Source organism: Streptomyces flaveolus (genome assembly GCF_044765825.1).
Taxonomy (GTDB): Bacteria; Actinomycetota; Actinomycetes; order Streptomycetales; family Streptomycetaceae; genus Streptomyces; species Streptomyces flaveolus.
In genome coordinates, this window is record NZ_JBIWKU010000004.1 from 648,395 (window position 1) to 692,887 (window position 44,493).

Genomic DNA, 44,493 nt, shown 5'->3' on the forward strand with positions numbered 1-44,493 from the left:
CGGGCAGGTCGGCGGCGAGCAGCAGGGGGCGGGCGCGGTCGAAACGGCCGGCCGGCGGATCCCAGGGCTCCTCCAGGACGGTGAGGCCGTCGAGGCCGCCCTGGCGCCAGGCGGCCACCGCGCGCGCCAGCTCGGAGGTGCTGCGGCCGGCGGCCCGGGCCAGGGACGAGTACAGCGCGCGGGTGCCGGCGGTGAGGCCGGAGCCGGGGCGGGCGGCGGCGTGGCGGACGGCGTCCTGCCACAGCGTCAGTCCGCCGACCGGGTCGCGGCCCGTGGTGAGCAGGGCGTGGGCGCGGGCGGCGGCGTCGGTGGCCAGCTGGTCCAGCGCGAAGGGGTCCGGGCCGCCCGGTGCCGCCGGGTAGGCGGGGGGCTGTTCGGGGTGCGGAGGCGCGGGCAGCGGTGCCGGGAGGGGCGGGAGCGACCGCGCGGCCAGTGCCTCGGTGGCCCGGATGCCCGGGAGGGGCGCCGGGCCCTTGTCCTGGGCGGCGCGGGCCGCGCGGGCGGCGCTGAGCCGGGACAGGGCGTCGAGCAGCTCGCGTTCGCCCCTGCCGCGCAGCAGGAGCAGGACGAAGGGGTCGGCGTCGAGCAGCCGCGCCGTCTGGTAGCAGAGGGCGGCGGCGTGCTTGCAGGGGTGGCCGGAGTCGGGGCAGCTGCACTGCGGGGCGAGGTCGCCGGGGCCGGGGAGCAGCGGGACGCCGCAGTCGGCGAGGGAATGGGGCAGTTCCTTGTCGAGCAGGGCGGCGATGTGCCCCGGCCGCTCGGCGGCGGTGTCCAGGAACCGCTCCCAGTCGGCGTCGCCGAGTGTGCGCAGCCGCACCTGTACGCGGTACGGCCTCGGGCGGCTGCCCTGCACATAGGCGAGGACGAGTCCGGGCGTCACGGTGATGGCGTCGACGTGTCCCTGCTCGGCGTAACCGCGGCCGCGTGCCAGCCGCTTAGGGTCGAGCGCGCCCTCCTCCAGCGCGGTCACCCACGCGTTTCCCCACCAGGTCTCGGCGAAGCCGCCGTCGGATGCCGTCCGGGGCGGGAGGGCGGGGAAGGTGCGACGGAGATCGCCGTCGCGGTCGGGGGCGGCCATGGAGCGGGGGGCGCGCGGGGGCGCCGGGGGCGAGGAGGGGGACTGACCGTGTGGCACGGGGTAGGGAGTCCGGCCTCGCGCCTCCGGGTGAGGCGCCGCCTGCCGTGGTGGCGGGGGCGGCTCGTGCGACGGCGTGAGGGTGGGTTCCGGGGCCGGGGCGGACTCCGTGAGGGAAGTCACCGCGTCCTGGGGGCTCTTGACGGCTGTCGCTCCGGTGGGCTCTTCGAGCGGCTGGAGCTCGTCGGCGGGGTCCGCTTCGGGGGGCAGACGGAACGCGTCCGCGGCGAAGTCCCGGACGACGCGGGCGCGGGCCTCGCCGGTGGCGGAACCGCCGGTCCCGCGCGGACGAGGGGCTGGGCGGGCAGGGCGTCGTGCGCCCGCCGCGCCCTTGGCCGCGGTGTCCGCCCTCGCCTGCCGACGGGCCGCCCGCAACGCCTCGCGCGCCGCATCCGCCGGCCTGCTGTCCTCCCCGGCCGTGGTGTCGGGGACGGTCGCGGGGGCCGGGCCGGTGGGAGGCTGGGCCGGGGCGGAGGTGGTCGCTGCGCCGGGAGTGGTTGCCGTGCCGGTGGCAGTATCCGGCGCGTCGCCGGAGTGGTCCACGGGGCCGGCGGCTGTCGCTCCGTCAGGAACGCCCTGGTGAGCGGTCCCCGCCGCTTCGCCGGGCCGGTCCGCTTCCTCTGGCGGGATGACAGGAGTGCCGGGTGTACCGGAGGAGCCCGGCGAAGGGTCCGCTGTCACCTCCGGCCCGACGGGGCCGCCCTGTGCGGCGCGAGACCGGTCCGCCGTGTCCCGAGGAGCCTCCCCCTCCCCCGCTGTGCCGTCGGCACCCGCCTGCCGTGCGTTCCGCGCACTGCGCAACGCCGCGCGTGCGATGTCCCCGGGGCGTGGCCCGGCGTGCTCGCTCCGGTCCCGGGCATGGGTCTGGTCCTGGGACCCGGCCTGGGCGTCGGCGAGGTCCTGGTCGCGGGCATGGTCCTGCTCCCGCACCGGCTCGCGGTCCGTGGCACCCGCGCCGGCGCGGGTGTCCAGGTCCGCCCCGGCACGAGCGTGAGGGTCCGCCCCGGCACCGGCGTCGGAGTCGGCCCCGGCATCGACCGGTGTCGCCTCACCGCGCTCGCGTGCCGCGCGCAGGGCCCGGCGGGCCTCGTCGGCGGGGCGGGGGGTCATGACGGCCTCCGCAGGGACACCAGGTCGGACAGCTCACGGTCCGTCAGCTCGGTCAGGGCCGACTCGCCTCCGCCGAGGACCGCGTCGGCCAGGACCCGCTTGGACTCGAGCATCTCGGCGATGCGGTCCTCGACCGTGCCCTCGGTGATGAGCCGGTGGACCTGGACCGGCTGGGTCTGGCCGATGCGGTAGGCACGGTCGGTGGCCTGCTCCTCGACGGCCGGGTTCCACCAGCGGTCGAAGTGCACGACGTGGCCCGCGCGGGTCAGGTTGAGGCCGGTGCCGGCGGCCTTGAGGGACAGGACGAGAACGGGGGTCGCCCCGCTCTGGAAGCGGTCCACCATGCGCTCGCGCTCGGGTACCGGCGTACCGCCGTGCAGGAGTTCGACCGGGACCGCGTGGGCGGACAGGTGGGAGGTGATGAGGCGGGCCATGCCGACGTACTGAGTGAAGACGAGCACCGAGCCGTCCTCCGCGAGCACCGTGTCCAGCAGCTCGTCCAGCAGGGCGAGCTTGCCGGAGCGGGCGGTGAGCCGGTCGGCGCCGCCCGGCGGGTGCTCCTCCTTCAGGAACAGCGCCGGGTGGTCGCAGATCTGCTTGAGCGAGGTCAGCAGCTTGAGCACCAGACCACGCCGGGCCATGCCGCCCGCGGTCTCGATGGCGAGCATCGACTCGCGCACCACCGCCTCGTACAGCGCGGCCTGTTCACGGGTGAGCGGCACCGGGTGGTCCGTCTCGGTCTTCGGCGGCAGTTCGGGGACGATGCCGGGGTCGGACTTCTTGCGGCGCAGCAGGAAGGGGCGGACCAGGCGGGCGAGGCGCCGCACCGCCTCCTCGTCCTCGCCGTTCTCCACCGCGCGGGCGTGCCGGGCGCGGAAGGACTTGAGCGGGCCGAGGAGACCGGGCGTCGTCCAGTCGAGCAGCGCCCACAGCTCGGACAGGTTGTTCTCGACCGGTGTGCCGGTGAGCGCCACGCGTGCCGGGGACGGGATCGTGCGCAGCGCCCTCGCGGTCGCCGAGTACGGGTTCTTGACGTGCTGGGCCTCGTCGGCGACGACCATGCCCCAGGGCTGCTCGGCCAGAGTCGCCGCCGCCGACCGCATCGTGCCGTACGTGGTGAGGACGAAGCCGTCCTTCAGTCCGTCCAGGGTGCGGTCGGAGCCGTGGAAGCGGCGGACGGGGACGCCGGGCGCGAACCGGGTGATCTCCCGTTGCCAGTTGCCCAGCAGGGAGGCCGGGCAGACCACCAGGGTCGGCTCGGTGCGGGCCCTTTTCAGGTGCAGGGCGATGAGGGTGACCGTCTTGCCGAGGCCCATGTCGTCGGCGAGGCAGCCGCCGAGGCCGAGCGAGGTCATGAGGTCCAGCCAGGCCAGGCCGCGGAGCTGGTAGTCGCGGAGGGTGGCGTGCAGGCCGGGCGGGGGCTCGGCGGGACGGATGCCCGCCGTCAGCCGGTCGCGCAGGCCGGCCAGCGCGCCGGCCGGCACCACCTCGACCGTCTCGCCGTCGGCCTCGGCGGTGCCGGTGAGGGCGACGGACAGGGCGTCCACCGGGTCGAGCAGGCCGAGGTCGCGTTGGCGGGCCCGGCGGGCGAGGGCCGGGTCGACCAGCACCCACCGGTCGCGCAGCCGGACGACGGGGCGGTGGGCCTCGGCGAGGGTGTCCATCTCGGCCTCGGTGAGCGGGTCGCCGCCGATCGCCAGCTGCCAGCGGAACTGGAGGAGGTCCTCGCTCTCGAAGAAACCCGTGCCGTCGGTCGCCGAACCGGGCGCGGGCCGGACCACCGCGGTCGCGGTGAGGTCGTGGGCGAGGTCGCGGGGCCAGTGCACGGCGACTCCGGCGGCGGCGAGCCGGCCGGCCGCCACGCCCAGCAGGTCGGTGACCTCGTCCTCGGACAGGCTCAGGACGTCGGGCACGTCCTGCTCGCTGAGGCGGTCGAGCGGTGGCCACACGCGCGCCGCGCGCCGCACCGCGAGGGCGGCGTCCACGCGCGCGCGGGGGCCGAACGCCGCGTCGGCCGCGCCCGACCACAGGTCCGCCGCGTCGGCCACGAGGGTGGGGTCGGCGAGGCTGTGCACCTGGACGACCGCCGCCCCGGCGCCGCGCGCGCCGCCGCTCGGGTCGCCGTCGAACAGGTCGTACGCCGAGAGGTCCAGGCGCAGGGAGATCCGTACGCCCGCGTCCATGCCGGCGGCGACCTCCGCGGCCCAGTCGTGGGCGTCGGGCAGGCGCTGGGCGGCGCGTGCGGCGAAGGGGCGGCCCGAGGCATGGGGTGCGGCGGGAGTGCGGGGCAGGGTGTCGGCCACCGCGTCCAGGAAGGAGCGCATCAGTGCCTCGGGAGCCGGCAGCCGGATGGGGCCCGGGCCGTCCAGCGGGACCGCGTGGCCCTCGGGGGGCAGCGCGGCAGCCACCGCACGCAGGTGCGCGACGTCGTCGGGGTCGAGCGGGCCGGCCCGCCATGCGTCGTGCCCGGTCGCCATCAGGCCGGGCAGCAGGCGTCCGCGCGCGGTGAGCCGCAGGGCGTGCAGGGCGGCGGCGCCCCAGCAGGCGGTGGCCGGGTGGGCGGCCGGGTCGTGCCGGGCGCGCACCAGCAGCGGCAGGGCCTCGGTCAGCGGGAGCGACAGCGCGGGCGTGGTGCCGCGGCGTGCCGCGGTGCCGTGCCGGCGTACGACGGTGAGTTCCGTGGGCTCGGGCAGGCCCTCGGCGGCACCGGCGGCCGCAGGCTCCGTGGTCCGGGCGCCGTCCTCGGGCGCCGCGCCCGTGACGGGCCCGCTCTCGGGGTCCCAGAAGGCGATCCGTCCGTCGCGCGGGAGGGGCGCGGGCAGGAAGACGGCGGCGAGCCGGGCGGGCACGGAGGGGACGGCCCCCTGCCCTGCCCGCTCGGCCGTGGCGACCGGTCCGGTCGTGTCGCTCATACGTTCTGTCACCTCCCGCCCGCGTCTCGGATCAACTGTCTTCGACTCTACGGGCGGAGTCTGACAATCGGCTCCGGCGGTCAGGGAACCGTCCGCGAGACCACGTACACCATCGGGCGGTCCGGATCGGACAGGTTGACGAGGACGTCCTGTGTGGGCGCCGGGTCCGCCTGCTGGTGGACGAGACCCCACCACGGGCCGGGCCGCTCGAAGTTCCAGCCGGTGATGTGCTGGTCGCGGTCGCCGATGGCCGGCTTGTCGCGCTGCAGGTGGTCCCTGGTGACGCCCAGACCCGCCAGGAAGGCGTCCAGGCCGGCGCCGGTGGTCTCGAACTGGACGTAGAGGCGGCTGGTCTTCCAGTTGTTCGTCTCGTAGTAGGCGACCTCTTCGGAGGGGACCGGGACGGGGACCTCGTAGAGGCGGCGCTGGAGCTTGGACGGCCAGCCCTCGGTCAGGCCGGTCGCCGAGTACTTGGCCTCCTTGACCTTGCCGCTGTCGCGGCTCTGGTTGGCGGAGATCACCAGGTAGCCGGCCGGGACACCGATGAGCAGCACGATGATGAGCAGGGTGAGCGTCCGTCGGCGGATCATGTGCCGGCGGTCCTCGGCCGGGCGCGCGGGTTCCTCCGGGGTGCCGGCCCCGTCCGGGCGGGGGTCCGTCACAGCGACTCCCGGGGCGTGCGGCGGGCCTCCGCGTACCGCTCGTAGCGCTCGTAGCGCTCCACCCGGCGCCGCTTGGCGCGCCGGAACCTGCGGGCGACCAGGCGGGCCAGGTCGGCGGCGCCCACCATGCCGGCCTCGGGGCCGAGCTGGGCGCGGACGATGCGGGCCTCGGGGCGGTAGCCGCGGCCGGTGAGCTGGCGCTTGAACGCGTCGCGCGCGGGGCCGATCAGCAGGTCGTCGGCCGCGCTCACGCCACCGCCGATCACGAAGCAGGACGGGTCGAGGGCGGCGGCGAGGTTGGCGATGCCGACGCCGAGCCACTGGCCGATGTCCTGGAGCAGCTCGACGCACATGGCGTCGCCCTCGCGGGCCAGCTCGGTGATCATCGGGCCGGTGATGTCGCCGATGCTGCCCTTGACGTGCTCGATGATCCCGTAGGCCACCGGCGAGTCCGCGGCCGCCAGCTCGCGGGCCTCCCTGACCAGGGCGTTTCCGGAGCTGTACTGCTCCCAGCAGCCGCGGTTGCCGCACGGGCAGCGGTGGCCGCCGGGCACGACCTGCATGTGGCCGAACTCGCCGGCGACGCCGTATTTGCCCCGCTTGACCTGGCCGTCCTCCAGGATCGCGCCGCCGATGCCGGTGCCGAGCGTGATCATGACGAGGTGGTCCTCGCCGCGGCCGGCGCCGAAGCGCCACTCGGCCCAGGCGGCGGTGTTGGCGTCGTTGTCCACCAGGACGGGGACCGCGAGGCGGCCGGCGATGCGGTCGCGCAGCGGTTCGTTGCGCCAGGACAGGTGGGGGGCGAACAGCACCCGGTTGCGGTCGGCGTCGACCCAGCCGGCCGCGCCGATGCCGACGGCGTGCACGTCGTGCCGGTCGGACAGGTCCAGGACCAGCTCGACGATGGTGTCCTCGACGACCTTGGGGCTCTTGGACTTGTCCGGGGTCTCCGTGCGGAGCTTCTCCAGGATGTTGCCGTCCGCGTCGACGACGCCCGCCATGACTTTCGTGCCGCCGATGTCGATGCCGACCGTCGGCACGCGGGGTGCCGTGAGGTGCGAGCGGCGTTCCCTCGTGCCCACGGTGCGCAGGACCGGGGCGCGGCGGGAGCCGATGGGGGCGGTGAAGTCGCGGTAGGTGCTCATCGGGTGCGATTGTGCCGCACGGCTCCGCCGGGTGCCGAATGCGCCGGGGGCGGGTGGATCGGTTCGTCGCCGGGTGCGAGTGCGTCGTGGTTACTCGCGCGGTTCCCCGCGTCCCTGGGTGCGCTGCAGCTCGTGGCGTAGATCGTCCAGCTCGTTTCCGCCCGCCATCTGGCGGGTCAGCTCGTCCAGTGTGATGTCGTCGCGTTCGTGGTTGCCCACCATCGTGCCGCGCTTCAGGAGGACGAAACGGTCGCCCACCAGGTACGCGTGGTGCGGGTTGTGGGTGATGAGGACAACACCGAGGCCGCGGTCGCGGGCCGCCGCCACGTACTTCAGGACCACGCCCGACTGCTTCACGCCGAGGGCCGCCGTCGGCTCGTCGAGCACCAGGACCTTCGCGCCGAAGTACACCGCGCGGGCGATGGCCACGCACTGGCGTTCGCCGCCGGAGAGGGTGCCGATGGGCTGGTCGACGTCGCGCAGGTCGATGCCCATGCGCAGGAGTTCCGCGTGGGTGGTGCGGCGCATGTGGTCGACGTCCATGCGCTTGAAGGGGCCGGCGCCCTTGCGCGGCTCGGAGCCGAGGAAGAAGTTGCGCCAGACCGGCATGAGCGGGACGACGGCCAGGTCCTGGTAGACGGTGGCGATACCGCGGTCCAGTGCCTCGCGCGGGGAGGAGAGGCGGGTCTCCTCGCCGTCGAGGGCGAGCGTGCCGCCGTCGTGCTGGTGCAGGCCCGCGATGATCTTGATCAGGGTCGACTTGCCGGCGCCGTTGTCGCCGAGCACGCAGGTGATCTCACCGGCGTGGACGGCCAGCGACACTCCCTCGAGGGCGCGGACGTTGCCGTAGTGCTTGCTGACGCCGGACAGCTCGACGAGCGGCGCCCGGCTTTCGGTCTGCGTCACTTGGTGGCCTCCGCGCGCTTGCGGACCCAGGCGTTGAGCAGGGTCGCGAGGAGCAGCATCGCTCCGAGGAAGAACTTGAACCAGTCGGGGTTCCACTCGGCGAAGACGATGCCCTTGCTGGTCATGCCGAAGATGAGGGCGCCGACCGCCGAGCCGACGGCGCTGCCGTAGCCGCCGGTGATCAGGCAGCCGCCGATGACGGCCGCGATGATGTAGATCAGCTCGTTGCCGACGCCCTCGCCGGACTGGACGACGTCGTACGAGAAGAGCAGGTGCTGGCCGGAGATCCAGGCGCCGAGGGCCACGCCCATGTAGAGGCCGATCCTGGTCCGGGTGACCGGGACGCCGACGGCGCGGGCGGCGTCCTTGTTGCCGCCGACCGCGAAGATCCAGTTGCCGGCGCGGGTGCGCAGGAGGATCCAGCTGGCGACGGCGACCAGGGCGAGCCACCACAGGATGGTGATCTTGAAGCCGACGCCGCCGACGGTGATCGTGGACGCGAAGACGTCGCGGGCGGAGGGGAAGCCCTCCATGTCCTCGATCGACTTGGTGGACACGGTGCCGTCGATCAGCTTGGTGAAGCCCAGGTTCATGCCGGTCAGCATCAGGAAGGTGCCCAGCGTGATGATGAAGCTGGGCAGCTTCGTGCGGGTGAGCATGAAGCCGTTGAAGGCGCCGATCGCCAGGGTGACCAGCAGGGAGACGCCGACGCCGACCCAGACGTCGGCGGTCATCTGGTAGCTGAACATCGACGACACCAGGGCCGACGAGGTGACCATGACGCCCGCCGACAGGTCGAACTCGCCGCCGATCATCAGCAGCGCCACGGGAACGGCCATGATGCCGATCGTGGAGGCGGCGTAGAGCACCGTGCTGAGGCTGGAGGCGCGCAGGAAGCTGTCGGCGAAGAACGCGAAGAAGACGAAGACCGCGATCGCGCCGACGACGGACCCGAGCTCGGGCCGGCCCAGCAGCTTCCGCAGCGCAGAGGTCTGCAGAATCCTTTCGTCGGCGTCCTTCACCTGCGTGGCGCTCATCGGGTGCCCCGCTCCGTGTAGTCGGCCAGGGCCGCGGCGTCGTCCTTGGTGATGATCTGCGGCCCGGTGAGCACGGGCCGGCCGCCGCCGAGGACGTCGGCGTTGTACTTGTACAGCCACAGCAGGTCGACCGCCTCGTAGCCCTGGAGGTAGGGCTGCTGGTCGACGGCGAAGCCGAGCGTGCCCTCCTCGAGGCCCGCGGCCACCTTGGCGTTGAGGTCGAAGGTGTCGATCTCCGCCTTGCTGCCCGCGCCCTCCTTCGCCTGTACGGCCGTGTCGGCGTACGGGGCGCCCAGCGTGACCACGGCGTCGACGGCCTTGTCGGTCTGGAGCTTGGCCTCGAGGGCGGACTGCACGTCCGGCATGCTCGTGCCGTTGACGTAGAGCCGCTCGACCTTGCCGTCGAAGGTCTTCTCGACGCCGTCGCAGCGCTGCTCGTGACCGACGTTGCCCTGTTCGTGCAGGACGCAGACGGCCCGCTCGCGGCCCCGCTCGTTCAGCTCCTCGCCGACGGCCTCACCGGCGATCGTCTCGTCCTGCCCGATGTGGGTGAGCGCGCCGAACGCCTTCGACTCCTGCGAGCCGGAGTTCACGGTGATCACCGGGATGCCCGCCTTCTCGGCGCGGGCGACGGCGGCCTTCATGGCGTCGGGCTTGGCGAGCGTGACGATGATCCCGTCGACCTTCTTGTCGACGGCCGCGTCCACGAGCTGCGCCTGCTGCTGCGCCTCGTCGTCGTGGGAGTAGACGAAGTTGATGTTGTCCTTCTTGGCGGCCTGGTCGGCGCCGCTCTGGACGATGTCCCAGAAGGTGTCGCCGTCACCCGAGTGAGTGATCATCGCGAAGGTCCAGCGGGGGGTGTTCACCGCCGCCTTCCCCTGGGCCGCCGCGGCCTTGCGGGCGTCCTCGGCGCGCTTGCCGCCGGTGCTGCTGCAGCCGGCCAGGGACACCGACAGTGCCCCCGCCAGTGCGATGCCTACCCAGGTCCGAAACCGTGCCACGAGGCCGTGCCCTTCTTGCTGTGCCGTGCTGTACCGCTGGGCTCTGGAAATCCCAAACGCCCCATTGTCCGACACGGGTATCGGTCACGCGGTGCCGGGGAGCAGCCGTCGGTCACATTGTCCGGACATGGAGACCGACGCGCACGGCGAATCGGCCCACCGGCCGGCGCAGGTCAGGACCGTACGAGCAGCTGGAACTCGAAGGAGTAGCGGGACGGCCGGTAGGTGTGCGTGCCCAGTTCGACCGCGCGTCCCGTGTCGTCGAACGTCGTGCGCCGCATGGTGAGCAGCGGCGCGCCCTCCTCCTCGCCGAGCCGCTCGGCCTCGGCGGCGGTGGCGGCGCGGGCACCGATGGACTGGCGGGCGCTGTGCAGGGTGATCCCGGCGGCGCGCATGAGCCGGTAGAGGCCGGTGGCCTCGAGCTGCCCGGTGTCCAGGTCCAGGAGACCGGGGGGCAGGTGGTTGCACAGGTACGCCATCGGCTCGCCGTGCGCGAGGCGCAGCCGCTCGACCCGGTGCACGTCGCCGCCCTCGGCCACGCCCAGCGCGGCGGCGACCTCGGCCGTCGCCGGGACGACCGTGTTGACCAGGAGCTTCGTGGCCGGGCGCTGCCCCGCCGCCTCCAGGTCGTCGTAGAGGCTGCTGAGTTCCAGCGGGCGCTTGACCTGGCTGTGCACCACCTGGGTGCCGACTCCGCGGCGGCGCACGAGCAGGCCCTTGTCGACCAGGGACTGGATGGCCTGGCGGACGGTGGGGCGGGACAGACCGAGCCGCGCGGCGAGCTCGATCTCGTTTCCCAGCAGGCTCCCCGGGGTCAGCGCTCCGTGCTCGATCGCCGCCTCCAGCTGCTGCGACAGCTGGAAGTACAGCGGCACGGGGCTGCTGCGATCCACGCTGAGGTCCAGCGCCACGGTCGGGTCCACTTCTGGTTTCGGCACGGGCCGAGCGTAGCTCCGTGCGCTGTTGACGGGAAGTCGTGTAGTTCGGTTGTCCGGACATACACATTGACAGCGCCCGGGCCCTGAGCCCACTTTGATTCCATGCGCATCGGGATCATCGGTACGGGCCGTATCGGCACGGTCCACGCCAACACGCTCAGCCGCCATCGCGACGTCGGGTCCCTGATCCTCACGGACGCGGACCTGCCCCGGGCGCAGGCCCTGGCCCAGCGGCTGGGCGAGACGGCGGCGCCCGGGGTGGACGAGATCTTCCGGTGGGGCGTGGACGCCGTGGTGATCACGACGGCGACGTCGGCCCACGCCGAACTGATCGGTCGGGCAGCACGCTCGGGGCTGCCGGTGTTCTGCGAGAAGCCCATCGCGCTCGACATGGCCGGCACGCTGCAGGCGATCGCCGAGGTGGAGACCGCGGGGACGGTTCTGCAGATGGGGTTCCAGCGCCGCTTCGACGCGGGCTGCACGGGGGCGCGGGAGGCGGTGCGGTCCGGGCGGCTGGGCCGGCTGCACACCGTCCGGGCGATGACGAGCGACCAGGCGCCGCCGCCCGCCGCGTACCTGGCGCAGTCCGGCGGGCTCTACCGGGACACGCTGATCCACGACTTCGACGTCCTGCGCTGGGTGACCGGGCGGGAGGTCGTCGACGTGTACGCCGCCGGGTCCGACGCCGGGCCGCCGGTGTTCCGCGAGGCGGGCGACGTGGACACGGGCGCGGTGCTGCTGACGCTGGACGACGGCACGCTGGCCACGGTGACGGCGACGCGGCTGAACGGCGCGGGGTACGACGTGCGCATGGAGCTGGCCGGGGAGCTGGACCAGATCGTGGTCGGGCTGGACGACCGTACGCCCATCGCGTCCACCGAGCCGACCGGGCCGCCGGCCGCGGACAAGCCCTGGACGGGCTTCGTGGAGCGTTTCGGGCCCGCCTACGAGGCGGAGATGGCCGCGTTCGTGGAGGTGGTGCGCGGCGAGCGGGCCAACCCGTGCGACGGTCGCGAGGCGCTGCGGGCCCTGACGATCGCCGAGGCGTGCGAGATCTCCCGGCGGGAGCGCAGGGCGGTGCGTCCGGCGGAGGTGCCGGGCGCCGCGGAGCGGGGGGCGGTCTGAGCGGCAGCCTCCCGCGGCGGCAACGCCGCCGCACCGGCGGCGGGTACGCCTCCCGGCCAGCGCTCGTCGTCCAGGTGTTCGTCCAGGAGCCCCGCGTCGTACGCCAGCAGCGCGATCTGCACCCGGTTGCCGAGGTCCAGCTTGGCCAGGATGCGGGAGACGTGGGCCTTGACCGTGGCGACGCTCATGTAGAGCTCCGCCGCGACGGCCGTGACGGACGAAGGCCACCTCCATGCCGGCCTGCCGGAACTCGGCGACCAGGGCGTCCAGTGCCGCGAGCGTCGGCTGCGGCCGGCCCCCGTCGTCGGACTCGCCGGCCCGCAGCACGCCGATGATCTCCCGCAGGCCCTGCTGTGCCTCGTCCGCGCTCTCGCGGATGACGCCGGCCGCCCGCGCCGACAAAGCGCGGAGTTCCGGTACGTCATACGTGCTTTCCGCGCGTTCACATCGCCGTCGGTGGCGTCGGCCCATGCGTCAGGTCGACGTCCGTTCGCCGCCAGCGCCTGCGGGAGCGGCCCGCTGGGATGGACCCATGAACACGAACACGAACTCACTCACCCCCGCTCCTCTGACCGGCCGGAGGGCCCTCGTGACCGGCGGCAGCCGCGGCATCGGCGCGGCCACCGTGCTGCGCCTGGCGCGGGAGGGCGCGGACGTCGCCCTCACCTATGTGAACGGCAAGGACGCGGCCGAGGACGTCGTACGGGCCGCCCGGGCACTGGGGCGCCGGGCGGTGGCCCTGCGGGCGGACTCCGCCGACGCGCAGGAGGCGGCGGGCGCGGTCGAGCGGGCGGAGCAGGCGCTCGGGGGAGGCGTCGACGTGCTGGTCAACAACGTGGGCCTCGGGCTGCTGGGTCCGATGGAGAGCATGTCCCTCGCCGACGTGGACCGGCTGCTGGCCGTGAACGTCCGCGGTGTCTTCCTGGCCTCCCAGGCCGCTGCGGCGCGCATGGCCGAGGGCGGGCGGATCATCACCATCGGCACCTGTATGGCCCAGCGGGTGCCGGGTCCCGGCGGCACGCTGTACGCGATGAGCAAGTCGGCGCTGATCGGGCTGACCAAGGCTCTGGCGAGGGAGCTGGGTCCGCGCGGGATCACGGCGAACATCGTCCACCCGGGCCCGATCGACACGGAGATGAACCCGGCGGACGGGCCCTACGCGCAGGGGCAGGCGGCCTTGACGGCACTGGGCCGTTTCGGTACGGCGGACGAGGTGGCGTCGACGGTGGCCTACCTGGCGGCCGCCTCCTACGTCACCGGCGCGGAGTTCGCGGTGGACGGCGGCCACGCGGCGTAGCGACCCGCGACGGGGGCCCCGTCGCCCGGTGGCTCCGCGCGGGGCGCGCCGGTGCTGTCCTGCCGGCGCGCCCCGCGGGTCGGTGGGGACCGGCCGTTTCCCGTTGCCGGGGCCGGCCGGTCCGTGCGTCAGCCGCCCAGTTCCTGGTGGCGGGCGGCCAGGTGGGCCGCGCCGTCCTCCGTCAGGGAGCCGAACAGGCGCAGGCGGGAGATGCCGCCGTCGGGGAAGATGTCCACGCGCGCGTGGGTGCCGACGGCCGGCTCGGGCAGGACGAAGCGGTGGTTGGTGTCGGGCTGCATCCGGGTCCGGGGCAGCACCTCGCGCCACTCGCCGCTCTCGCCGTCCTTCACCGACACCGACGCCCAGCCCGCCGAGTTGCCCTTCAGGTACGCCGTGTCGATCTCGATCGCGCGGATCTGGGAGCGGTCCACCAGCCGGTAGCTGATCCAGTCGTTGCCCTGGTCGCGGCGGCGGCGGGTCTCCCAGCCGTCGTCCATCTTGCGGGAGCGGCCCGGCTGGATGGTGTTGGTGGCCGGCGAGTAGAAGAGGTTGGAGGCGTCCTCGACCTGGCCGCCGTTCTCCAGCGCGACCACGTCGAAGGTGCCGAGCGCGGCGAGCCACGCCGGGTCCGGGACGACCTCGCCGTGCACGCGCAGGCGGGCGATGCCGCCGTCGGGGTGCTGCTTGAGGCGCAGGTGGGTGAAGCACTGCTCGGCGGAGACGGCGAAGCCGTTGGCCGCGTGGCCGCCGACCGCCGTGCGCGGGACGAGGGTCGTCCACTTCACGTCGTCCGCGAGGAGTTCCTCCGGCGACGGGGAGCCCGCGACCGAGGCGCCCTCGACGGACACCGCCTGCGGGTAGTTGCCGCGGAAGTGGGCCGTGTCGACGACGATGCCGCGGATCACGCCGGGCGCGCCGAGGCGGATCAGCGCCCAGTCGTGGTCGTCCTCGGTGGGCCAGGGGTGCTCGGCCGAGGCGCCGCGGCGGCGCCGGGTCTCCCAGCCGTCCATGACCTTGCCCTTGTGCCCGAAGTGCTCGGGGTCGAACTCGGCGCGCTCGGGCACCAGCAGGTTCTCGCGCTGGGCGAAGAACTCGTCGTTGGCGGCGACGACACCGGCGCCCAGTCGCCGGTCGGCGAGGTTGGCGTACTGGGTGAAGGGGAGGTCGGCCGTGCGGTAGTCCGCGTACGGGTCACCGCCTCCGTAGGGGTTCGCATCGCCGGTGAAGCTGGCCAACGAGGTGTTCTGCTGGGCCGTCACGGTGATCAGGAGTTCCTTTCGGGGTCGTTCGAGTGTGTGTGGGGCAGGTCCGGACGTTGTCACGGGGTCCGGGAGAGGAGCTGTCCCTTCGGGTCGGTGAACGCGCCGTCCGCCACGATGCGCTCTCCGCGCAGCCAGGTGGACTTCACGACGCCGTACAGGGTCTTGCCCGCGTACGCGGTGACGCGGTTGCGGTGCTGGAGGCCGGCCGGGTCGACGGTGAAGGTCTCGTCGGGGGCGAGGACGGCGAAGTCGGCGTCGTGGCCCGGCGCGATGGCGCCCTTGCGGGCCTCCAGTCCGACGAGGCGGGACGTGTTCGCCGACATCCAGCGGACGATGTCCTCCAGGCCGTGGCCGCGCTCGCGGGCCGCGGTCCACATCGCCGCCAGGCTCAGCTGGAGACCGGCGATGCCGCCCCAGGCGGTGGCGAAGTCGTCGGTCTTCAGGGCGGCGGTGGAGGGTGAGTGGTCGGTGACCACGCAGTCGATGGTGCCGTCCGCCAGTGCCTGCCACAGCAGGTCCTGGTTGGCCGCCTCGCGGATGGGCGGGCAGCACTTGAACTCGCTCGCGCCGTCCGGGACTTCCTCGGCGGTGAGGGTGAGGTAGTGCGGGCAGGTCTCCACGGTGAGGCGGACGCCCTCGGCCCGGGCCTCGGCGATCAGCGGCAGGGCGTCGCTGGAGGACAGGTGGAGCACGTGCACCCGCGCGTTGAACCGCTTCGCCTGCGCGATGAGCGCGGCGATGGCGGTGTCCTCGGCGTCGCGCGGACGGCTGGCGAGGAAGTCGGCGTACTTGGGGCCGCCCTGCTGCGGGGCGGCGGCCAGGTGGTGCGGGTCCTCGGCGTGCACGATCAGCAGGCCGTCGAAGGCGGCGATCTCGGCGAGGGACCGGGCGAGCTGCTCGTGGTCGAGGTGCGGGAACTCGTCCACGCCCGACGGCGACAGGAACGCCTTGAAGCCGAAGACGCCGGCCTCGTGCAGCGGGCGCAGGTCCTTGACGTTGTCGGGCAGGGCGCCGCCCCAGAAACCGACATCGATGTGCGCCTTGTCGGCGGCGACCTGCTGCTTGACGCGCAGGTGGTCGACCGTGGTGGTCGGCGGGAGGGAGTTGAGCGGCATGTCGACGAGAGTGGTGATGCCACCGGCCGCCGCGGCGCGGGTGGCGGTCCAGAAGCCCTCCCACTCGGTGCGCCCGGGGTCGTTGACGTGCACGTGGGTGTCGACCAGGCCGGGCAGGACGACGTGGTCGCCGACGTCCTCCAGGCGGGCACCCTCCGGTACGGGCGCGTCGTACGGCAGTACGTCCGTGATCGTGCCGCCGCTCACCGCGACGGACGCGGCACGTATGCCCTCGGGAGTGATGACGCGCGTCGAGCGCAGCACCAGTTCAGCCTGGGACACCCGAACCCCTCTCTCTGCAGTCGTTCCGCCGGCGGTCCACCGCCGGCCCGCCGGTTCACATCCGGGAAACGGGATCTCTCACCACGTAACAGACTTCAACGTTCTGTTGAAGGAGTCTTCACTTCCCGTTCCGTGCCGTCAAGAGGCACCCTTTGTCTGGGCGTGCTCGACGACCCCGCTCTGGACGTTTCCACAAAGCGGAATTAGAATTCCGACAGACAGAACGTAGCTACGTACAAGCGGGGAGTCAACCGGCCGCCGGGTAGGCTTCTGCCCTCCCGCCAGCCCCGAAAGGAACGTGCCGTGCCGACGTCCAGCGCCAGCACCACCGACTCCGCCAGGTCCGCCTCAGGTGGCGTCCAGTCCCTGGAACGCGCCTTCGACCTGCTCGAACGGATGGCGGACGCGGGCGGCGAGGTCGGCCTCAGCGAGCTCTCCGCGAGCAGCGGACTGCCGCTGCCCACCATCCACCGCCTGATGCGCACCCTGGTGGCCTGCGGATACGTGCGCCAGCAGTCCAACCGGCGCTACGCGCTCGGCCCGCGCCTGATCCGGCTCGGCGAGTCCGCGTCCCGCCTGCTGGGCACCTGGGCACGCCCGCACCTGGCCCGGCTGGTCGAGGAGACCGGCGAGACGGCGAACATGGCGCTGCTCGACGGCGACGAGATCGTCTACGTCGCGCAGGTGCCGTCCAAGCACTCGATGCGCATGTTCACCGAGGTCGGCCGGCGCGTCCTGCCGCACTCGACGGGCGTCGGCAAGGCGCTGCTCGCCGACTTCCCGGCGGAGGAGGTGCGGGCGCTGCTGCACCGCACCGGCATGCCGGCCGCGACGGAGAAGACGATCACCACGCCGGACGGGTTCATCGCGGCGCTGGAGGACGTGCGGCGCCAGGGATACGCGATCGACGACAACGAGCAGGAGATCGGGGTGCGCTGCCTGGCCGTCTCCGTGCCGAACTCCCCCACGGCCGCGGCCATCTCCATCTCGGGCCCGGCCGGCCGCGTCACGGAGACCGCGACCGACAGGATGGTGCCCCTGCTCCAGCAGGTGGCGGCCGAGCTCTCGGAAGCACTGCAGGCCTCGAACGGCAACCCGGCCGCCTGAGCCGCGTGGCGGACGTTCAGCCCCCGGCGGCACCGCCGGGGGCTGCTCTCGTCGTGCGCCGGCGCCTCACCGCCGCGGCGGATCCCCGAACAGCTCGACGGCGTGCCGGACGTCCGCCAGCCCTCGCGACAGCGCGCTGACGGAGCCGATCGCACCGGCTATCAGCAGCAGGGAGCGGCGCAGCCTCGGCACCTCCGGGACGCCGTGGTCCGTCATCGCGGCCAGGTCGGCAAGTTCGTCCTCGGCGATCGCCCGGTCCGGGAAATCCGCGGGCAGCAGGGCGAGCTGGCGGCGCAGCCGGGAGACCGCGGTCCGCAGTTCCGCCACCCTCACGTCCTCGTCGCCGACGGTCACTTGCCTCTGCCCCAAGCTCCGCAACACAGCCCCTCCCCCTCGCACCCCGTTGTGCGCCCCTACGTGGTGAACGTGCCGAGCGCCCCCGGGCGGTGGTCGGGCGCCGGGGACGCGGGCCAGTAAACGCCACCCGGTGTCGGACGCGCCACCGCGAGGACCGAAATTCAGCCCCGGGAAACCGGTTGTCCGCCGGAGGGTTTGGCACGCGGTCAGGTATGCAGGACCCATGGCGGACAACGAAGACCAGGTGGCGGGGCTGCTGCTCGCCGCGGGAGGCGGACGGCGGCTCGGCGGCCGGCCCAAGGCACTGCTCGAGCATCGCGGACACCTGCTCGTCGAACACGCGGTCGAGGTGTTGCGCGCGGCCGGCTGCGCCCGCGTGCACGTCGTCCTGGGGGCGCGGGCCGAAGAGGTGCGCGCGCGGGCGGCGCTGGAGGGGTGCGTCCTGGTGGACAACCCCGAATGGGAGCGGGGCATGGGCACCTCACTGCGGGCCGGGCTCGCCTCCCTGTCCGGCACGGGGGCACGGGCGGCGCTGGTCTCACTGGTGGACCAGCCCGGCATCGGCGCGGAGGCGACGGCGCGGGTGCGTGCCGGGTACCGGGACGATACGTCGCTCGTGTCGGCGGCGTACGCGGGCAGACGCGGACACCCCGTCCTGCTCGGGGCGGCCCATTGGGCGGGCGTCGGGGCGACTGCGACCGGCGACCGGGGGGCACGCGCCTATCTGAGGGAACACGAGGCGGAGATCGCCCTCGTCGAGTGCGGGGACGTGGCGCTGCCGTACGACATCGACACCTCGGCCGACCTGCGCCACCTTGAGTGAAGGACATGGCACTGGGAGCCACTGTCCCTCGACTCAGAGAATCTCGACATCAACAAACCATTGAAGTTCCACGATGAGGAAACTACTATCCACTGACCAGAAGCACTCGACCGCACAGCGAGTGCGTTATGCCCCCATACGCGCCCTCTGGCACCCGGTGCCACCGCTGAAGGAAGTGACAGCTCATGTCCGCACCAGCGCCGTCCACGCTGGCCATCGTCGACGCCGAGCCCCTGCCCCGGCAGGAGGAGGTCCTCACCGATGCGGCGCTCGCCTTCGTGGCCGAGCTGCACCGGCGGTTCACGCCCCGGCGTGACGAGCTCCTCGCCCGCCGTGCGGAGCGCCGCGCCGAGATCGCCCGCACCTCCACGCTCGACTTCCTCCCGGAGACCGCCGCGATCCGCGCGGACGACTCCTGGAAGGTGGCCCCCGCTCCGGCCGCGCTGAACGACCGCCGCGTCGAGATCACCGGCCCGACCGACCGCAAGATGACCATCAACGCCCTCAACTCGGGCGCGAAGGTCTGGCTCGCGGACTTCGAGGACGCCTCCGCCCCGACCTGGGAGAACGTGGTCCTCGGCCAGCTCAACCTGACCGCCGCCTACACCCGCACCATCGACTTCACCGACGAGCGCACCGGCAAGTCCTACGCCCTGCGCCCGAACGAGGAGCTCGCGACGGTCGTCATGCGCCCGCGCGGCTGGCACCTCGACGAACGCCACCTCCAGGTCGACGGCCGCCCGGTCCCCGGCGCCCTGGTCGACTTCGGCCTGTACTTCTTCCACAACGCCCAGCGCCTGCTGGACCTCGGGAAGGGCCCGTACTTCTACCTCCCGAAGACGGAGTCCCACCTGGAGGCCCGCCTCTGGAACGAGATCTTCGTCTTCGCGCAGGACTACGTCGGCATCCCGCAGGGCACCGTCCGCGCCACCGTCCTGATCGAGACGATCACGGCCGCGTACGAGATGGAGGAGATCCTCTACGAGCTGCGCGACCACGCCTCCGGGCTGAACGCCGGCCGCTGGGACTACCTGTTCTCCATCGTCAAGAACTTCCGTGACGGCGGCGAGAAGTTCGTGCTCCCGGACCGCAACGCGGTCACGATGACCGCCCCGTTCATGCGGGCGTACACCGAACTCCTCGTGCGCACCTGCCACAAGCGCGGCGCGCACGCGATCGGCGGCATGGCGGCGTTCATCCCCTCGCGCCGGGACGCCGAGGTCAACAAGGTGGCCTTCGAGAAGGTCCGCGCCGACAAGGACCGCGAGGCCGGCGACGGCTTCGACGGCTCCTGGGTCGCCCACCCCGACCTGGTGCCGATCGCCATGGAATCCTTCGACAAGGTCCTCGGCGACAAGCCGAACCAGAAGGACCGGCTGCGCGAGGACGTCGACGTCAAGGCGGCCGACCTGATCGCCATCGACTCCCTGGACGCCAAGCCGACGTACGCGGGCCTGGTCAACGCCGTGCAGGTCGGCATCCGCTACATCGAGGCGTGGCTGCGCGGCCTGGGCGCGGTGGCCATCTTCAACCTGATGGAGGACGCGGCCACCGCCGAGATCTCCCGCTCGCAGATCTGGCAGTGGATCAACGCGGAGGTCGTCCTCGACAACGGCGAGCAGGTCACCGCCGAGCTGGCCCGCAAGGTCGCCGCCGAGGAACTGGCGAACATCCGTGCCGAGATCGGCGACGAGGCCTTCGCGGCCGGCAACTGGCAGCAGGCGCACGACCTGCTGCTGACGGTCTCCCTGGACGAGGACTACGCCGACTTCCTGACGCTGCCGGCGTACGAGCAGCTCAAGGGCTGACGCCCGGCCCGCCGCCCAGCGCATGCCCGTGCCCCCGGTACCGCACAGCACCGGGGGCACGGGCATGTGCCGGCGTCACTCCAGGTGCACGGACCAGTCCTGTTCCGCGGGCGGCTTGCCGTGCAGGTCGGGGACCTGCTTGAGCCAGGCGGGGCGGCCCTGCCGGGTGCGCGCCGCCCGCCGCTCCTCCTCGGCTGCCAGCTCCTCCCGGCTGGGGAAGTCGGTCGGCAGCCACTGCGCGGACGCCTTCACCCGCGCGGAGAGATAGTCCGCGTACGCCGCCCGCAGCTCGTCCGGGCCCGCGAACCCGGGCTCCCCCGCCAGCCAGGCGTCCGGCACCTCGGCGACGACGGCGCGCAGCAGCTCGTCGGTCACCTTCGGCGCGAGCTCGGCGTCGGCGGCCCGGACGTCCGGCGTGCTGTGGCCGAGGGCGTGGTGGCGGAAGTCGTACGCCTTCTCCGGTGCGGAGGTGTCCCAGCGGTGGTGGAAGACCAGGGCCGCGCCGTGGTCGATGAGCCACAGGCGCGGCGGCACGGCGCCGAAGGTGGGCCACACCATGAGGTTGGAGCTGTGCACCGTGCGGTCGACGTTCACCGTGAGGGCGTCCAGCCAGACGATGCGCCCGGCCTCCACCGGGTCCACCGGGAACGTCTTCGCGACCTCGGGCGTGAAATCGGCGGCGCCCGGCAGGTAGTCCATGCCGAGGTTGAGACCGGCGCTGGCGTTCAGCAGGTCCCGCACCTCCTGGTGCGGCTCCCCGGCGGCGATCGACGGATCGAAGTGGACCACGACCAGCTCGGGCACGCGCAGCCCCAGCTCCCGCGCCAGCCGGCCGACGATCACCTCGGCGACCAGCGCCTTGCGCCCCTGCGCGGAGCCGGTGAACTTCACGACATAGGTGCCCAGGTCATCGGCCTCGACGACGCCGGGGACGGAGCCGCCGTGGTGCAGGGGCTCGACGTAGTGGGTGGCGGTGACCTGTCTCATCATGCAGCGAGCATAGTGACCGAGGGTGACGACCGACGAGGCACGCCATACACGGCAGGACGTGCACCGGGCCATGGACGCCCGTCACACAGGGGCACCGGCAAGCCTGGCGGCCCCGCCCATGTCACCGCCGGCGAGCGCGCCCGCATGATGCACGCCACACCGCGTCCCGTCCGCAACCGGCAGCGGCGCGCGACGGGGTCACCTCTCGGGAGGCAGTCGTCATGGGTCAGTCGCATCCTCCGTCCCGCTCCACGAAGGGCCGCCGCTTCGTCGGAGGCATCCGCCGCCGGGTCGCCGTCGCGGCCGGGGCCGCCCTGGCCCTCACGGCCGGGCTGCTCGCCATGAGCCCGCACGCGTCCGCCGCCGCGGGTCCGACCCAGGTCACCGGCTTCGGCACCAACCCCGGCAACCTGTCCATGTACACCTACGCACCCGACGCGCTGCCGGCCGGCGCCCCCTTGGTGGTCGCCCTGCACGGCTGCACGCAGAGCGCGAACGACTACTACACGCACTCCGGGTGGCCGAAGTTCGCCGACCGCTACGGCTTCGCGCTGGTCCTTCCCCAGACGAGCAGCGGCAACAACGCCAACTCGTGCTTCAACTGGTTCGAGCCGGGCGACAGCGCACGCGGCCGGGGCGAGGCGTTGTCGATCAAGCAGATGGTCGACAAGGCCGTCTCGCTGTACGGCAGTGACAGCCGGCGCGTGTACATCACCGGTCTGTCCGCGGGCGGCGGCATGACCGCGGACATGCTCGCCGCCTACCCCGACGTGTTCGCGGGCGGCGCCGTCGACTCCGGCCTGCCCGCGTACTGCGCGAACAGCGTGTCCGCCGCGTACACCTGCATGTACAGCCCACCGGACAGAACGCCTGCTCAATGGGGTGACCTGGTGCGCTCCGCCGCTCCCGCCGGCACGGCCTCCTGGCCCCGTGTCGCGATCTGGCAGGGCACCGCCGACACCACCGTCCGCCCCGCCAACGCCGGCGAACTGCGCGACCAGTGGACCGACGTGTGGGGCATCGGCCAGACGCCCTCCTGCACCGAGAGCCTCGGCGGGGGCACCACCCTGAGTGTCTACGACGACCCTTCCGGGCGCCCCGCCGTCGAGGTCTACTCCCTCTCGGGCATGGCGCACGGACTCGCCGTCGACCCGGGCAGCGGCCCCGAGCAGTGCGGCGCCACCGGCACCTACTACCTCGACACCATCTGCTCCAGCTACCACACCGCCCGCTTCTGGGGCCTCGACGGCGACACCCCGGACACGGGCACCCTGCCCGCGCCGACCGGGCTCACGGTCACCGCGGTCTCGGACACCACGGTCGCCCTGGGCTGGGACGCGGTGGCCGGCGCGAAGGCGTACGCCGTCCACCGGGGCGGGACGAAGGTGGGCACCACCACGTCGGCCGGCTACACCGACACCGGCCTGGCCACCGGTACGGCCTACCGCTACACCGTGGCGGCGGTCGACGCCGCGGGCGCGACGAGTGCGGCGTCCTCACCGGTGACCGCGACCACCACCGGATACACACCTTCGTGCCACACGGCGAACAACTACGACCACACGGCCGCCGGGCGCGCCCACCAGAGCGGCGGTCACACCTATGCCAACGGCTCCGACGAGCCCATGGGGCTGTGGAACACGTTCATCACGCACACCCTGAAGCAGACCGCGCCCGGCTACTACGTCCTCGCGGACTCCGGCTGCCCGGCCTGACCCCCCGTCGAGGACAAGGCCCTCTCCGCGGTGACCGGCGCCGCGGGTGGCCGGACGTCGGCGACGCACCGTTCCGTTCCCCTGCGCCGCGGTACGAGGTACCCGCAGAACGCGGCCGGGCCGAAGAAGATCTGCGCGGGCACGCTCTGCGGCAGGTGCCCGGTGAGCGTCTCGACCGTGACGGGTGTCGGCGTCGGCACGAGCGCGCCGGACACGCCGCCCAGCCCGAGGCCCACGGTCGGCCCCGTCGGGATCCGCATCCGGACCGCGCGCCTCCCGTGGCTCCCCACCCGGCGGGGGGAGCAGGCGGGGCCCGGCACACGGGGCCGCCTGCTCCGGCGGGGCGGCGGTGAACCGGAGGCAGCGTGCCTACGCGGGGCCGGCGCCACCGCCGCGGCCGGCCCCCGAGCCGTCCGTCCCTGCGAACGCGCCCGGCCCCACCTCGTACAGCGGGTTCGGCAGCGGCCGGTACCGCGCGGCGGCGCCGTCCGCGCCGGTCCAGCGCAGCAGGAGGTTGGTCTTGGCGGGCAGGGCGGGCGCGGCGAGCAGGGCCGGGATCTCGGGCAGGTCGTGGCGGGCCAGGGCGGCGCGGAGGGCGGGCCGCGGGTCGAAGCCCGGGTGGTGCTCGGCGAGGGCGCCGGCGATCTCCAGCAGGTGGTTGACGACCAGGCAGTACACCAGCCGTTCCCAGCCGGCCGCGCGAGGCGTGTCCGGGAGGAGCTTGACGCCCTCGGCGTCCCGGAAGAGGGCCTGCACCGGGGTGCCGTCCGCGTCCACCGCGACCAGTGTGTTCTGGAGGTGCGCCTCCAGGACGACGCCGTCCTCGGCGAAGGCCGTCAGGGCGGGCGGGACGACCGCGTCGAGGTACGCCTCCCACCAGGCCGCCGGGTCCGGCGTGGCCGCCAGGGGGCTGCCGGGGAAGCCCTCCACCAGGGCCGCGGCGAGCAGCGGGGTCGCGCCGGGCAGCAGACCGGCGCGCAGTCCGTCGCGGACGACGACGGCGAGTTCCTCGAAGGCGAAGTCGGCGGTGCGGTAGCCGCGGTCGGCGAGCCAGACCGCCGGGGGGCCGATCGACTCGAAGGCCTCCGTGACGGCCGTGTCGGTGCGGCGCAGTTTCAGCAGGTCGTGGCGCCACAGGCGGCGGATGTCGTTGGTGATGCGCACGTCGAGGCTGAACTTCAGGAACAGGTCGTGTCCCGGAAGGTACGCGGGCGCGTACACCGTGCGGACCGCCGCCGTCGGCCACACCGGGAACCCGGTCGGGCCCAGCCGGACCAGGCGGCCGTCGGCGAAGGCCGGGGCGAGGGCCGGCGCCGTCAGGTCGAGCTGCCAGGGGTGGGCGGGCAGCAGCCGGTAGCCGGGCGGGGCCTCGCCGAGGGCGTCCAGGGCGGCGGTGTCGCCCTCCTCGACGACCGTGTCGGCCCGCACGGCGAGCAGCGCCAGCGGGAAACGGGCGTGCGCCTCCGGCGCGTAGGGAAGCCAGTCGGCGTGCGGTCCCCCGCCGCGCGCCTTGGGGGCGGGGTGGTGGGTGTGGCCGGTGAGAAGGGACTGCTCCGAGCGGAGGTACGGGTCACCGGGCGGGGTCGCCGCCGCGCGTGCCGTGAGCAGGGCGGCGACCGCGTCCCGGCTGTCGGTCATCTCGGTGGGCAGTTCGTGATTGGGCAGGCCGGTGTGGCGGCGCAGCTCCTCGGCGACGAGTTTCACCAGTTCGGCGTGGCCGACGCGGTGCCAGCCGTCCGCCGCGCGCACCTCCGGCTCGGCGGGGCGCCGGCCGCCGCGGACCCGGAGCAGCCGCCCGCCGGGCAGCCGGTACACCGGGCGGTCTCCGGGGGCCGGACACGGTTCGGCCACCTCCCGCAGCAGGCAGTTCAGCAGCGGCACCGCCGCGTGGGCGTCGGCGCGTTCCGCGACGTCGTCCGGTGAATCGGCGCCGGCGCCGGAGGACGGGGGCAGGAGTTCCACGCGTTCCACTCGTTCCCTACGGTCTGTCAGAGGGCGGGGACGATCAGTATGTCTGCCGTGGTCCCGTCGTCGTGACGTCCCGCGGGTCCACGCCCCGTGCCCGACCCGTACCCGAGGAGTCCGCCCGTGCACCGTCCCGCCACCGCCGAGGCCGAGGTCGCCGACGAACTGGCCGCCGTCCGGCCCGGTCTCCTCTCCCGGTACACGGCCGGGCTGCCCGGCGCCCGCGCGGCCGTGCTGACCCGGCTGTGGCGGGCGCTCGCGTACGAGCCGCTGCCGTGGATCACCGGCCGGGAGTCCGTACGGGACGGACTCGTCCTGCGCCTCGGGGACGGCCGGCGGCTGCACGGCCCGGCCGCGGACCCGTACCGCACCGACACGTACGTCACCGCCGTACGACTGGACGGGACGCCGTACGACGATCCCGCGCGACTGGTGGCGGACCTCGCCGTACCGCACTCCGCGGCCTTCGCCGCCGAACTGGGGCACAGTGTCGCGTCCATGGCCCTGTCGCGGGCGGGGCGGGAGAATCACCCGGACGAGTGGCCGGAGAACGACTGGGGCTGGGAACAGCGGGTGGTCGACGGTCATCCGTTCCACCCCAACTGCCGTTCCCGTCCCGGTTTCTCGGTGGCCGATCAGCTCGCCTACGGCCCGGAGCACGGGCCGGTCGTGGAGCTGGGGCTGCTGCCCGTCCCGGCGGCCGGGTGCCTGGTGACGGGGGCGTGGCCGCCGGGATTCCGCGACGGGGGGCGGTTGCTGCTCCCGGTGCATCCGTGGCAGGCGGCCCATGTGCTGAAGCGGCCGTGCGACGCGACGCTTCCCGCGCATCCGCTGATGTCCCTGCGCACGCTCGCCGTGCCCGGCGGCCCGCACGTGAAGACGGCGCTGAGCGCGCGGCTGACGTCCTCGGTGCGGGACATCTCCGTCGCCTCGGTCGCCGCGTCGGACACCCTGTCGGCGTTCGGTCAGGCCCTGGCGGCCCGCACGGACGGGCTGCACGTCACCCGGACCCTCGGCGCGGCCACCGCCCACTCCCCCGACCTGGCCGCCGTGCTGCGCGAGTCGCCCCGGGCGTACGCGGCGCCCGGCGAGCACGTCGTCCCGGTGGCGGCGCTGGCGACCACCGGGCTGCCCCGGTCCCCCGCGTGGCTGGCCGGTCTCGCCCGCCTGTGCCTCACCGTCGGGCTGGGTCTGCTCGAACTGGGCGTGGCGCTGGAGGCGCACGGCCAGAACCTGCTCGTGGTGCTGTCGGCGTCGGGCGAGCCGCTGCGCCTGGTCTACCGCGACCTGGCCGACATCCGCGTCAGCCCGGCCCGCCTCGCGCGGCACGGCATCCCGCTCCCGGACCTGCCCGCGCGCATGCTCACCGACGACCCGACGGCCCTGCGCCGCAAGCTGTTCGGCTCGCTGGTCGCCGGTGCCCTCGCCGGGCTGGCCGGATCGGGGGCGGCGCTGGGCGCGGCCCTGGAGCCGGCCCTCCGTGAACTGCCGTGCACGCCGGACCTGGTGGCGCTGCGTGAGGAGCCGCTGCCGGTGAAGGCGCTGACGCTGATGCGCATGTCACCGGGCGAGGGCGGGGACTTGTGGGCGGAGCTGCCCAATCCCCTCCGGCCGACGTGACGTTGCGGCGTCCGCGCGGTCTCGTTTTGGAGCACGGCAGTCCCGCTCCATAGGATCCGCCGATGATCATAAGAAAACGGCTGGCGGCGGGCGCGTGCGCCCTGCTCGCCGCACTGACGGCCGGGATCGCCCTGCCGGCCGGTGCGGCCGCCGGTGAACCCACGGCCGGGGACGCGCCGAAGGTCGACCTCGTGCTCGACGTCAGCGGTTCGATGCGCACCCGGGACATCGACGGCGGCACGCGGATGGCCGCGGCGAAGCAGGCGTTCAACGAGGTGCTCGACGCGACGCCCGAGGAGGTGCAGCTGGGCATCCGGACGCTGGGCGCCGACTACCCGGGCGACGACCGCAGGACGGGCTGCAAGGACACCGCGCAGCTCTACCCGGTCGGCCCGCTGGACCGCACGGAGGCCAAGACGGCGGTGGCCACCCTGTCGCCCACCGGCTGGACGCCGATCGGGCCCGCGCTGCTCAAGGCGGCCGACGACCTCGACGGCGGCAACGGGTCCAAGCGGATCGTGCTGATCAGCGACGGCGAGGACACCTGCGCCCCGCTCGACCCGTGCGAGGTGGCCCGCGAGATCGCCGCCAAGGGCATCGGGCTGACCATCGACACGCTCGGCCTGGTCCCCAACGCCAAGATGCGGCAGCAGCTCAGCTGCATCGCCGAGGCGACCGGCGGCACCTACACCTCGGTGGAGCACACCGACGAGCTCACCGACAAGGTCAACCAGTTGGTGGACCGCGCGGCCGACCCGGTGGTGACGCCGGTCGCCGTCGAGGGCGCGGACGCGTGCGCGAAGGCGCCGGCGCTGAAGTCGGGGCTGTACACCGACCGCGAGGAGTTCGGGAAGCAGCGCTGGTACCGGGTGGACGTGCTGCCCGGCGAGGAGCTGCGCGCCTCCGTGAGCGTGTCCGCGGACCGGGCCGTGAATCCGTCCTACGGCGTGCTGCTGCGCGCGGTCACGGTGCACGGCCGGGAGATCGTGCGCGGCGAGGCGGCGGACAACGGACGTACGGACGTGGTCTCGACCGGTCTGCGCTACCCGAAGCCGGAGATCGACGACGCGGACACGGACAAGCCGGCCGCGGAGACCGTGTGCCTCCAGGTCACCAACTCCTTCTCCGTCGCGCCCGGCGTGAAGACCACACCCGGTCTGCCGCTGGAGCTGACGGTCGACGTCGTGGACGGCCCGAGCCAGGCCGACGACGTGGCCGCCTTCGGCCTCGGACGCGGCTGGTGGCTGCTGGGCGTGCTGGTGCTCGTCGGTTTCCTCGCCGGTCTGCTGTGGGGCTGGCTGTCGCGCTGGCGGTTCGCGGTCTGGAGGACCCACTGATGCGTATCACCCGAGTGCTGAGTACCGCGCTGCTGCTGCTCGGTCTCGCCGCCGCGCCCGCGGCGGCCGACTCCTCGCCCTCCGCGAGCCCGTCGGACGACGGCGGTGCGCCGAGCTCGGCGGGCACGTCGTTCCGTACGGCGACGGAGATCGAGCAGGGTCAGCGGGCCACGGCGAACGGCTCCGCGGGCGACTACCTGTACTGGTCGTTCCCGGCGGACGCGGAACAGCGGCCGACCGTGAAGGCCACGGTCAAGCTGCCCGAGACGCACGCCGCCGAGACCTGGCGGATCGACGTGTACGACGGTCTGCGCCGCCGCCAGGCCTGCCAGTGGGGCGCGCAGACGCGCACGGCGGCCGAGGGCACGCCCTCCGTGGAGCTGGCGTGCGTGCTGCGCACGGTCCGCGCCTGGTCCGAGCCGTGGGCCAACGACCCGCTGCCGGGCACGTACTACGTCCGGCTGACGGTGGTGAACCTGCCGACGTCCGACCTCGGCGTGCCGGTCGGCGCCGAGGTGCGGGTCGACTCCAAGGACATGGGCGGAGCGGCCGCCGTGGACGGCTCGCTGGCCGAGCCGCTGGTGCCGGGCACCGCGATGACGTCCGGGCAGGACGACGACTCGGAGCGCGGCGCGGTGCTGTCCGCGATCGAGCCCGAGGACGGCTGGTCGTCGGGCTGGTGGTCCGACCGGTGGGTGTGGACCGGGATCGGCGCCGTGCTGGCGGCGCTGGCGGGCATCGGCGGGTACGCGCTGACGCGCGGTTCCGGACGTCCGTCGCGGGTGCCGCCGGGCGCCTGAGGTCCGGTCAGGAGGCCCGCCCACGGCGGGCCTCCTGCCGTTTCACGTCTCCCTGAGCGTCTTGGCCGCCGTGCCCTCGCCGGTCACCTCGACGCGCCCGTCGCGCACGGCGTCCCGCAGATCCAGCTCCCCGCGGCTGAGGGCCGCGCACGTCCCGGCGTCCAGCGTCAGCCGGGCGTCGGGCTCCCCCTGCGCGGGTCCGTCGCCGTACACCGGGCCCTCGTCGGCACCGGCGTACAGGTGGAAGTCGCCTTCCTCCAGGCGGACTTCGACGATCCCCTCCGCCGCGCCCGCCGCCCGCAGGGCCCGCAGCACGGGCAGCGCGAACCAGTGCGCCCGCACCGCGTCCGTGGGCCGCCGCTCCCCCAGCTCACCGGCGCCCCAGGCGCCGAGCGCCTCCAGAACCGGCAGCAACGCACGTCCGCGCGGCATGAGTTCGTAGACGTACGCCGCTCCGGGCGGCGGCAGCCGGCGCCGGGTCGTCAGCCCGTCGCGCTCCATGTCCTTCAGCCGCGAGGCGAGTACGTCCGTGCTGACGCCGGGCAGGTCGGCGTGCAGGTCGGTGTAGCGCCGCGGACCGGCGAGGAGCTCCCGGACGATCAGCAGGGTCCAGCGGTCGCCGACGGCGTCGAGCGCGCGGGCGGCGGAACAGTACTGGTCGTAGCTTCGGCGAGGTGACATGCGACGCAGTGTAGACAAGTTGTTGGACTTTCCAAGCTCCCACTTGGTAAAACCAAGCAACACCAGATACCGGAGGGGAATCGGCGCATGGAGTTCCGGCAGTCGAACAAGCTCAGCGAGGTCTGCTACGAGATCCGCGGCCCGGTGATCGAGCACGCCGACGCGCTGGAGAAGGCGGGGCACAGCGTGCTGCGCCTGAACACCGGCAACCCGGCCTCGTTCGGCTTCGAGGCGCCGGAGGAGATCCTCCAGGACATGATCCGGATGCTGCCGCAGGCGCACGGCTACACGGACTCGCGCGGCATCCTCTCCGCCCGCCGGGCCGTCGCCCAGCGCTACCAGGCCCTCGGCCTGGAGGTCGGCGTGGACGACGTCTTCCTCGGCAACGGCGTCTCCGAGCTGGTCTCCATGGCCGTCCAGGCCCTGCTGGAGGACGGCGACGAGGTCCTGATCCCCGCCCCCGACTTCCCCCTGTGGACGGCGGTGACGACCCTCGCCGGCGGCAGGGCGGTCCACTACCTGTGCGACGAGCAGGCCGAGTGGTACCCGGACCTGGCCGACATGGAGTCGAAGATCACCGACCGCACCAAGGCGGTCGTCATCATCAACCCGAACAACCCGACCGGCGCCGTCTACCCGAAGGAGATCGTCGAGGGCATCCTCGACCTCGCCCGCCGCCACGGCCTGATGGTCTTCGCCGACGAGATCTACGACCAGATCCTGTACGACGACGCCGTCCACCACTCGGCCGCCGCCCTCGCCCCCGACCTGGTGGTCCTCACCTTCTGCGGCCTGTCCAAGACGTACCGGGTGGCGGGCTTCCGCTCCGGCTGGCTGGTGGTCACGGGACCGCGGCAGCACGCGCGCGACTACCTGGAGGGCCTGACCATGCTGGCCTCCATGCGCCTGTGCGCCAACGCGCCCGCCCAGTACGCCATCCAGGCCGCGCTCGGCGGCCGCCAGTCCATCCGCGAGCTGACCGCCCCGGGCGGACGGCTGCGCGAACAGCGCGACGTGGCCTGGGAGAAGCTGAACGAGATCCCCGGCGTCTCGTGCGTGAAGCCCAAGGGCGCGCTGTACGCCTTCCCGCGCATCGACCCGAAGGTGCACCGGATCCACGACGACGAGAAGTTCGTCCTGGACCTGCTGCTGCGCGAGAAGATCCAGGTGGTCCAGGGCACGGGCTTCAACTGGCCCTCCCCCGACCACTTCCGCATCCTGACCCTGCCGTACGCGGACGACCTGGAGGCGGCGATCGGCCGGATCGGACGGTTCCTGAGCGGGTACCGGCAGTAGCGGGAGCGGCGCGGCGGGAAACCGCTCCCGTCGCGGCCTGCGGGTGTGATGGTGTGAGGACTCGCATCGACCCGACCGAAGGGACCGCGCGGCGTGGCCGTCATCCATCACACAACGCTCAAGCCGACCAAAGTCGAACTGCTCGCCTCCTGGCTGCCCTCCCGCCCGTGGTACCGCGGCGGCCCGGACGCACCGGAGCTGACCAGGGCCGGCGGGTTCCGGCTGGACGATCCGCAGGGCGAGGTGGGGATCGAGTTCATGGTGGTCACCGACGCCTCGGGAGCCTCCCCGGCCGCCTACTTCGTGCCGCTCACCTATCGCGGTGCTCCGCTCGACGGGGCCGGGCACGCGCTCGTCGGCACCACGGAGCACGGCGTGCTGGGGAAGCGCTGGGTCTACGACGGCTGCCACGACCCCGTCCTGGCCGCCCAGTTGCTGGCCCTCGCGGAAGGGCGGGCGCAGGCCCAGGCCCAGAGCATCAGCGACGCCCCCGACCGGGACGTCGTCGTCGCCCGCGACGGTGAGGGCTCCCCCTTCCCGGAGTTCACGGACTTCTCGGACTTCCCCGTGGCCGACGACGAGGACGGCACCGGGCTGACCGCACCCGGCGGCGCGGTCCTCCGTCTGCACCGGGTCCTGCGGCCCGCCCCGGACGGCCCGTCCCTCGCTCCGCCGGGGGCCGTCGGCCACATCACCGGCTCCTGGCAGGCTCCGGACGGCACCCGCGTCCGGGGCGTGTTCGCCTCCTTCCGCTCCGGCAGCCGGGCGTAGTCCCGGCGTCTGCGGCGGCCACCCTGCGGCCGGTGCAGGGAGCGGCCCGTAACCTGGGGGTATGGGTGATCTTTTTCTGGTCCGGCACGGTGAGACCGAGTGGTCGCGGTCCGGGCGGCACACCGGGCTGACGGACGTCCCGCTGACCGAGAACGGGCGGGCGCAGGCGCGCGGTCTCGTGCCGTTGATCCGGTCGCACCGGATCGGGGCCGCGTTCGTCAGCCCGTTCCAGCGTGCCCGGGAGACCGCCGAGCTGATCGGGCTGCACGGGGTGCGCGTCGATCCGGACCTGCACGAGTGGGACTACGGCGGGTACGAGGGGATCACCACGGTCGAGATCCAGCGGACCCGGCCGGACTGGTTCCTGTTCACGGACGGCGTCGCGCCCGGACCGCCGGAGCACCCCGGGGAGTCGCCCGAGCAGGTGGGTGCGCGGGCCGACCGGGTGCTGGCCAGGGTGGAGGCCGCGTTCGCCGACACCGAGGGGTGCGTGGTGCTGGTGGCCCACGGGCACTTCCTGCGGGTGCTCACCGCACGGCACCTGGGGCTGCCGCCGTCGCACGGGGCGTTGTTCCAGCTGGGGACGGGGACGCTGTGCCGGCTGGGCACGGAGCACGGGCGGCCGGTGATCGCCGCCTGGAATGTCAGACCCCCGTCGTAGTCTTCGAAGGTGCCGACCCGTGCGGGACCGGTGAGGAAGGGGGACGCCGTGACACGACCGCCGACCGCCGCGCAGCGGCGGGTCATCGACGCCGCCGATCCCGTCACCGGGCGGTTGCGGGGGACACAGGCGCAGCTCGCGGCGCTGGTGAAGCGCGGGCTCGCCTTCCGGCATCCGCGGCCCCCGCACGACTGCTTCCTGACACCGGCCGGGCACCGGATACGGGAGGCTCCCGCCGCGCCGGAGACGGCCCCGGCCCCGGCTCCGGAGCCCGCCGCGCCCGCCACCGCCGACGGCGTGTTCGCCGCGCGGGTGGGCGGTGAGGAGGACGGGCCGGGCGACGCCGGGCCGGCGCGGCTGCGCGAGGTGCGCGGGGCCTGGGAGGGCCTGCTGGAGTTGCGGCGGATGACCCGTCCCGACGGGGCCGTGGACCTGCCGTGCGAGTGGGAGCGGACTCATCTCGTGCGGGCCGCCGCGCTCGCGCTGGAGGCCGCCGGACACCGCCCCGCGGGTCCGGCCGGCGACGACGGGTACCGGGTGCGCGCCACGCCGCAGCCGGAGGCAGTCGCCGTGCACGGGGCCGACGGGACGGCGCTGCGGGCCTGCGCGGCGACGCTGGAGAAGGCGGGCTGGCAGGTCGGGGAGCACACCGAGCCGCGCACCCGGGCCCGCTATCTGCTGGCCTCTCCGCGGAAGGTGTGACGCCCGTGTCAGGATCGGTCGTTCCGTACGTCCACGAGGAGAGGCAGTTGTGGTGAGCGAGCCGTTTTCCGTTCCGGTGACCGTCCGCGGGTACGAGACCGATACGCAGGGACATCTGAACCAGGCCGTGTACCTCAACTACGCCGAGCACGCCCGTTGGTCGCTGCTCCGGGCGGCCGGCATCCGGCAGGCCGACCTGGTGGCCCGGGGAGTCGGACCCGTGGCCCTGGAGACGACGATCCGCTTCCGGCGCGAGCTGCTCGCCGGTGACGAGGTCGAGGTGACGTGCGCCTTCGAGTGGGGCGAGGGGAAGACGTTCCGGATCCGGCAGACCGTCCGCAAGGCCGACGGCACCGTGGCGGCCGAGATCGAGGCGGTCGGCGGGCTCATGGACCTGCGCGAGCGCAGGCTGGTGGCGGATCCGCGGCAGCGGTTCAAGGAACTGGCGGCGGAGCCGGGGCTGTTCGGACTGTAGAGCGGGCGCCCCGCCTGAGCGCCCTGAGCGCCCCGGTCCCTCCCCCGGCCGGCCGCTCCAGCCCCCTCCCCCGGCCCGCCGGGCGGGAGAACGTACGGGCCGGCGCCCCCTCCGGGGGGCGCCGGCCCGCGTAATGCCCCGGGTGTCCCCGGTCCCGTCGTCACGGTGCGACGGCGGTGCGGGACGTTTCGCTGATCTCCTCCCCCGCCTCCATCGGATGGGTCACGTCCTCCGCGTCCCGGCCCTTGCCGCCGATGTGGTTGAAGACCAGGTTGAGCAGGACGGCGGCCACACAGCCCGTCGAGATGCCCGAGTCCAGGATGATCTTCGCGTTCTCCGGGAACGCGTGGTAGAACTCCGGCGCCGCGATCGGGATGATGCCGACGGCCAGGGAGACCGCCACGATCAGGACGTTGTTGTCCTTGTCCAGGCTCGCCCGGACCAGGGTCTGGATGCCGCTCGCCGCGACCGAGCCGAACAGGACGACGCCGGCACCGCCCAGCACCGGGCGGGGGACGACGGCGATCAGCGAGGCGGCCATCGGACACAGGCCCATCAGGACCAGGAAGCCGCCGCCCGCGGCCACGACGAAGCGACTGCGGATCTTCGTCATCGCGACGAGGCCGATGTTCTGGGCGAACGCGCTGCACATGAAGCCGTTGAAGACCGGGCTGAGAGCCGAACCGAGGGTGTCGGCGCGCAGGCCGGCCGCGATGGTCTTCTCGTCGGCCGGGCGGTCCACGATCTCGCCCAGGGCGAGCATGTCGGCGGTGGACTCGGTCATCGAGACCACCATCACCACGCACATGGACAGGATCGCGGCGACCTGGAACTGCGGGGCCCCGAAGTGGAACGGCGTCGGGAAGCCGACGACGTTCGCGTCGGCGACCGGCCCGAAGTCCGTGACGCCGAACGGGATCGCGATGAGCGTGCCCGCGACCAGGCCGAGCAGCACCGCGATCTGCTTCACGAAGCCCCTGGTGAAGCGACGCAGGAGCAGCACGACGACGAGCGTGATGGCCGCCAGGCCCAGGTTGGTCGACGAGCCGTAGTCGTCGGCCGTGGGACTGGGGCCCTGTGCCCAGCCGAAGGCGACCGGGAGCAGGGAGATGCCGATGAGGGTGATCACGGTGCCGGTGACGACCGGTGGGAAGAAGCGGATCGCCTTGCAGAAGATGGGGGCCGCGAAGAATCCGAGGAGTCCGGCGACGATGACGGCGCCGAAGATGATCGGCAGGGCGTCGGACTTGTCCTCGGTGGAGGCGACGATCGCGGTCATGGGGGCGACACCGGCGAAGGTGACGCCGTTGACGAAGGGGAGGCGGGCTCCGATCTTCCAGATACCGAGGGTCTGGAGGAAGGTGGCGAGGCCCGCGGTGAACAGGCAGGCGCCGGTGAGGAAGGTGAGCTCGGTGGCGCTCAGGCCGATGGCCGCGCCGACGATCAGGGGCGGGGCTACGACTCCGGCGTACATGGCGGCCACGTGCTGCAGGCCGGTCGTCGCCATCTTGAGCGGTGGGAGTTTCTCGTCAACAGGGTGGTCGGCCACGGCGGCGTTCCTCCGGTCGGTTGCACGTCGGCTCTGACGTGGGTGTCAAGGAGGTGGAACAGGTGGTCGTGCGGGACCGGGACGGACCGTTCTGGGAAACGGGAGACCGCTCCGGGGCGTGCGCGCAGGGGCGCACGCCCCGGAGTCGGCCACCGTGGACCCCGCTCGGGTCCACGGCTACCGGCGGGAGCCGTCCCTCCAGCCGGAGATCATGTGGTGTTCGGTCGTACGGTGTTCAGCCCTGCGCGGCGATCCGCGCCAGCCGCTGTGCCTCGTCCCGCGTGGAGCGGGCGATGGCCTCCTCGTCGACGGTGAGCAGCCTGCCGTCCTCGACGATCCGGCGGCCGTTCACGAACGACGCCCTGACCGGGGCGGCGGCGCCGAAGACCAGGGCGGTCACCGGGTCGGCGATCGAGGAGTGGGCGAGGGTGTCCATCCGCCACAGCACCAGGTCGGCGAGCTTGCCCGCCTCCAGGGAGCCGGTCTCGGCGGCGCGGCCGAGGACCTGGGCACCCCCGTAGGTGCCCAGCCGCAGCGCCTTGCGGGCGTTCAGCGCGGCCTCGCGGTGGGCGCCGAGGCGGTTGATGAGCAGGGCGTTGCGCAGTTCGGTGTGGAGTTCGCCCGACTCGTTGGAGGCGGTGCCGTCGACGCCGAGGCCGACCGGGACGCCGGCGGCGAGCATGTCGGGGACGCGGGCGATGCCGGCGGCGAGGCGCGCGTTGGAGGACGGGCAGTGCGCGACGCCGGTTCCCGTGCGGGCGAAGGCGGCGATGTCGGAGTCGTTCATGTGGACGCAGTGCGCCATCCACACGTCCTCGCCGAGCCAGCCCGTCGACTCGAAGTAGTCGGTCGGGCCCATGCCGAACAGCTCGTGGCAGAACTTCTCCTCCTCCACGGTCTCCGAACCGTGGGTGTGCAGCCGCACACCGAGCCGCCGGGCCAGCTCGGCGCCCTGGCGCATCAGTTCGGTGGAGACCGAGAAGGGTGAGCAGGGGGCGACGGCGACCTGGGTCATCGCGTCGAAGGATGCGTCGTGGTGCTCCTTGACGGTGGCCTCGGTGGCGGCGAGCGCGTCGTCCAGGCTCTCCACCGCGAAGTCCGGCGGCAGCCCGCCGTCCGACTCGCCCCGGTCCATGGAGCCGCGGGCGAGGGTGAAGCGGACGCCCGTCTCGCGGGCGGCGCGGATGATCGCGCCGGACAGGTCGCCGGAGCCCCGCGGGAAGACGTAGTGGTGGTCCATGGCGGTGGTGACGCCGCCGCGGGCCATCATCGCGAGCGAGCCCTGGGCCGCCGCGTACGCCATCGGCTCGTCGATGCGCGCCCAGGTCGGGTACAGCGCGACCAGCCAGTTGAACAGGTTGTGGTCGGTGGCCAGGCCCCGGGTGATCCACTGGTAGAAGTGGTGGTGGGTGTTGACCAGGCCGGGCGTGACCAGGTGGCCGGTCGCGTCGATCCGGCGGACCACGTTCTCCAGGCCCTCGGGTGCCCGTCCCGCGCCGACGGACTCGATCCGGTTGCCGGCGATCACCACGTGACCGGAGGCGTACTCGGTGTCGCCCGCGTCCACGGTCGCGATCGCGCCGTTCTCGATGACCGTACGCTCGGCCGGCGATGCTGTCGCCATGCTGCTTCCTTGTCTTTCGGTGCGGCCCGTGGGCGGGATGGGTACCCACGAGGGGGGCACGGCAGGACCCTAGGAGGATTTGAGTGCCGGAACCGTACTGCCGCTCCGGGTGCCGAGGTGGTGGAAGAACAGGTTGAGGGCGACCGCGACGATCGCGCCGGCGCTGATGCCCGAGCCGAGCACGGTCTGCGCCCAGGCGGGGAAGTCGGCGTAGAAGGTCGGTGCGGCCAGCGGGATGATGCCCGCGCCGAGGGCCACGGCGACCAGGATGATGTTGGAGCTGTCGTCCAGTCCGGCCTCGGACAGCGTGCGGATGCCGCTGACGGCGATCGAGCCGAAGAGGACGATGCCGGCGCCGCCGAGGACCGGCATGGGGACCAGGGAGACGACCGCGCCGAGGACCGGAAAGGCGCCGAGGACCAGCAGGGTGGCGCCGGCGACGGCGACGACGTAGCGGCTGCGGACCCGGGTCAGGGAGACGACGCCGACGTTCTGGGCGAAGGCGGAGGTGGGGAAGCCGCCGAAGACGGGGCCGATCAGGGTGGCGAGGCCGTCGGTGCGCAGGCCGCGGGTGATGACCTTGGCGTCGGCGCGGCGGTCGCAGATCTCGCCCAGGGCGAGCATGCCGGCGCTGGACTCGGTCATCAGGACCAGCATCACGATGCACAGCGACAGGATGGCCGCGGGCTGGAACTCGGGGGCGCCGAAGGCGAAGGGCGTCGGCAGCGCGGCGACCGGGGCGGTCTTGAGGGCGCTGAAGTCGGCCAAGCCGAAGGGGACGGCGGCCAGCGTGCCGATCAGCAGGCCGAAGAGCAGGGCGACCTGCTTGAAGAAGCCCCGGCCGAAGCGCTGCATCACGAGGATGACGCCGAGGGTGAAGGCGGCGAGCGCGAGGTTGCTCATGGCGCCGAAGTCGGTGGCGGTCTTGTCACCGCCCTGGGCCCAGCCCACCGGGACGGGCATCAGCGTGACGCCGATCAGGGTGATGACCACGCCGGTGACCAGCGGCGGGAAGTACCTGAGCAGCCGTCCGAAGAAGGGGCCGACGGCCAGGCAGAAGACGCCCGCGACCATCACCGCGCCGTAGATCGCGGGGAGTTGGTCGCCCTTGGAGTTGGTCTCGGCGATGGCCAGGATCGGGGCGATGCCGGCCGAGGAGGCCGCGTTGACGAAGGGCAGCCGGTTGCCGACGAAGCCCTTGACGCCGAGGGTCTGCAGCAGGGTCGCGACGCCGGCGATGAGCAGCGAGGCGGCGATGAGCCGGGTGCGGGACTCGAGGTCGAGTCCGCAGGCCTGGCCGATGATGAGCGGAGGAGTGACAACGCCCGCGTACATGGCGGCGATGTGCTGGAGCGCGGCGGGGACGAGCCGCGAGGGGTGGAGCTTCTCGTCCACCGGGTGCACGGACGTGACGGCGTCCTCGATGTGCTCCGGCGGGGTGGAACTCGGGCCTGTGGCGGGCCCTTTCGCAGGCAGTGCCATGTTGTTCCCTCCGGTGTGACGCGCCCCCGGGTCCGGATGCCCGGCCGGGGGCGCGCTTCCCGCGTCAGAGGTTGGTCATGTCGACCGGGATGAGTTGCTCGGCGCCGTCGCGCAGGATGGTGGCCTCGATCAGGCCGTAGGGGCGGTCGGCGGCGTAGTACACGGCGCCGTCCTTGGCCTCGTTGTCGATCCCGAAGGGCGACAGGTCCGAGCGGAAGTGGTGCTTGTTGGGCATGGAGAAGCGGATCTCCTCGACCTCGTCGCGCGAGTTCAGCACCCGCACACCCATCTCGAAGAGGGTCTGCTGGAGCGAGTACGAGTAGGTCTCGGCGAACGCCTGGAGCGCGTGCTTGCGCACCCCGTTGTACGAGCGGTCCCAGTCCGGGGCGTGCGAGTCGATGCCGTCCCAGTTGTGCCGCCACCAGGTGGAGACGGTGGTGGCGAGGATCCGGTCGTAGTCCTCCTTGAGGGTGGTGTACTTGTCCTTCAGGTAGCCCCAGAACTCGGAGTTCGTCGTGTTCAGGACGGTGAGGTCCTTGAACCCGGAGAGCACCTGGATGCCGTGGCCGTCGTAGGTGATCTGCGCGACGCGGGTCTCCTGGCCCTTGCGGACGAAGGAGTGGGCGATCTCGTCCGAGCCGACGAAGCGGGCCCCGGACTGCGAGGTCTCGATCCGCTCCCAGCCGTACTCCTCGACGCGGATGCGGGCCCGGGAGATGGACTCGGTGTTGTCCACGAAGTGGCGGGCGAGCTTGACGCCGAAGTCCTCGGCGCTCTCGATCCCGTGCTCCTTGGCGAAGGCGTAGACCGTGTTCTTGGTGGTGTCGGTGGGCAGGACGTTCGCGTTCGAACCGCTGCGGTGGACCTCCTCCATGTCGCCGGAGAGGGCGACGGAGACGTTCAGGTCCTTGATGTGGTGCGTGTCGCCGTCACGCGTGATCTTGACAACGCGGTTCTCTGCCTTGCCGTACTGGTTCTGTCCCAGGACGAAACGGGTCATGTGTCGGTCAGCTCCCTCGGTAAACGGAGTAGCCGAACGGGTTGAGCAGCAGCGGAACGTGGTAGTGCTCACCGGGCACCACCGCGAAGGTGATGGTGACCTCGGGGAAGAACACCGGCCGGCCGTTCTCGCTGTCCCGGAGCGCGGGGGCGTCCTGCTGGGCCGCGGCTTGTTTCTTGGCGAAGTACGTCTCGGTGTCGAAGTCGAGCCGTACGTGTGTGGTGCCCTCCGGCAGTGCCGGCAGGTCCTTGCACCGCCCGTCCGCATCGGTCGCGGAGCCGCCGAGCGTCTGCCAGTCCGCCTCGGGTCCGCCGCGGGCGGAGAGGTGGACGGCGACGCCCTCGGCGGGGCGGCCGACGCTGGTGTCCAGGATGTGCGTGGACACGGAAGCGGTGGTATCGGTGCTCATGCGATGTCCTCTTGCGGTGTGCAGCGACGTCGGTCGGCTTGGGTCAGGCGGCGTCGAGCAGCCGGGCCAGCCGGATACGGTTGATCTTCCCCAGTTCGGTGCGGACGATCTCCCGTTCCTGCTCGGGCGAGTTGCCGATCCGCTCCTTGACCGCGTCCCGCATCTGCTCGCCGGTCCGGCCGGTGGCGCAGATGAGGAACACGTGGCCGAACTTCTCCTGGTAGGCCAGGTTCAGTTCGAGCATCTCCGCCTTGAGTTCCGCGGAGGCCCCGGCCATCCCCGCCTGCTCGCGGGAGGAGGTGGGGTCGCCGGGCTTGGGGCGGCCGATCGGCGGGTGCCCGGCCATCGCCTCCCCGAGGTCCGCCGCGGTCAGCTCGGCCATGGCGGCGTCGGACGCGGCATAGAGGTCCTCGGGGGTGGTGAAGGGGCGGGCGGTGATCAGTTGCCGGGCCCACGCCGTGGAGGCACACGCCTCGTGGAGTTCCGCGAGCGCCGCGGTCTCCTCGAGAGCGTTGAAACGGGCCAGGCCCGACGCGGAAGTGGACGTCACGGGAGCCTCCGTGGCCTTGTGCTGAACGGGCGTGCCGATAGCTAACGCCCTTGGAAACAACGCGTCAACACTTTGTTGAAAATTCGGGGTAACAAAAGCCGCCGCCCGGTTACGGGACGGCGGCTTGTCGTGCGGGGCTCCCCCGCAGGTCAGGAGTCCTTCTCGCGATTGAGGTAGTTGTACACGGTGAAGCGGCTGACGCCCAGGGCACTCGCGACGGTCTCCACGCCGTGCCGCACGGAGAAGGCGCCGCGCGCCTCCAGGGTACGCACGACCTCCTGCTTGGCCCTGCGGTCCAGTTCGGCCAGCGGCCGTCCCTGCCTGCGTTCCATGGCGGCGAGGATGTGGTCCAGGGAGTCGGCGAGCTGGGGCAGGCGCACGGCGACGACGTCGGCGCCCTCCCAGGCGAGCACGACGTCGTCCTGGCCCGCCTCGTCCGGCGGGAGCATCTCACCGCCGATGGCGTCGACCAGGGGCTTCACTGCCGCGATGAAGGGCTCCTCGCCGGGGCCGGTCACCGCTCGCCCTCCTCGACCACGTTGACCTGGAGCGAGATCCGGGTGGCGCCGGCCTCCAGGGAACGACGCAGCAGCGCGTCCACGGCGGTGAGCACCGCGTCGGCGCCACCCTCGGCGGTGTTGCCGAACGGACCCACGTCGACCTCGTCCAGCTCCGCGGCCTCGACGACCTCCCGGGCGACGACCGCGTGGGCCGGCGCCTCGTCGAGGTCGAAGGGTTCGGTCGTGAACTCCACTCTCAATCGCACCGGGTCAACCTAACGCGCAATGCCCGATTTCCGCCGCCCCCTCTTGACAAGCTCCGCCCGACTTCGGCAATCTTCCGTTAAGCAGAAACGAACTTCCGTAATACGGAAACACCCTCGCAACGGAAGGGAGCGCGGCACCCGATGGGATTCGCAGACCAGCGCTTCAACGTCAACCTGTCGATCCTCTTCACGGAACTCCCGCTCCTGGAGCGCCCCGCGGCCGCCGCCGCGGCCGGCTTCACCGCGGTCGAGCTGTGGTGGCCCTGGATCGACTCCCCCACCCCCGAGCAGTCCGCCCTCGACGCCCTGAAGAAGGCCATCGAGGACGCGGGCGTCCAGCTCACCGGGCTGAACTTCTACGCCGGACAGCTGCCGGGCCCCGACCGCGGCGCCCTCTCCGTCCCCGGCGAGGAGTCGGACCGCTTCCGCGCCAACATCGACGTGGCCGCCGACTTCGCGAAGTCGCTGGGCTGCACGGCGCTCAACGCCCTGTACGGCAACCGCGTCGAGGGCGTGGACCCGGCCGAGCAGGACCGGCTCGCGCTGGAGAACCTGGTCCTCGCCGCCCGGGCGGCCGACCGGATCGGCGCGGTCCTGCTGATCGAGGCGCTCAACAAGCCCGAGTCGCCGCTGTACCCGCTGGTGTCGGCGCCGGCCGCGATCGAGGTCGTCGACAAGGTCAACGAGGCCACCGGTCTCGGCAACGCCAAGTTCCTCATGGACCTCTACCACCTGTCCATGAACGGCGAGGACCTCCCGCAGGTGATCGACGCGTACGCCGCGAAGACCGGTCACGTGCAGATCGCCGACAACCCCGGCCGCGGCGCCCCGGGCACGGGCTCGCTCCCCCTGGAGGAGCTGCTCGACCGGCTGGCGAAGGCCGGTTACGAGGGCTGGGTCGGCCTGGAGTACAAGCCCGGCGACCGCCCGAGCGCGGAGGCCTTCGACTGGCTGCCCCGCGAAGCCCGCGCCGCCCGCTGACACCCCCTGACTTTTTTTCGAGAGGCACCCATCATGAGCACCCTTCCCAAGATCGCCTGGATCGGCCTCGGCATCATGGGCTCCCCCATGTCCGAGAACCTGATCAAGGCGGGTTACCAGGTCACGGGCTTCACGCTGGAGCAGGAGAAGCTGGACCGCCTGGCCGCCGCCGGCGGCACCTCGGCCGGCTCGATCGCCGAGGCCGTGCGCGACGCCGACGTCGTCGTCACCATGGTGCCCGCGTCGCCGCAGGTCGAGGCCATCGCCTACGGCCCCGACGGCATCCTGGAGAACGCGAAGTCCGGCGCGCTGCTGATCGACATGTCCTCGATCACCCCGCAGACCTCCGTGGACCTCGCGAAGGCCGCCAAGGACAAGGGCATCCGCGTCCTGGACGCCCCCGTCTCCGGCGGCGAGGCCGGCGCGATCGAGGCCGTCCTGTCCATCATGGTCGGCGGTGAGCAGGCCGACTTCGACGAGGCCAAGCCGATCCTGGAGGCCCTCGGCAAGACCATCGTGCTGTGCGGTCCGCACGGCTCGGGCCAGACCGTGAAGGCCGCCAACCAGCTGATCGTAGCCGTGAACATCCAGGCGTGCGCCGAGGCCGTGGTCTTCCTGGAGAAGTCGGGCGTGGACCTGAAGGCCGCCCTCGACGTCCTCAACGGCGGCCTGGCCGGCTCGACGGTGCTGACGCGGAAGAAGGACAACTTCCTGGCCCGCGACTTCAAGCCGGGCTTCCGCATCGACCTGCACCACAAGGACATGGGCATCGTCACCGACGCCGCCCGCAACGTCGGTGCCGCCCTGCCGGTCGGCGCCGTGGTCGCCCAGCTGGTCGCGTCCCTGCGCGCCCAGGGCGACGGCGGCCTGGACCACTCGGCCCTGCTGCGGGCCGTGGAGCGCCTCTCCGGCGCCCAGGTCTGACGCACCGCACCGAGACCTCCGGGTGGCGCCGCCGCTGACACCTGTCCTGTCGCGCCCGAGCGGCGGCGCCGCCCGGAACCTGCTTCAACAAACTGTTGACGTCCTCAGCACCCCAATCTTAGGCTCCACGAAGCGGAAACAGTTTTCCGCTGACCCCTCGCACGGAAGGTCCCCGATGTCGCAGCGCGTGCTCACGACAGAGTCCGGCGCCCCGGTCGCCGACAACCAGAACTCCGCCTCCGCCGGCATCGGCGGCCCGCTCCTGATCCAGGACCAGCACCTGCTGGAGAAGCTCGCCCGCTTCAACCGCGAGCGCATCCCGGAGCGCGTGGTGCACGCCCGCGGGTCCGGCGCCTACGGCCACTTCGAGGTGACCGACGACGTCACCGGCTACACGCACGCCGACTTCCTGAACACGGTCGGCAAGCGCACCGAGGTCTTCCTGCGCTTCTCCACCGTGGCCGACTCGCTGGGCGGCGCGGACGCGGTCCGCGACCCGCGCGGCTTCGCGGTGAAGTTCTACACCGAGGAGGGCAACTACGACCTCGTCGGCAACAACACCCCGGTGTTCTTCATCAAGGACCCGATCAAGTTCCCCGACTTCATCCACTCGCAGAAGCGCGATCCGTTCACGGGCCGTCAGGAGCCGGACAACGTCTGGGACTTCTGGGCGCACTCCCCCGAGGCCACGCACCAGGTGACCTGGCTGATGGGCGACCGCGGCATCCCGGCGTCGTACCGCCACATGGACGGCTTCGGCTCGCACACCTACCAGTGGACGAACGCCAAGGGCGAGTCCTTCTTCGTCAAGTACCACTTCAAGACCGACCAGGGCATCCGCTGCCTGACCGCCGACCAGGCCGCGCAGATCGCGGGCCAGGACCCGACCTCGCACCAGACGGACCTGGTGCAGGCGATCGAGCGGGGCGTGCACCCGTCCTGGACGCTGCACGTGCAGCTCATGCCGGTGGCCGAGGCGGCGAACTACCGCTTCAACCCGTTCGACGTGACCAAGGTGTGGCCGCACAGCGACTACCCGCTGCGCCGCGTCGGCCGGCTGGTGCTGGACCGCAACCCGGACAACGTCTTCGCCGAGGTCGAGCAGGCCGCGTTCTCCCCGAACAACTTCGTTCCGGGCATCGGCCCCTCCCCCGACAAGATGCTCCAGGGCCGCCTGTTCGCCTACGCGGACGCGCACCGCTACCGCCTGGGCGTCAACCACACCCAGCTCGCGGTGAACGCCCCGAAGGCCGTGCCCGGCGGTGCCGCCAACTACGGCCGCGACGGTCTGATGGCGTCCAACTCCCAGGGCCGTGCCGCCAAGAACTACGAGCCGAACTCGTACGACGGCCCGGTCGAGACCGGCCGTCCGCTGGCCGCCCCGCTGGCGGTCTCCGGCCACACCGGCACCCACGAGGCACCGCTGCACACCAAGGACGACGACTTCTTCCAGGCGGGTGAGCTGTACCGCCTGATGTCCGAGGACGAGAAGAAGCGCCTGATCGCCACCATCGCCGGCGGCCTGTCGCAGGTCTCCCGCGAGGACGTGATCCAGAAGAACCTCGCGCACTTCCACGCCGCCGACACGGAGTACGGCAAGCGCGTGGAGGAGGCGGTCCGCGCCCTGCGCGAGGACTGATCCACCAGCTCGCCCACGGGACTTGACGGGGAGGTCAAGACCGTGTGCGCGGCCCGCGCAGGCACCGGAACGGCCCGGATGAGGGGTGGCCGCCCGGTGCCGGCGCGGGCAGGGCGAGGACCGCGGCGGCCTGCGAGCCAGTGCGGTGGTGAAGGGCCCGGGGCTTCTCCTACGACCTGAGGGGAGGAGTCGCCCGGTCCCGTCGTGAACCGCCGCGGTCCCAGCCACTCGCCTCCACGGCGTTCCTCGCCGTCAGGCCCCTGAACTCCGTCCGGCGGCGCGAACGACCTGTCGCGCCCAGCCTCGCGCCGTCGGACGGGAACCACCCGGAAAACCCTCCCCACCCCAAAACCCTCACCGGGCCGAGAGGCGGGGGGGGGGGGGGGGGCGGCGCGGGCGGGGGGGGGGGGGGGGGGGGGGGGGGGGGGGGCGGCGGGGGGGGGGGGGGGGGGGCGGACTTGTTGCCGAAGAGGCCCATGAGGTTCTCGTTGTTTTTCGTTGAATGTTAAATCTGTCCAACGAGAACGACCGTAG

At 72.8% G+C, this 44,493-nt stretch carries 40 protein-coding genes and 1 pseudogene (1 of these 41 running past the window's edge); 17 read left to right on the forward strand and 24 right to left on the reverse strand.

The features are described 5' to 3' along the window. From ACIRG6_RS16140 to ACIRG6_RS16175, 8 genes are all read right to left on the reverse strand, one after another. Window positions 1-1,936: the 5' portion of an SWIM zinc finger family protein gene (locus ACIRG6_RS16140; RefSeq protein WP_403323157.1), read on the reverse strand. 185 nt of this gene lie to the left of the window's left edge; only the first 1,936 of its 2,121 coding nucleotides appear in the window; the start codon lies at window positions 1,934-1,936; its stop codon lies beyond the left edge, outside the window. Between the two features lie 305 nt (window positions 1,937-2,241). Beyond that, complete coding sequence (locus tag ACIRG6_RS16145) at window positions 2,242-5,157, reverse strand: DEAD/DEAH box helicase (protein WP_403323070.1); 2,916 nt, start codon at window positions 5,155-5,157, stop codon at window positions 2,242-2,244. A gap of 80 nt (window positions 5,158-5,237) precedes the next feature. Continuing rightward, window positions 5,238-5,819, reverse strand: coding sequence for a sugar kinase (locus ACIRG6_RS16150; RefSeq protein WP_364679014.1), 582 nt, complete (start codon window positions 5,817-5,819; stop codon window positions 5,238-5,240). Continuing rightward, a complete protein-coding gene (locus ACIRG6_RS16155) occupies window positions 5,816-6,964 on the reverse strand; it encodes an ROK family glucokinase (RefSeq protein WP_239764280.1) in 1,149 nt (382 codons plus the stop codon). The genes ACIRG6_RS16150 and ACIRG6_RS16155 overlap by 4 nt, the downstream gene beginning before the upstream one ends. A gap of 90 nt (window positions 6,965-7,054) precedes the next feature. Next, window positions 7,055-7,870: an ATP-binding cassette domain-containing protein gene (locus ACIRG6_RS16160; protein ID WP_364679012.1), complete on the reverse strand. Its 816-nt coding sequence runs from the start codon at window positions 7,868-7,870 to the stop codon at window positions 7,055-7,057. Continuing rightward, window positions 7,867-8,907 (reverse strand): ABC transporter permease, encoded by a 1,041-nt coding sequence (locus ACIRG6_RS16165; RefSeq protein WP_364679010.1) that lies wholly within the window; start codon window positions 8,905-8,907, stop codon window positions 7,867-7,869. The genes ACIRG6_RS16160 and ACIRG6_RS16165 overlap by 4 nt, the downstream gene beginning before the upstream one ends. Then, the gene (locus ACIRG6_RS16170; RefSeq protein WP_364820930.1) at window positions 8,904-9,908 is read right to left on the reverse strand and encodes a sugar ABC transporter substrate-binding protein; all 1,005 of its coding nucleotides are present in this window, start codon (window positions 9,906-9,908) and stop codon (window positions 8,904-8,906) included. The genes ACIRG6_RS16165 and ACIRG6_RS16170 overlap by 4 nt, the downstream gene beginning before the upstream one ends. A 173-nt stretch (window positions 9,909-10,081) precedes the next feature. Next, the gene (locus ACIRG6_RS16175; protein ID WP_189232226.1) at window positions 10,082-10,819 is read right to left on the reverse strand and encodes a GntR family transcriptional regulator; all 738 of its coding nucleotides are present in this window, start codon (window positions 10,817-10,819) and stop codon (window positions 10,082-10,084) included. Window positions 10,820-10,948: 129 nt separating this feature from the next. Between ACIRG6_RS16175 and ACIRG6_RS16180 the strand changes: the two genes are divergently transcribed. Then, complete coding sequence (locus ACIRG6_RS16180) at window positions 10,949-11,971, forward strand: Gfo/Idh/MocA family protein (RefSeq protein ID WP_364679005.1); 1,023 nt, start codon at window positions 10,949-10,951, stop codon at window positions 11,969-11,971. Between the two features lie 65 nt (window positions 11,972-12,036). Here the strand turns inward: ACIRG6_RS16180 and ACIRG6_RS16185 are convergent. Then, window positions 12,037-12,177: pseudogene (locus ACIRG6_RS16185) on the reverse strand (LuxR C-terminal-related transcriptional regulator); the annotation flags it as partial. Between the two features lie 326 nt (window positions 12,178-12,503). Between ACIRG6_RS16185 and ACIRG6_RS16190 the strand changes: the two are divergent. After that, complete coding sequence (locus tag ACIRG6_RS16190; protein ID WP_364679002.1) at window positions 12,504-13,268, forward strand: SDR family oxidoreductase; 765 nt, start codon at window positions 12,504-12,506, stop codon at window positions 13,266-13,268. Window positions 13,269-13,396: 128 nt separating this feature from the next. Here the strand turns inward: ACIRG6_RS16190 and alc are convergent, their stop codons facing one another. Both alc and allB read right to left on the reverse strand, forming a co-directional pair. After that, a complete protein-coding gene (alc, locus tag ACIRG6_RS16195) occupies window positions 13,397-14,527 on the reverse strand; it encodes an allantoicase (RefSeq protein ID WP_225637041.1) in 1,131 nt (376 codons plus the stop codon). A gap of 59 nt (window positions 14,528-14,586) precedes the next feature. Further along, window positions 14,587-15,927 (reverse strand): allantoinase AllB, encoded by a 1,341-nt coding sequence (allB, locus tag ACIRG6_RS16200; RefSeq protein ID WP_403323077.1) that lies wholly within the window; start codon window positions 15,925-15,927, stop codon window positions 14,587-14,589. Between the two features lie 303 nt (window positions 15,928-16,230). Between allB and allR the strand changes: the two genes are divergently transcribed. After that, window positions 16,231-17,034, forward strand: a complete 804-nt coding sequence (gene allR / locus ACIRG6_RS16205; protein ID WP_350723797.1) for an allantoin degradation transcriptional regulator AllR — start codon at window positions 16,231-16,233, stop codon at window positions 17,032-17,034. Between the two features lie 66 nt (window positions 17,035-17,100). Here allR and ACIRG6_RS16210 read toward each other — a convergent pair whose 3' ends face one another. Then, window positions 17,101-17,415: a DUF5955 family protein gene (locus ACIRG6_RS16210; protein WP_239764268.1), complete on the reverse strand. Its 315-nt coding sequence runs from the start codon at window positions 17,413-17,415 to the stop codon at window positions 17,101-17,103. A 199-nt stretch (window positions 17,416-17,614) separates the two neighbouring features. On the opposite strand from ACIRG6_RS16210, the gene ACIRG6_RS16215 reads away from it, so the two are divergent. Together ACIRG6_RS16215 and aceB are read left to right on the forward strand one after the other, a co-directional pair. Beyond that, the gene (locus tag ACIRG6_RS16215) at window positions 17,615-18,214 is read left to right on the forward strand and encodes a nucleotidyltransferase family protein (protein ID WP_365024359.1); all 600 of its coding nucleotides are present in this window, start codon (window positions 17,615-17,617) and stop codon (window positions 18,212-18,214) included. Window positions 18,215-18,399: 185 nt separating this feature from the next. Beyond that, window positions 18,400-20,022 (forward strand): malate synthase A, encoded by a 1,623-nt coding sequence (gene aceB / locus ACIRG6_RS16220; RefSeq protein WP_239764266.1) that lies wholly within the window; start codon window positions 18,400-18,402, stop codon window positions 20,020-20,022. Window positions 20,023-20,097: 75 nt separating this feature from the next. Here aceB and ACIRG6_RS16225 read toward each other — a convergent pair whose 3' ends face one another. Continuing rightward, on the reverse strand, window positions 20,098-21,012 hold the full coding sequence (locus tag ACIRG6_RS16225) for a HipA family kinase (RefSeq protein ID WP_239764265.1): 915 nt from the start codon (window positions 21,010-21,012) through the stop codon (window positions 20,098-20,100). Between the two features lie 341 nt (window positions 21,013-21,353). Here ACIRG6_RS16225 and ACIRG6_RS16230 point away from each other — a divergent pair, with 341 nt between their 5' ends. Further along, window positions 21,354-22,727, forward strand: coding sequence for an extracellular catalytic domain type 1 short-chain-length polyhydroxyalkanoate depolymerase (locus ACIRG6_RS16230; protein WP_403323160.1), 1,374 nt, complete (start codon window positions 21,354-21,356; stop codon window positions 22,725-22,727). Here ACIRG6_RS16230 and ACIRG6_RS16235 read toward each other — a convergent pair. Then, window positions 22,694-22,987, reverse strand: coding sequence for a hypothetical protein (locus ACIRG6_RS16235; RefSeq protein ID WP_364678995.1), 294 nt, complete (start codon window positions 22,985-22,987; stop codon window positions 22,694-22,696). The genes ACIRG6_RS16230 and ACIRG6_RS16235 overlap by 34 nt on opposite strands. Before the next feature lie 109 nt (window positions 22,988-23,096). Then, on the reverse strand, window positions 23,097-24,698 hold the full coding sequence (locus tag ACIRG6_RS16240; RefSeq protein WP_403323083.1) for an IucA/IucC family protein: 1,602 nt from the start codon (window positions 24,696-24,698) through the stop codon (window positions 23,097-23,099). A gap of 117 nt (window positions 24,699-24,815) precedes the next feature. Here ACIRG6_RS16240 and ACIRG6_RS16245 point away from each other — a divergent pair, with 117 nt between their 5' ends. The 3 genes from ACIRG6_RS16245 to ACIRG6_RS16255 all read left to right on the forward strand — a co-directional run bounded on the left by ACIRG6_RS16245 (window position 24,816) and on the right by ACIRG6_RS16255 (window position 28,449). Beyond that, on the forward strand, window positions 24,816-26,312 hold the full coding sequence (locus tag ACIRG6_RS16245) for an IucA/IucC family protein (RefSeq protein ID WP_403323086.1): 1,497 nt from the start codon (window positions 24,816-24,818) through the stop codon (window positions 26,310-26,312). Between the two features lie 62 nt (window positions 26,313-26,374). Beyond that, complete coding sequence (locus tag ACIRG6_RS16250; protein WP_364678988.1) at window positions 26,375-27,649, forward strand: VWA domain-containing protein; 1,275 nt, start codon at window positions 26,375-26,377, stop codon at window positions 27,647-27,649. Then, window positions 27,649-28,449, forward strand: coding sequence for a hypothetical protein (locus ACIRG6_RS16255; RefSeq protein WP_364678985.1), 801 nt, complete (start codon window positions 27,649-27,651; stop codon window positions 28,447-28,449). Before ACIRG6_RS16250 ends, ACIRG6_RS16255 begins: the two co-directional genes overlap by 1 nt. Before the next feature lie 42 nt (window positions 28,450-28,491). Here ACIRG6_RS16255 and ACIRG6_RS16260 read toward each other — a convergent pair whose 3' ends face one another. Then, a complete protein-coding gene (locus ACIRG6_RS16260) occupies window positions 28,492-29,130 on the reverse strand; it encodes a winged helix-turn-helix transcriptional regulator (protein WP_364820944.1) in 639 nt (212 codons plus the stop codon). An 87-nt stretch (window positions 29,131-29,217) separates the two neighbouring features. Between ACIRG6_RS16260 and ACIRG6_RS16265 the strand changes: the two genes are divergently transcribed. The 5 genes from ACIRG6_RS16265 to ACIRG6_RS16285 all read left to right on the forward strand — a co-directional run bounded on the left by ACIRG6_RS16265 (window position 29,218) and on the right by ACIRG6_RS16285 (window position 33,035). Continuing rightward, on the forward strand, window positions 29,218-30,426 hold the full coding sequence (locus tag ACIRG6_RS16265) for a pyridoxal phosphate-dependent aminotransferase (protein WP_364678979.1): 1,209 nt from the start codon (window positions 29,218-29,220) through the stop codon (window positions 30,424-30,426). 93 nt (window positions 30,427-30,519) lie between these two features. Beyond that, the gene (locus ACIRG6_RS16270) at window positions 30,520-31,197 is read left to right on the forward strand and encodes a maltokinase N-terminal cap-like domain-containing protein (RefSeq protein WP_403323092.1); all 678 of its coding nucleotides are present in this window, start codon (window positions 30,520-30,522) and stop codon (window positions 31,195-31,197) included. 61 nt (window positions 31,198-31,258) lie between these two features. Continuing rightward, a complete protein-coding gene (locus ACIRG6_RS16275; protein WP_364820947.1) occupies window positions 31,259-31,858 on the forward strand; it encodes a histidine phosphatase family protein in 600 nt (199 codons plus the stop codon). A 48-nt stretch (window positions 31,859-31,906) separates the two neighbouring features. Beyond that, window positions 31,907-32,560 carry a hypothetical protein gene (locus tag ACIRG6_RS16280; RefSeq protein WP_403323094.1) on the forward strand — a complete coding sequence of 218 codons (654 nt, stop codon included), beginning with the start codon at window positions 31,907-31,909 and terminating at the stop codon, window positions 32,558-32,560. Window positions 32,561-32,612: 52 nt separating this feature from the next. Continuing rightward, a complete protein-coding gene (locus ACIRG6_RS16285; protein ID WP_364678968.1) occupies window positions 32,613-33,035 on the forward strand; it encodes an acyl-CoA thioesterase in 423 nt (140 codons plus the stop codon). 160 nt (window positions 33,036-33,195) lie between these two features. On the opposite strand, the gene ACIRG6_RS16290 is transcribed toward ACIRG6_RS16285, so the two are convergent. The 8 genes from ACIRG6_RS16290 to ACIRG6_RS16325 form a co-directional block, all read right to left on the reverse strand. Then, window positions 33,196-34,584 carry a nucleobase:cation symporter-2 family protein gene (locus ACIRG6_RS16290; protein ID WP_189232061.1) on the reverse strand — a complete coding sequence of 463 codons (1,389 nt, stop codon included), beginning with the start codon at window positions 34,582-34,584 and terminating at the stop codon, window positions 33,196-33,198. A gap of 235 nt (window positions 34,585-34,819) precedes the next feature. After that, complete coding sequence (locus ACIRG6_RS16295) at window positions 34,820-36,208, reverse strand: 8-oxoguanine deaminase (protein ID WP_403323097.1); 1,389 nt, start codon at window positions 36,206-36,208, stop codon at window positions 34,820-34,822. A gap of 69 nt (window positions 36,209-36,277) precedes the next feature. Beyond that, window positions 36,278-37,690, reverse strand: coding sequence for a nucleobase:cation symporter-2 family protein (locus tag ACIRG6_RS16300; protein WP_403323099.1), 1,413 nt, complete (start codon window positions 37,688-37,690; stop codon window positions 36,278-36,280). 64 nt (window positions 37,691-37,754) lie between these two features. Then, the gene (pucL, locus tag ACIRG6_RS16305) at window positions 37,755-38,690 is read right to left on the reverse strand and encodes a factor-independent urate hydroxylase (RefSeq protein ID WP_189232064.1); all 936 of its coding nucleotides are present in this window, start codon (window positions 38,688-38,690) and stop codon (window positions 37,755-37,757) included. A gap of 7 nt (window positions 38,691-38,697) precedes the next feature. Next, the gene (gene uraH / locus ACIRG6_RS16310) at window positions 38,698-39,099 is read right to left on the reverse strand and encodes a hydroxyisourate hydrolase (protein ID WP_189232065.1); all 402 of its coding nucleotides are present in this window, start codon (window positions 39,097-39,099) and stop codon (window positions 38,698-38,700) included. A gap of 43 nt (window positions 39,100-39,142) precedes the next feature. Further along, window positions 39,143-39,649, reverse strand: coding sequence for a 2-oxo-4-hydroxy-4-carboxy-5-ureidoimidazoline decarboxylase (gene uraD / locus ACIRG6_RS16315; protein ID WP_239764252.1), 507 nt, complete (start codon window positions 39,647-39,649; stop codon window positions 39,143-39,145). 149 nt (window positions 39,650-39,798) lie between these two features. Beyond that, window positions 39,799-40,167: a helix-turn-helix domain-containing protein gene (locus ACIRG6_RS16320; protein ID WP_225637070.1), complete on the reverse strand. Its 369-nt coding sequence runs from the start codon at window positions 40,165-40,167 to the stop codon at window positions 39,799-39,801. Further along, window positions 40,164-40,415 carry a hypothetical protein gene (locus tag ACIRG6_RS16325; protein ID WP_107481878.1) on the reverse strand — a complete coding sequence of 84 codons (252 nt, stop codon included), beginning with the start codon at window positions 40,413-40,415 and terminating at the stop codon, window positions 40,164-40,166. The genes ACIRG6_RS16320 and ACIRG6_RS16325 overlap by 4 nt, the downstream gene beginning before the upstream one ends. 141 nt (window positions 40,416-40,556) lie before the next feature. Between ACIRG6_RS16325 and ACIRG6_RS16330 the strand changes: the two genes are divergently transcribed. From ACIRG6_RS16330 to ACIRG6_RS16340, 3 genes are all read left to right on the forward strand, one after another. Continuing rightward, complete coding sequence (locus tag ACIRG6_RS16330; protein ID WP_239764251.1) at window positions 40,557-41,396, forward strand: TIM barrel protein; 840 nt, start codon at window positions 40,557-40,559, stop codon at window positions 41,394-41,396. 33 nt (window positions 41,397-41,429) lie between these two features. Beyond that, a complete protein-coding gene (locus ACIRG6_RS16335) occupies window positions 41,430-42,320 on the forward strand; it encodes a 2-hydroxy-3-oxopropionate reductase (RefSeq protein WP_364820963.1) in 891 nt (296 codons plus the stop codon). A 175-nt stretch (window positions 42,321-42,495) separates the two neighbouring features. Further along, the gene (locus ACIRG6_RS16340) at window positions 42,496-43,959 is read left to right on the forward strand and encodes a catalase (RefSeq protein WP_318215006.1); all 1,464 of its coding nucleotides are present in this window, start codon (window positions 42,496-42,498) and stop codon (window positions 43,957-43,959) included. The last annotated feature ends 534 nt before the right edge of the window (window positions 43,960-44,493 follow it).

Coding starts and splice junctions, on each gene's coding strand:
- ACIRG6_RS16145 (WP_403323070.1), bottom strand. CDS start 5,157: ATGAGCGACACGACCGGACCGGTCGCCACGGCCGAGCGGGCAGGGCAG.
- ACIRG6_RS16155 (WP_239764280.1), bottom strand. CDS start 6,964: ATGAGCACCTACCGCGACTTCACCGCCCCCATCGGCTCCCGCCGCGCC.
- ACIRG6_RS16165 (WP_364679010.1), bottom strand. CDS start 8,907: ATGAGCGCCACGCAGGTGAAGGACGCCGACGAAAGGATTCTGCAGACC.
- ACIRG6_RS16180 (WP_364679005.1), top strand. CDS start 10,949: ATGCGCATCGGGATCATCGGTACGGGCCGTATCGGCACGGTCCACGCC.
- ACIRG6_RS16190 (WP_364679002.1), top strand. CDS start 12,504: ATGAACACGAACACGAACTCACTCACCCCCGCTCCTCTGACCGGCCGG.
- ACIRG6_RS16215 (WP_365024359.1), top strand. CDS start 17,615: ATGGCGGACAACGAAGACCAGGTGGCGGGGCTGCTGCTCGCCGCGGGA.
- aceB (WP_239764266.1), top strand. CDS start 18,400: ATGTCCGCACCAGCGCCGTCCACGCTGGCCATCGTCGACGCCGAGCCC.
- ACIRG6_RS16225 (WP_239764265.1), bottom strand. CDS start 21,012: ATGATGAGACAGGTCACCGCCACCCACTACGTCGAGCCCCTGCACCAC.
- ACIRG6_RS16230 (WP_403323160.1), top strand. CDS start 21,354: ATGAGCCCGCACGCGTCCGCCGCCGCGGGTCCGACCCAGGTCACCGGC.
- ACIRG6_RS16235 (WP_364678995.1), bottom strand. CDS start 22,987: ATGCGGATCCCGACGGGGCCGACCGTGGGCCTCGGGCTGGGCGGCGTG.
- ACIRG6_RS16250 (WP_364678988.1), top strand. CDS start 26,375: ATGATCATAAGAAAACGGCTGGCGGCGGGCGCGTGCGCCCTGCTCGCC.
- ACIRG6_RS16255 (WP_364678985.1), top strand. CDS start 27,649: ATGCGTATCACCCGAGTGCTGAGTACCGCGCTGCTGCTGCTCGGTCTC.
- ACIRG6_RS16260 (WP_364820944.1), bottom strand. CDS start 29,130: ATGTCACCTCGCCGAAGCTACGACCAGTACTGTTCCGCCGCCCGCGCG.
- ACIRG6_RS16265 (WP_364678979.1), top strand. CDS start 29,218: ATGGAGTTCCGGCAGTCGAACAAGCTCAGCGAGGTCTGCTACGAGATC.
- ACIRG6_RS16275 (WP_364820947.1), top strand. CDS start 31,259: ATGGGTGATCTTTTTCTGGTCCGGCACGGTGAGACCGAGTGGTCGCGG.
- ACIRG6_RS16295 (WP_403323097.1), bottom strand. CDS start 36,208: ATGGCGACAGCATCGCCGGCCGAGCGTACGGTCATCGAGAACGGCGCG.
- ACIRG6_RS16300 (WP_403323099.1), bottom strand. CDS start 37,690: ATGGCACTGCCTGCGAAAGGGCCCGCCACAGGCCCGAGTTCCACCCCG.
- pucL (WP_189232064.1), bottom strand. CDS start 38,690: ATGACCCGTTTCGTCCTGGGACAGAACCAGTACGGCAAGGCAGAGAAC.
- uraH (WP_189232065.1), bottom strand. CDS start 39,099: ATGAGCACCGATACCACCGCTTCCGTGTCCACGCACATCCTGGACACC.
- ACIRG6_RS16330 (WP_239764251.1), top strand. CDS start 40,557: ATGGGATTCGCAGACCAGCGCTTCAACGTCAACCTGTCGATCCTCTTC.
- ACIRG6_RS16335 (WP_364820963.1), top strand. CDS start 41,430: ATGAGCACCCTTCCCAAGATCGCCTGGATCGGCCTCGGCATCATGGGC.
- ACIRG6_RS16340 (WP_318215006.1), top strand. CDS start 42,496: ATGTCGCAGCGCGTGCTCACGACAGAGTCCGGCGCCCCGGTCGCCGAC.